56 protein-coding genes (1 of these 56 only partly in view) are annotated in these 57,671 nt (G+C 33.6%); 39 read left to right on the top strand and 17 right to left on the bottom strand.

The annotated features are described in order from the left end of the window. From EGI22_RS17460 to EGI22_RS17370, 19 genes are all read left to right on the top strand, one after another. On the top strand, window positions 1–183 hold the 3' portion of the coding sequence (locus EGI22_RS17460) for a hypothetical protein (protein WP_255069722.1). The gene continues 720 nt to the left of window position 1, outside the view; the window shows 183 of its 903 coding nt (coding positions 721–903); its start codon lies off the left edge, out of view; it ends in the stop codon at window positions 181–183. Between the two features lie 11 nt (window positions 184–194). Beyond that, the gene (locus EGI22_RS17455) at window positions 195–1,754 is read left to right on the top strand and encodes an OmpA family protein (RefSeq protein ID WP_255069721.1); all 1,560 of its coding nucleotides are present in this window, start codon (window positions 195–197) and stop codon (window positions 1,752–1,754) included. A 204-nt stretch (window positions 1,755–1,958) separates the two neighbouring features. Then, window positions 1,959–2,492: a DUF3575 domain-containing protein gene (locus tag EGI22_RS17450; RefSeq protein WP_255069720.1), complete on the top strand. Its 534-nt coding sequence runs from the start codon at window positions 1,959–1,961 to the stop codon at window positions 2,490–2,492. Between the two features lie 112 nt (window positions 2,493–2,604). Beyond that, window positions 2,605–5,616, top strand: a complete 3,012-nt coding sequence (locus tag EGI22_RS17445) for a histidine kinase (protein WP_255069719.1) — start codon at window positions 2,605–2,607, stop codon at window positions 5,614–5,616. Next, window positions 5,613–6,266, top strand: a complete 654-nt coding sequence (locus EGI22_RS17440; RefSeq protein WP_255069718.1) for a response regulator transcription factor — start codon at window positions 5,613–5,615, stop codon at window positions 6,264–6,266. Before EGI22_RS17445 ends, EGI22_RS17440 begins: the two co-directional genes overlap by 4 nt. 319 nt (window positions 6,267–6,585) lie before the next feature. Further along, the gene (locus tag EGI22_RS17435; RefSeq protein ID WP_255069717.1) at window positions 6,586–6,741 is read left to right on the top strand and encodes a hypothetical protein; all 156 of its coding nucleotides are present in this window, start codon (window positions 6,586–6,588) and stop codon (window positions 6,739–6,741) included. A 112-nt stretch (window positions 6,742–6,853) separates the two neighbouring features. Then, window positions 6,854–7,618, top strand: coding sequence for a prolipoprotein diacylglyceryl transferase (locus tag EGI22_RS17430; protein WP_255069716.1), 765 nt, complete (start codon window positions 6,854–6,856; stop codon window positions 7,616–7,618). Between the two features lie 4 nt (window positions 7,619–7,622). Beyond that, on the top strand, window positions 7,623–8,246 hold the full coding sequence (locus EGI22_RS17425) for a hypothetical protein (protein ID WP_255069715.1): 624 nt from the start codon (window positions 7,623–7,625) through the stop codon (window positions 8,244–8,246). Between the two features lie 278 nt (window positions 8,247–8,524). Further along, entirely contained in the window at window positions 8,525–8,854 is a 330-nt protein-coding gene (locus EGI22_RS17420) for a LytTR family DNA-binding domain-containing protein (RefSeq protein ID WP_255069714.1), read from the top strand. 44 nt (window positions 8,855–8,898) lie between these two features. After that, window positions 8,899–9,963, top strand: coding sequence for a hypothetical protein (locus EGI22_RS17415; protein WP_255069713.1), 1,065 nt, complete (start codon window positions 8,899–8,901; stop codon window positions 9,961–9,963). A gap of 62 nt (window positions 9,964–10,025) precedes the next feature. Next, window positions 10,026–11,333, top strand: a complete 1,308-nt coding sequence (locus EGI22_RS17410) for a hypothetical protein (protein WP_255069712.1) — start codon at window positions 10,026–10,028, stop codon at window positions 11,331–11,333. A gap of 180 nt (window positions 11,334–11,513) precedes the next feature. Next, window positions 11,514–14,756, top strand: a complete 3,243-nt coding sequence (locus tag EGI22_RS17405) for a CotH kinase family protein (RefSeq protein ID WP_255069711.1) — start codon at window positions 11,514–11,516, stop codon at window positions 14,754–14,756. Window positions 14,757–14,990: 234 nt separating this feature from the next. Further along, entirely contained in the window at window positions 14,991–15,416 is a 426-nt protein-coding gene (locus EGI22_RS17400; protein WP_255069710.1) for a hypothetical protein, read from the top strand. 139 nt (window positions 15,417–15,555) lie between these two features. Then, entirely contained in the window at window positions 15,556–16,005 is a 450-nt protein-coding gene (locus tag EGI22_RS17395; protein ID WP_255069708.1) for a hypothetical protein, read from the top strand. Window positions 16,006–16,230: 225 nt separating this feature from the next. After that, the gene (locus EGI22_RS17390; protein ID WP_255069707.1) at window positions 16,231–16,674 is read left to right on the top strand and encodes a hypothetical protein; all 444 of its coding nucleotides are present in this window, start codon (window positions 16,231–16,233) and stop codon (window positions 16,672–16,674) included. A 98-nt stretch (window positions 16,675–16,772) separates the two neighbouring features. Further along, complete coding sequence (locus tag EGI22_RS17385) at window positions 16,773–17,498, top strand: hypothetical protein (protein WP_255069706.1); 726 nt, start codon at window positions 16,773–16,775, stop codon at window positions 17,496–17,498. Next, window positions 17,443–17,865: a membrane protein insertion efficiency factor YidD gene (gene yidD, locus EGI22_RS17380; protein WP_255069705.1), complete on the top strand. Its 423-nt coding sequence runs from the start codon at window positions 17,443–17,445 to the stop codon at window positions 17,863–17,865. The genes EGI22_RS17385 and yidD overlap by 56 nt, the downstream gene beginning before the upstream one ends. 7 nt (window positions 17,866–17,872) lie before the next feature. Then, window positions 17,873–18,682 (top strand): hypothetical protein, encoded by an 810-nt coding sequence (locus tag EGI22_RS17375; RefSeq protein ID WP_255069704.1) that lies wholly within the window; start codon window positions 17,873–17,875, stop codon window positions 18,680–18,682. After that, entirely contained in the window at window positions 18,648–19,475 is an 828-nt protein-coding gene (locus EGI22_RS17370; RefSeq protein ID WP_255069703.1) for a hypothetical protein, read from the top strand. Before EGI22_RS17375 ends, EGI22_RS17370 begins: the two co-directional genes overlap by 35 nt. 149 nt (window positions 19,476–19,624) lie before the next feature. Here EGI22_RS17370 and EGI22_RS17365 read toward each other — a convergent pair whose 3' ends face one another. Then, complete coding sequence (locus tag EGI22_RS17365; RefSeq protein WP_255069702.1) at window positions 19,625–21,631, bottom strand: tetratricopeptide repeat protein; 2,007 nt, start codon at window positions 21,629–21,631, stop codon at window positions 19,625–19,627. Between the two features lie 154 nt (window positions 21,632–21,785). On the opposite strand from EGI22_RS17365, the gene EGI22_RS17360 reads away from it, so the two are divergent. The 6 genes from EGI22_RS17360 to EGI22_RS17335 all read left to right on the top strand — a co-directional run bounded on the left by EGI22_RS17360 (window position 21,786) and on the right by EGI22_RS17335 (window position 29,009). After that, the gene (locus EGI22_RS17360; protein WP_255069701.1) at window positions 21,786–23,489 is read left to right on the top strand and encodes a tetratricopeptide repeat protein; all 1,704 of its coding nucleotides are present in this window, start codon (window positions 21,786–21,788) and stop codon (window positions 23,487–23,489) included. 73 nt (window positions 23,490–23,562) lie between these two features. Beyond that, window positions 23,563–24,315 (top strand): DUF4292 domain-containing protein, encoded by a 753-nt coding sequence (locus tag EGI22_RS17355; RefSeq protein WP_255069700.1) that lies wholly within the window; start codon window positions 23,563–23,565, stop codon window positions 24,313–24,315. 15 nt (window positions 24,316–24,330) lie between these two features. Beyond that, window positions 24,331–25,626, top strand: coding sequence for a murein hydrolase activator EnvC (locus EGI22_RS17350; RefSeq protein WP_255069699.1), 1,296 nt, complete (start codon window positions 24,331–24,333; stop codon window positions 25,624–25,626). A gap of 7 nt (window positions 25,627–25,633) precedes the next feature. Then, window positions 25,634–26,449, top strand: coding sequence for a 3-methyl-2-oxobutanoate hydroxymethyltransferase (gene panB / locus EGI22_RS17345; protein ID WP_255069698.1), 816 nt, complete (start codon window positions 25,634–25,636; stop codon window positions 26,447–26,449). Further along, on the top strand, window positions 26,450–28,498 hold the full coding sequence (locus EGI22_RS17340; protein WP_255069697.1) for a ComEC/Rec2 family competence protein: 2,049 nt from the start codon (window positions 26,450–26,452) through the stop codon (window positions 28,496–28,498). Beyond that, window positions 28,482–29,009 (top strand): DUF2911 domain-containing protein, encoded by a 528-nt coding sequence (locus tag EGI22_RS17335; protein WP_255069696.1) that lies wholly within the window; start codon window positions 28,482–28,484, stop codon window positions 29,007–29,009. The genes EGI22_RS17340 and EGI22_RS17335 overlap by 17 nt, the downstream gene beginning before the upstream one ends. A 189-nt stretch (window positions 29,010–29,198) precedes the next feature. On the opposite strand, the gene EGI22_RS17330 is transcribed toward EGI22_RS17335, so the two are convergent. From EGI22_RS17330 to EGI22_RS17320, 3 genes are all read right to left on the bottom strand, one after another. Then, on the bottom strand, window positions 29,199–30,173 hold the full coding sequence (locus EGI22_RS17330; RefSeq protein ID WP_255069695.1) for a Gfo/Idh/MocA family protein: 975 nt from the start codon (window positions 30,171–30,173) through the stop codon (window positions 29,199–29,201). Between the two features lie 40 nt (window positions 30,174–30,213). Then, complete coding sequence (locus EGI22_RS17325) at window positions 30,214–32,100, bottom strand: T9SS type A sorting domain-containing protein (protein ID WP_255069694.1); 1,887 nt, start codon at window positions 32,098–32,100, stop codon at window positions 30,214–30,216. A 116-nt stretch (window positions 32,101–32,216) separates the two neighbouring features. Next, on the bottom strand, window positions 32,217–32,714 hold the full coding sequence (locus tag EGI22_RS17320; protein WP_255069693.1) for a hypothetical protein: 498 nt from the start codon (window positions 32,712–32,714) through the stop codon (window positions 32,217–32,219). Between the two features lie 183 nt (window positions 32,715–32,897). Here EGI22_RS17320 and EGI22_RS17315 point away from each other — a divergent pair, with 183 nt between their 5' ends. Beyond that, window positions 32,898–34,775 carry a DUF5640 domain-containing protein gene (locus EGI22_RS17315; RefSeq protein WP_255069692.1) on the top strand — a complete coding sequence of 626 codons (1,878 nt, stop codon included), beginning with the start codon at window positions 32,898–32,900 and terminating at the stop codon, window positions 34,773–34,775. A 301-nt stretch (window positions 34,776–35,076) separates the two neighbouring features. Here the strand turns inward: EGI22_RS17315 and EGI22_RS17310 are convergent, their stop codons facing one another. Further along, on the bottom strand, window positions 35,077–35,505 hold the full coding sequence (locus EGI22_RS17310; RefSeq protein WP_255069691.1) for a hypothetical protein: 429 nt from the start codon (window positions 35,503–35,505) through the stop codon (window positions 35,077–35,079). Between EGI22_RS17310 and EGI22_RS17305 the strand changes: the two genes are divergently transcribed. The 3 genes from EGI22_RS17305 (at window position 35,472) to EGI22_RS17295 (ending at window position 37,856) form a co-directional block, all read left to right on the top strand. After that, window positions 35,472–36,521, top strand: coding sequence for a hypothetical protein (locus EGI22_RS17305; protein ID WP_255069690.1), 1,050 nt, complete (start codon window positions 35,472–35,474; stop codon window positions 36,519–36,521). The genes EGI22_RS17310 and EGI22_RS17305 overlap by 34 nt on opposite strands. 80 nt (window positions 36,522–36,601) lie before the next feature. Next, window positions 36,602–36,835, top strand: a complete 234-nt coding sequence (locus EGI22_RS17300) for a hypothetical protein (protein ID WP_255069689.1) — start codon at window positions 36,602–36,604, stop codon at window positions 36,833–36,835. 112 nt (window positions 36,836–36,947) lie between these two features. Beyond that, window positions 36,948–37,856, top strand: coding sequence for a PQQ-like beta-propeller repeat protein (locus EGI22_RS17295; protein WP_255069688.1), 909 nt, complete (start codon window positions 36,948–36,950; stop codon window positions 37,854–37,856). A gap of 109 nt (window positions 37,857–37,965) precedes the next feature. On the opposite strand, the gene rpsG is transcribed toward EGI22_RS17295, so the two are convergent. Continuing rightward, window positions 37,966–38,433: a 30S ribosomal protein S7 gene (gene rpsG, locus EGI22_RS17290; protein ID WP_255069687.1), complete on the bottom strand. Its 468-nt coding sequence runs from the start codon at window positions 38,431–38,433 to the stop codon at window positions 37,966–37,968. A 112-nt stretch (window positions 38,434–38,545) separates the two neighbouring features. Beyond that, entirely contained in the window at window positions 38,546–38,956 is a 411-nt protein-coding gene (gene rpsL / locus EGI22_RS17285) for a 30S ribosomal protein S12 (RefSeq protein WP_255069686.1), read from the bottom strand. Window positions 38,957–39,312: 356 nt separating this feature from the next. Here rpsL and EGI22_RS17280 point away from each other — a divergent pair, with 356 nt between their 5' ends. Continuing rightward, window positions 39,313–39,645 carry a helix-turn-helix transcriptional regulator gene (locus EGI22_RS17280; RefSeq protein ID WP_255069685.1) on the top strand — a complete coding sequence of 111 codons (333 nt, stop codon included), beginning with the start codon at window positions 39,313–39,315 and terminating at the stop codon, window positions 39,643–39,645. Between the two features lie 62 nt (window positions 39,646–39,707). Continuing rightward, window positions 39,708–40,577 carry an arsenite methyltransferase gene (locus EGI22_RS17275; RefSeq protein ID WP_255069684.1) on the top strand — a complete coding sequence of 290 codons (870 nt, stop codon included), beginning with the start codon at window positions 39,708–39,710 and terminating at the stop codon, window positions 40,575–40,577. Between the two features lie 55 nt (window positions 40,578–40,632). Here the strand turns inward: EGI22_RS17275 and EGI22_RS17270 are convergent, their stop codons facing one another. Together EGI22_RS17270 and EGI22_RS17265 are read right to left on the bottom strand one after the other, a co-directional pair. Next, entirely contained in the window at window positions 40,633–42,048 is a 1,416-nt protein-coding gene (locus tag EGI22_RS17270) for a tetratricopeptide repeat protein (RefSeq protein WP_255069683.1), read from the bottom strand. 86 nt (window positions 42,049–42,134) lie between these two features. After that, complete coding sequence (locus tag EGI22_RS17265; RefSeq protein WP_255069682.1) at window positions 42,135–43,139, bottom strand: NAD-dependent epimerase/dehydratase family protein; 1,005 nt, start codon at window positions 43,137–43,139, stop codon at window positions 42,135–42,137. 99 nt (window positions 43,140–43,238) lie between these two features. Here EGI22_RS17265 and EGI22_RS17260 point away from each other — a divergent pair, with 99 nt between their 5' ends. The 5 genes from EGI22_RS17260 (at window position 43,239) to EGI22_RS17240 (ending at window position 47,099) form a co-directional block, all read left to right on the top strand. Then, window positions 43,239–43,706, top strand: coding sequence for a ribonuclease domain-containing protein (locus EGI22_RS17260; protein WP_255069681.1), 468 nt, complete (start codon window positions 43,239–43,241; stop codon window positions 43,704–43,706). Then, window positions 43,703–44,110 carry a barstar family protein gene (locus tag EGI22_RS17255; protein ID WP_255069680.1) on the top strand — a complete coding sequence of 136 codons (408 nt, stop codon included), beginning with the start codon at window positions 43,703–43,705 and terminating at the stop codon, window positions 44,108–44,110. Before EGI22_RS17260 ends, EGI22_RS17255 begins: the two co-directional genes overlap by 4 nt. Before the next feature lie 53 nt (window positions 44,111–44,163). Beyond that, entirely contained in the window at window positions 44,164–45,213 is a 1,050-nt protein-coding gene (locus EGI22_RS17250) for a ferredoxin--NADP reductase (protein WP_255069679.1), read from the top strand. 51 nt (window positions 45,214–45,264) lie between these two features. Continuing rightward, window positions 45,265–46,776 carry an arylsulfatase gene (locus tag EGI22_RS17245; protein WP_255069678.1) on the top strand — a complete coding sequence of 504 codons (1,512 nt, stop codon included), beginning with the start codon at window positions 45,265–45,267 and terminating at the stop codon, window positions 46,774–46,776. Window positions 46,777–46,913: 137 nt separating this feature from the next. Next, entirely contained in the window at window positions 46,914–47,099 is a 186-nt protein-coding gene (locus EGI22_RS17240) for a hypothetical protein (RefSeq protein ID WP_255069677.1), read from the top strand. A gap of 56 nt (window positions 47,100–47,155) precedes the next feature. Here the strand turns inward: EGI22_RS17240 and EGI22_RS17235 are convergent, their stop codons facing one another. Further along, window positions 47,156–48,382: a pitrilysin family protein gene (locus EGI22_RS17235; protein ID WP_255069676.1), complete on the bottom strand. Its 1,227-nt coding sequence runs from the start codon at window positions 48,380–48,382 to the stop codon at window positions 47,156–47,158. A gap of 118 nt (window positions 48,383–48,500) precedes the next feature. On the opposite strand from EGI22_RS17235, the gene EGI22_RS17230 reads away from it, so the two are divergent. Beyond that, window positions 48,501–49,331: an N-acetylglucosamine kinase gene (locus tag EGI22_RS17230; RefSeq protein ID WP_255069675.1), complete on the top strand. Its 831-nt coding sequence runs from the start codon at window positions 48,501–48,503 to the stop codon at window positions 49,329–49,331. On the opposite strand, the gene EGI22_RS17225 is transcribed toward EGI22_RS17230, so the two are convergent. Continuing rightward, the gene (locus EGI22_RS17225; protein WP_255069728.1) at window positions 49,322–49,972 is read right to left on the bottom strand and encodes a molybdopterin-dependent oxidoreductase; all 651 of its coding nucleotides are present in this window, start codon (window positions 49,970–49,972) and stop codon (window positions 49,322–49,324) included. The two genes, EGI22_RS17230 and EGI22_RS17225, sit on opposite strands and share 10 nt — an antisense overlap. A gap of 194 nt (window positions 49,973–50,166) precedes the next feature. Between EGI22_RS17225 and EGI22_RS17220 the strand changes: the two genes are divergently transcribed. Continuing rightward, entirely contained in the window at window positions 50,167–50,547 is a 381-nt protein-coding gene (locus tag EGI22_RS17220; RefSeq protein ID WP_255069673.1) for a DUF983 domain-containing protein, read from the top strand. A gap of 15 nt (window positions 50,548–50,562) precedes the next feature. Further along, window positions 50,563–50,865 carry a thioredoxin gene (trxA, locus tag EGI22_RS17215; RefSeq protein ID WP_255069671.1) on the top strand — a complete coding sequence of 101 codons (303 nt, stop codon included), beginning with the start codon at window positions 50,563–50,565 and terminating at the stop codon, window positions 50,863–50,865. A gap of 45 nt (window positions 50,866–50,910) precedes the next feature. On the opposite strand, the gene EGI22_RS17210 is transcribed toward trxA, so the two are convergent. The 6 genes from EGI22_RS17210 to EGI22_RS17185 form a co-directional block, all read right to left on the bottom strand. Next, window positions 50,911–54,111, bottom strand: coding sequence for an NPCBM/NEW2 domain-containing protein (locus EGI22_RS17210; RefSeq protein ID WP_255069670.1), 3,201 nt, complete (start codon window positions 54,109–54,111; stop codon window positions 50,911–50,913). A gap of 162 nt (window positions 54,112–54,273) precedes the next feature. Then, on the bottom strand, window positions 54,274–54,582 hold the full coding sequence (locus EGI22_RS17205; protein WP_255069669.1) for a hypothetical protein: 309 nt from the start codon (window positions 54,580–54,582) through the stop codon (window positions 54,274–54,276). Between the two features lie 262 nt (window positions 54,583–54,844). Continuing rightward, entirely contained in the window at window positions 54,845–55,243 is a 399-nt protein-coding gene (locus EGI22_RS17200) for a type II toxin-antitoxin system HigA family antitoxin (RefSeq protein WP_255069668.1), read from the bottom strand. Window positions 55,244–55,259: 16 nt separating this feature from the next. Further along, entirely contained in the window at window positions 55,260–55,535 is a 276-nt protein-coding gene (locus EGI22_RS17195) for a type II toxin-antitoxin system HigB family toxin (protein ID WP_255069727.1), read from the bottom strand. A 273-nt stretch (window positions 55,536–55,808) separates the two neighbouring features. Next, on the bottom strand, window positions 55,809–56,309 hold the full coding sequence (locus EGI22_RS17190; protein ID WP_255069667.1) for a DUF2165 family protein: 501 nt from the start codon (window positions 56,307–56,309) through the stop codon (window positions 55,809–55,811). Between the two features lie 410 nt (window positions 56,310–56,719). Beyond that, a complete protein-coding gene (locus EGI22_RS17185) occupies window positions 56,720–57,412 on the bottom strand; it encodes a hypothetical protein (RefSeq protein ID WP_255069666.1) in 693 nt (230 codons plus the stop codon). Window positions 57,413–57,671 lie beyond the last annotated feature (259 nt).

Here is a 57,671-nt window from a genome sequence, read left to right as displayed (position 1 = left end):
AAAAATGCCATGTACAACACATTTATATGGACAGTACAAACGCTTGATTATAAAGGCGAGCCTGTTAGTATTCAAGATCAAAACAGTCAAGGTAGAAGCGAGCCGAGAGTTTTTGGTATATGCCAAGACCAAGGAATGGATAAAACAAAATGTGGTGAAGGGTACAATTGGCAATTTAATTAATGAGAAAAACAATGAAAAAAATAATATCTCTTATAACATTTTTGCTGGTGTGTGTTTCTTCCATCGCACAGAAAGACTCATTAGTAAAGCCCCCAAGCATTGGCTTACATTTTTTCTATAATGATTTCCTAACACCCTATAATATTAAAACAAACAACTTAGGGTATGTTTTACAAAACAATCTTTGGAACAAACCTTTTAAAATGCAAGGTGGCTTTGGCATAGATTATACCCAAGGAATAAACAAAAAAATTGATTTGAATGGAAATCTAAATACAAGCTGGGTAGATTATCAATTACCTGGGAATGTACTATTTGGAAGTGATAATTTAATGTTGGATTTTAATGCGGGTGCCAATGTAAAATTGCTTTCAGACAAGCACATATTTGTACCTTATATAATTGCAAAAGCCGGTTTTTCTAAATACAAAACGCTCAAGGGTATCAATTTAATTCCAGGATTGGGTTTGCAAATCAATGCTTTTAAGGAAGCATTCATTAATACAACATTTGAATACAGAGCCCCATTAGGCACTAGCTTAAGCCCGCAATTGTATTACAGTATTGGTTTAAGCACTAGCATTTCGAGAAAAAAAACAGCGAAACCAGAAGTTCCGAAAACACCTGAACCAGCAAAAGTTAAAAAACCTGAAAAAGTGGCTGAGATAGTGAAGCCTATAATTAAAAATATAGCCGTAAGTTTAATAGATGAGGCCACTGGTCAACCATTAGAATATGCAGAGGTAAAATTGATAAGCACTTCAGGTGATATTTATACAGAAACTACCAATGAAGACGGAAAGGCTATTTTTAAAGATATACCGATTGGTGATTATGAAGTTTCGGGGAGATTAAATAAAATAGATGCCACAAAAGAAAATCTTACAAAAAATAGCTTTGCTAGTAAAGGAAATCAATTGGAAGTTAAGCTAAGTCACAACGATCCTCGATTTACGTTGGTAGGCGTTACGATAGACAAAAGCCTTAATAAACCTGTAGGAGGAACCGTAGTAACGGTTAGTAATGAAACTCAAAAAAGTGCTGAATTTGTAACTAGCAGAGGAAGTGATGGAGAATTTAGAGCTCAATTAGAATCAGGCAGTGATTTTTCGGTGGTTGGAAAAAAAGCAAGTTATATCTCAAACATTGAGCATCTCAGTACAAAAGGGCTTAATAGAAGTGCTACATTGTATGTAAAACTCCAATTAGGAATAGAAGAAGCTAAAGCTGGCAAAAGCATTGTGCTCAACAAGATATTCTTCGAAACTGGTAAGTCAAACCTCAACACTGCCACATCTGATGACCTTCAGAAACTTATCGTGTTTTTAAAAGATAACCCAGAAACCAAATTGGAGATTCAAGGTCATACCGACAATGTGGGTAGTCTTGCAACCAATCAAAAGCTCAGTCAAAACAGAGCAAGTAGTGTAGTAAACTATTTGGTTTCTTATGGAATTTCAAGAGCTAGATTAATTGCAGTAGGCTATGGGCCTGATCGACCAATAGCTTCAAATAGCACAACTGAAGGCAAAGCCCTAAACCGAAGGGTGGAAATGAAGGTGATAGAATAATCAATATATTCAACAAATTAAGCCCAGAAAAATTTTATTTCTGGGCTTTTTTTACAAAAAGACCGAACGCTTTTTTTCTCTTTATCACTACAATTAGGGATTTACACAATCACATTTCAGCAATAATTTTGAAAAGTATTAATACATATTTAAAAAAGAATTCAATTGCACAAATTTTAAAAAAACACTAAATCATTCAAAATTATGAAAACAATATTTTTAAGTATTCTAATTTGGGTATCGGCCTTTGCACAGGAAAAATCAGGCACACCTTTAGCCATTAAAACCAATTTGACTGAAATATTGGGAGGTGTACCATTAGGCATAGAAGTGGGAATAGGCAAAAAGAATAGCGTAGTAGCCGATTTCTTGTACACACCATTAACTGATTACAAAGACCAGTTTTTCCTTCGAGGAGGTATTCATCAGAAGGTCAACTTAGGTTATAGATTTTATTGGAATCAAAAAAAAGCTAAAAACTTTCAACCTTTGGAAGGTATTTATGTGCAACCCAATGCTCTGTTTATCAAAAATACAAAAACAAAAAACCAGGGCTTTTCTGGCGGTTTAAATCTCGGCTTTCAAATTAGAGCAAAAAAATCCTTTGTAGCTGATTTTGGCCTAGGTATCGGAATATTAAACGATGCTAAAGCAAAACTTGAACCGTTTAATCAAATTGACGACAATGTCACCACTAAATTACAATATAAACTAGGCCTTGGCTGGGTAATTTATTAAAAGAGAATATAGTAAGACGGTGGAATTACTTCTTGTAAATATCAATTCGAATTTTGTGTTTGAATATATTTTAGGCTAACTTGTTTCTAGATAAGAAGAAAGTAACCCTAATATGCCTAAAATTTTACTGTTTTGCTTGCTTGCATTTCAAGCCTTTGGGCAAGTTAAATTCCCGATAAATTTTAATGTAAGTACACTTAATGGAGACGACGGCCTGTCGCAAGTAAGCAATTACTTCAGATATGAAGACAGCCAAGGATTTATGTGGATCACCGCCAACGACGCCCTCAATAGATATGATGGCAGCTCAGTAAAAGTTTACAACCTCAACAAATACTTTGACAACTGCCCAAACCTCCAACAAGGTTACGGTTTTGCCGAAGACGCCGAGAGCAACTTATATATTGGTAGCGAAAGCGGCCTTTATATCTATAACAGAAATACCGATAAGTTTTCGCTCCAAAAAATTTTCACAAATTCAGTAGACGACATAGCTATGCCTTTTGCCTATGAAAACGGTAAAGTTTGGTGTTTTAATCGATTTTATGAAATTGCTACTTATGATGTAAAAACTAAGCAAATCAACCTTGTCACCAAGATAGATTTAGAAACTATCAACTCTGTTCATATCTATCAGCTTTCAAACAATGTATTTTACTATCGCTGGCCATTTATCGATGCTAAAAAAAATATTTGGATTATTGGAATGCACAAAGTAGCCAAATATGAAATTAGTACCAAAAGCATAAGCTACCCTATAAAAACACAAAATTCTAATATTCAAAATGAGTTTTTTTGCTCAAAACATGACTTAAAAAATGGCATTTTGATGATTGGCACTAATCATGGTCTTTTAGAATATGATACCCATACTAAAGAAACCAAGCCAATACTAAAACTTGGCAAAAAAACATTAGGCATTATAAATTCATTAGCCTTCAATAATAATCTAGTCGCTTTTAAAAGCAATGAAGAATTTGTTTTATTGGACAAAGAAACGCAAAATCACCAATGGATTTGGCAAAATAATATCGCAAAAACTAGAGCAATAATTTATTTTACCTTTGATAAAATTGGTAGGTTGTGGACCACAGATAACGGCTTAGAACAAAAAATCTTTAGTTTTAAAGGTAATCTTCTCAAAAAAGTCCCAGAAGAATTTAACCCTGGGATTAAATCAAACACAAATTCTGTAGGCTATATTGTCGAACTGCCATCGCATGAAATTATGATTCATGGCAACTGGATACTAAACAGAACAAACGGCAATGTAAAAAAGATTAATTTTTTAACTACCTATACCCGTGGTGTTACAGATTTTGAAAGAAATGGTTATTGGTTAATTAATTCCATAGATAAAAACAGGATTGTTTTTGTTGACAACAATCTAAAAATTCAAAATTATTTAAGTCAAACTGATATTGAAAAATTAAGCGAATTTCAGGATATAGCCGTATTAGAAAATGGTAAAATCTTGATAAGTTCTTCAAATGGTTTGTATTGGTTAGACCCGAAAACAAATTCCATCAAAACAGCCAACACTACACCTAATGCATTTAAAATCAATATAATAAATAAAACTACACTAATTGTAAGTTTTCTAAATCAAGATTTAATAGAATTTCAAAATGAGGGTGATAAGCTCATTGAAAAAAGACATATTATGAAGGGCATTCAATCATTTTATGTTCAATTTGATACCAAAAGAAAACGCTTTTGGATTGGTACAAACAAAGGAGTATTTCTCCTTGATGACCAATACAAAATCATAAAGCAATTCGATGCCAACAATGGCCTTTCCGGTACATATATTTATGGATTATTGCTTGATAACGATGGAAACGCATGGTGCAGCCACCAAAGAGGTTTGAGCAGCATAAACACCACTGATTTTTCGATTGTAAATTTTGATAAAAGTGATGGTATTCAAGACTGGGACTTCAACAATAGGGCATTCTTAAAAGGATCAGACGGCACCTTATATTTTGGAGGTGTAAACGGCCTAAATTATTTCAAGCCTCCCCTAAAACAATCAAAATTTTATAAATCTGAAGTTTATATTGACGAGATCTGGGTCAAAGAAAACCCCTACAAGCCCGAAATCAATGCTAATAAGGTGAACAACATCCTACTTCCCTTTCAGGAAAACAATATATCTTTTAAAGTTTTTGTAAAAGACTTAGAATATGGTAAAAGTCAAGAGATTATATACAGATTAATACAGAAACAGAATACTAAATGGAATATACTCCCACGAAATAGCAAACTGATTTTTAACAATTTAGCATCGGGAGACTATGTACTTGAGCTAGGAGTTTATGATAAATTCGAAAAAGAGAAAATAGCGAGCAAACGAATTTCGATTAATATCGCCACTCCTTTTTACAATCGCTTTCTTTTTTGGTTACTTATAGGTTTTTTCACTTCGGCTTTGGCTTTTTATCTTTACAACAGACAAAAAACGAGAAAACTTAATGCAATTTTTGAGCAAGAATTAGCTCTAGAAAAACAAAGAACAAAAATCACAGCTGACCTACATGATGATATTGGTTCATCACTGAGCAGTTTACAGGTTAATAGCCTCGTGGCTAGTCAGCTACTATCGAAAGACATAAAAAAAGCAAAAACTGTTTTAGAAAAAATCGAGAATCAATCAAAACAATTGGGCGAAACTTTGGGTGATCTTATTTGGAGTATGAAGCCAGGAAAAGAGGAAATTATTGATTTTGCGACTAAAATAAAAAACTTTGCCAACGACATCCTTGGATCCACTAACATCAATTATAAAATAAAAATAGACAAAAATATCAATCCTTATTTATTGGAAATTTATTTACGCAAGAATTTAATATTTATAGCCAAAGAAGCCATCAATAACGCAGCAAAATATAGCAATGCTTCAGAATTTACATTGATTAGTAATTATAGAAATGGAAACATATATCTGGAAATAAAAGACAACGGAAATGGCTTCGATATAAATAATATTTATGGAAATGGTATTAAAAACATGAAAATGAGGGTTGCCGAAATGAAAGGGACTTTAGAAATCATTTCAAGTGAAATGGAAGGCTGCCAAATTTTGGTTACTATTCCCGTGTCACTTGATTTAGGTACAAAATGATTTCAAAAAACGTATTAAATTGCAAGATGTTGATACGAATATTTATATACGACGATAGCCAAGACAGACGAGATAGTTTAAGGGCCTTGATACAGCTCAACGAAGAGTTTGTGTGTGTAGGCGAAGCCCCAAACTGTAAAAACACCATTTATGAGATGAAAACTACCTTGCCAGATGTAGTTTTGATGGACATTAATATGCCTGAAGTTGATGGGTTGGAGGGTCTCAAATTAATAAAGACAAATTTTCCGAAAATTAAGGTTTTGATGCAGACCGCATTTGACGACAACGAAAAAATTTTCACTTCTATAAAAAACGGTGCAAGTGGTTATATACTTAAAACTGACAGACCACTACACATTCTCCAAGCCATCATGGAAGTGTACGAAGGTGGAGCCATGATGAACCCCGGCATAGCCCAAAAAGTACTCGATTATTTCAAACCCAAACCTGTAAAATCTCCACTAAGCACCAAAGAGTTAGAAGTTTTAGAAATGTTGTCTGAAGGTCTAAGCTACAAAATGATAGCCGATAAACTCGGCGTCAGCTATAATACCATAAATACACACACCAAACGTATCTACGAAAAACTACATATATCAAGCTTAGGCGAGGCTATTTCTTTTTATTATAAGAATATTAAGGGGTAGGTTTATTTTATAATTCTTCTTTTATTAAACTCACTTGTACTTTGCTTTCTATTGTTCAAATTCCTGTCACTATATTTAGTGATTTTGGGCGTCTTTTTTACTTCATAATTTTGCACACCACTTATTAATATAAGAATTAAATGAAACCAATCAGAGCAATAATTATCAGTCTATTTCCTTTAATTATTTCTTCATGTCAGATAAGCAATTTTGCAAGTTTTCAACCCACTAATAAAGAAACATTTACAAAAGAAAACAAGCAAATATTTTCTAAAAAAAGTGAAGAAAAAAAGTGAAAAATTAATAATAGAAGAAAAAATTGAACTTATCATTTTTTTTCGGAATAGGTCCTCTATTAAAACTGCCAAAAGGCAAAAAGAAAATGGCGGCGATTGGTGTTTCGGCAAGTATGGTTTATTTAATTTTCCTTATTGGTATAACTTTAATTTTATTAGGAGCTAGTGTTGGAGATTAAACAGAACATAGTATTTATATCTAAAAAAATAAAACTCTTGAAACAGATATAATAGGTTTAAAACCCAACTTTTTTACATTTCTAAATAAAACAATCTCTAAATATTTGATTTATGTATCCTGTAATTTTTAATATTGATTTTTGGGGTCTTAATTTTCCAATTTATTCATATTCAATTTGCATAGTACTCGGAACCTTCCTAGCTGCTAAATATAGTAAATATTATGCTAAAAAAACATTAGATATAAATCTTGAAAATAACTTCTATTACTTGATTTTTCTTGGTGGATTTATTGGAGGAAAACTTTTATTTTGGCTCGAAAATCCAGGATTTTATATTCAAAACCCTAGAATGCTACTTGATATTTCAGAAGGTGGATTTGTATTTTACGGTTCCTTAATATTTGGCGTTTTAGTTGCTATTTACTATCTAAAGTTTTACCGACTTCCAATATACCAAGTTCTTGACATTATGGTGTTAGCAATACTTATTGCACATAGCTTTGGCAGATTGGGATGCTTTTTTGGTGGATGTTGTTACGGGATACACACTTCGAGCATATTTGGACTAGATTTTGAGGCATCAGGTATCCATAATGTTTTTCCAATTCAACTTTTCGAAGCTATTAGTCTAGGGATAATATTTATTTTTCTACACAATTATTCAAAAAAATATTCAGGCGAAAAAATCATAATTTATCTTTTGAGCTATGGAATTCTAAGATTTTCTCTAGAGTTTTTCAGAGCTGATGTTAGAGGTTTTATCATTCCAAATTATTTATCTCATGCACAGTTTATTTCATTAATATCTATAGTAGGAACATTCATTATATATCTAAAAATAAAAAACAAATCAATTTCTAAACATAATTCTTAAAAAAATGAAAAAAATATTTTCAAATTGGATTTTACCAGCCTTTTTGGGGCTTACAGCTGTACTAATAATTGGTTCTGCTTGCAATATGGGATTTGGGTCAATTAATACCCAAGCTGCAACTTGTGATGAAAACTTATCAGATTTAAAAAAAATAACTGAAACTATTATTTCAAAGAAACTGGGAAAAGATAGCAAAATGGATCTTTTGATACATGAATTTACTTTTACAGTGCCCTCTCCTAAAACCATCTGTAAGATAGGTTATCAAGGAAATGCGAATTTATTTGCAGCAAATCTGCCATATACTATCGAAATAGTGAAAGCCTCAAACAATAGTGTTATTTTCACAATAAATCAAGTTTTCAATGCAACTGAAATGCAATATATTCCTGCAAATGTGAGTCTTGATGCAAGTGAAAAGTACATTATTAGAAGAAAACTGCCTGCTGGCGGGTATTTGAATAAAATTGAAAATACAGAAGGAAGGGCAATTACAAATTTAAACCCTGGAGATTTCCCTTTTGAAACATCAAATTACAGTATTATTGGTGGCCAATTTTATGATACAACACCTGGTCCAGTAGCAAATATCTATTTCCCCTTTATAGATATAATTTTTGAGTCATAAGTGCTTAATTAAATTATTATCACTGCTTATTATAAATTTAAAACTTTTAAATATTAACCTCCAATAATTTCAAATTGGAGGTTTTTTTTATGAGAAATTCATAAAACTTAATTGTGATTGCAAAAATTACAAATTTCCAACTCACTATTATTAGCGATACCGCTGTATAATAATCTTCTCTTTCTTTGTCCTGTAAAAAAAAACAATTCGATGGTTACAAAAAATGGAACCATCAGGATATAAAAGAAAATATTTCCCAAAACAAAAAACATAAACACATGGAAAACTTAATACACATAGGAGGCCGTCAAAATGTAAACCCTTTTGAACTTATCACTTTAAAAGGAGACGTGAATTATACAACAGTACATTTTCAAAATGGTAAAAACAAAATCATTGTAGCCACCACTCTCAAAAAAATCCAAGCACAGCTAGAGCCTTTCCCAAACTTCTTTAGGGTTACTAAATCCACCATCATCAACACAGACTGTATCAAAAAAGTTAAAGACAATCAGATTTTCCTAAATAATGGAGAAAAAATAATTCCTTCTAGACGAAGAACCAAAAGCTTTTTGGGGCATTTGGAAGGGTTAAAGAAATTGGATTGATAGGTTTTCTTTTACAAAAGTTAAATATCTAATGACAAAAAAAAATGAAAAATCTAATTTCTAGCATTTCTCTATTCATTCTGATTTCAACCAATATCGCTTTTTCGCAAGTGAATTACGGAGGCCATACCCTTGCATTGGTAGGAACGGGTACATCAACTTCATTTGAAGACAATGGCTCAAATATTTTTTGGGTTGATACCTGGGCAGGACCAGGAGGTACCAAAACAATCTTTCGGAGAGACAATTATTGGTATATTGTTTACACAGGCTTAGGAATTACTTATTATGCAAATACTTACTACTTATATCGAACCGAAGTTGAACATCCAACAATAAATCCGCCAGCATGTGCACTATGGCAACAATATGTAGTTCCTTTTGGGCCCTATGGTTACCAATGGTATAGTTATCCAAGTTTGCCAATAGCTTCACCTAATGGGCCAATCGTATCACTTACACTAACAGGGCCATCTGCGAGTACGACCGCTTTAGGTTCTACAACAACTGTTATTAATCCCGATTATATTGATTTGGCAAATAAAAACTCAGTACAAATTGCAATTATTCCAAATTCAGCGGGAAGAATCCTATACAATACTTGTGAAGAAAGCATACAATTTAATAATGGTACAAACTGGAAATCTGTCTGGCCTAACTACTCAGACTATAATTTAAACCAAAACCAAGTTTTTAACTTTGGTGATGCTTCTACACAAATATTTGGAACAAATAATAATGGTGGTACTACGCATTTAGTGTTTAAAACTGATGGTGTAGAAAGATTAGTTTTAGGAAAAAACAATTCCCCTTATACTACAAACTTTACTGTTAAAACAGCAATAGCAACTCCAGTAACAAACACAACAGGTGATTATACCTTGGGAGAAGATAACCATATAGTAATTCATTCAGGAACGTCATCAAACACTTTTACACTTCCAAATCCAAATCCTTTAAATGGCCGTGAATACAAGATTGCCAATCCGAGTACCGGAACAGTAACTTTTTCTCCTTATTCCATTATAGGTCTTAGTGGAGGTATATTATCAGCAGGTCAAAACCTAACGATAGTTTCAGACGGATATAACTGGTATAAAATAAACTAAGAAAATAAGCAAATTTCCGAGGCGGCTTGAAGGCGGTAGGGTATAAAATTAATCTTTCAAATATGCAAAACATCTCAAATTTTAATCAAACTGCGTTTAATGATTTATTCAGCTCTAAGAATATTAAAAACTATAGTCTATCAAGAACTTGGTTAAAAATGAATATTCTAAAACCAACAAAAAGCCATAAAAAAGTTTTTATGTTTTTGATTTTATGTTTTGGCTTTGAGGCTTCTATTTTGGCACAATATAATAATTTTGATAATAACTATAATGGTTTAGAAATCTATATAAATCCTAATGTTCCGAGTGCTTTTAATTTCAATACAAATTTTAAGGATGCAGGTACTAATGTTTATAGCTCTTATTATTTTTATTCTTACTCTTCTTTTCGAGCTAATATCTTATTTAGAAAAGATGGGTATTGGTATTATATAGAAAACCTTTATGCGGGTTCTTACCTAGATACTTATAATTATGTAGGTTCCGCTAGGTTAATTGCCAGAACTGCTTTTCAGAATTATACTACAAATCTACCATGTAATGATTTTTGGTTTGTTAATAATGATACGCCCTTGACATGGAATCCAAATAGTAGTACAGCACCAAGCTTGAATAACAGCTATATACCTGGTTTCGTTAGTTTTGGAGGATCTGCACCCTGCTCTTCAAACGCTTATAACATCAGCGGATTAATTTCTAGTGCAACAGTAGCACCAAATTTTATACAATTGCCGCAATCTCTGAACGTTGAAACAAGCTCTGAAACACCTACTGCTGGAAAATTGACATATGATTATATCAGTAATGCTGCTTTAATTGGAAATGGAACATACTGGGAAAATATTTTTACAGAAACTAAAGACATTAACCTATCGGGTCCTAAAAAAATTACATTTAGAAACGATAGTACTCAAATTTATTCGCCCCACTATGACAAAATGGAAATAAAAGCTAACCATTTGTCAGTTAAAAGCAATTCGATTGATTTTGACGCCAAAACATTTGATTATAACTTTAACCACAAATTTATGAATTTACAACAAAATGGTATTACATTTTTCAAGTCCATTACAGTTCCTTTCAGAACTTTTACGGCCTCTACAACTGCTACAGGAAATGATAACGTCTTGATTTATACAGGCAATAACAGCTCACAAACCATTACTTTGCCTTCTTTTCAACCTATAAGTGGCCGATATTATATATTGGCAAATCAGGGCAATAATGTTTCTATTAACATTTCTCCGGCAATAAAAAATGGGTTTTCAACTACTATTTCTGTGCTTCAACCTGGAGAGAGTTTTCATATAGTATATGATGACAATATCAGCAAATGGCGATTAATTTCCAGATCCAACTTGTACTAATTACTAAAATTTGAATTTTTTTAAAAAACTCAAAACGAATGCATTTTGGCTGTTTTTTCCAAGAAAACAATATTAATAATGCTCCGAAATAATAAATTCCATCTCTAATTCTTTGCAAAAAAAGTGACTTTTAAAAGTCCTAAAAAATTAAAATAATACGTTCACTTTAAAGACAACTCGATGAAACACTTAACATTTTTATTACTTTTGATTCTACCCAAAATCGGGTTAAGCCAATTATTCATAAATGAGGTTATGGCATCAAACACCTCAACAATTACAGATAATGACGGTAATTATTCAGATTGGATAGAAATATACAACGCTGGAAACACGCCTGTTGACTTGGCTAATTATTACATCTCAGACTTAACTACAAATCTTACCAAATTTCAATTTACAGGAAATGTAAATCAAGTTGTGGTACCAGCAAATGGATATTTATTAATATGGGCGAGTGGCAACACCTCAGCGGGAAACATACATGCAAATTTCTCTCTTTCATCTACAAATGGAGAAGCGGTGTATTTAACCATGCCTGATGGAATCACTAATATTGATTCAATAATATTCCCACCACAAAGAGATGATGTATCTTATGGCAGATATTCAGATGGCTCCTCAGTAATTAAATATTTTTCTCCTAGCAGCCCTAACATATCTAACAACCCTACAAACGCCTACGACGGCTTCCTTGATCCACCCATATTTTCGAAACAAGGTGGCTTCTTTAATGCTAATTTTAGCTTATCTTTAACCCACTCTGATCCAGCTGTAAGTATTACTTATACAACAGATGGCTCATACCCGAACCCAACTAATACAACAGGCACAACATATCAATATAAAAATACATTTCCGAAAAACCCAGGAGATCCGTTTGGCAGTTTATTAACTAGAAATTATACATCTATACCTTACACAACTCCTATATTCGTACAAGATAAAACAAGCCAAGCCAATCAGATAAGTACGATTTCAAGTACATTTGACCAAACGCCTACTTACATTCCGAACTACCTTATAAAAAAAGGAACTGTAATAAGAGCAGTAGCTTCAAAAGTTGGTTATTTAACTTCTAATGTAGTTACCAATAGCTATTTTTACAGTACCACAGGTAACAACCCCTACAGTTTTCCAGTGGTTTCAATTGCCGCTCAAGAAAATCATCTTTTTGAATACAACCAAGGTATTTATACAGCAGGCGTGATATTTGATAATTTCAGAATTACTAATCCAACCGAACCCGCTGATATATGTACCATAGGGAACTATTCCATGAAAGGCTCAGTTTGGGAACGCCCAGCAAATTTCGAACTAATAGAGACTCAAAACAACATTATAAACCAGAACCTTTCTATTCGAATTCATGGTGGTTGTACAACGTCTTTCCCTTATAAGTCTTTGAGGCTTTATGGTGTAAATAAATTTGACAATAATCCAATATTTCCCCAAAGTCCTAACTTATTACAAGATCGAATTATTTTAAGAAACTCCGGAAACGATTATAACCAAACACTTTTTAAGGATGTGTTTGTTCAAAAATGGATGGAACATTTGAACTTTTCTAGCCAAAAAAGCCGTCAATCAATTTTGTTTTTAAATGGAGAATATTGGGGTATTCATAACATCAGAGACAGAATAGATAACTATTTCTTAAATGGAATTTATGGAGTTGATAAAGACAACCTTGACATGAGAAGTATATCCTGGAATGGCCCAGATGAAATAAACGAGGGTGACGAAATTCATTATGACAACATGTATTCATTTGTGACCTCAAATGACATGAGTGTTCCTGCAAATTATAATGCAGCAATTGAAATGTTGGATCCCGAAAATTTAATTGATTATCAAATAGCTGAAATTTTTATAGGAAATATTGACTGGCCACAAAACAATGTAAAACTTTGGAGAACTCGAAATACTTATAATCCAAATGCTTCTTATGGAAACGATGGAAGGTGGAGGTGGATTCTTTTTGATACAGATCGATCTTTGGGTGAAGTCGTGAATTATCAAAATGCTGATTTATTAAACCAAACAAACCACCCTGACAATATTATTTTTAAGAAATTATTAAACAATACAACCTTCAAAAATCTCTTCATCAATAGATATGCTGATTTATTAAATAGCTCTTTCAAATCTAGTTATTCTTTGCCTTTGTTTAATAATCTTAAAAATATTTACTCACCAGAAATTTTACAACATATTACCAGATGGAAAAATTTAAATAGCGTTGTAGATTGGAACAGTCAATGTGCTATTGTTTCAAACTATATAGTAGGTAGACCTTCTGAAATGTTTAACCAAATAAAAACTTATTTCAATTTGACAGGCGAATACAACCTAACAATAAACACACCTGACACGATAAAAGGCTTTATTAAAGTAAACATAATGGATATAAAAAGCTCTACCAAAGGCATGCCAATTAATGTTAACTCTTGGACAGGTGTATATTTTGATAATATTCCTCTAAAAATAACAGCAGTACCAAATCCAGGTTATAAATTTGCCTACTGGATATTAAATGGAATTCAATTATTTGATCAGACAATAACTATAAATACGTCTTCCGATAAAGTTTACACTGCATATTTCGAGTCTTCAATTTTATCAGAGAATCCAATACCTGAAATAGCAGCAAATATTGCAAATTGTGGATATAGTCTTAACGAATGGTCATCTACAAGTAGTGCGGGAAGTTCACCGTCAAATTCAAAATTCGTATATTTAGACCAACAGAATCCCACAATTAATGCTAATATAGAGGGATTTACTTCTGGTGCTTTTAATCTAACTTCACGTACTAGAATAAATGGACTTGGAAATAATGGCTTTAGTTTTATCAATACCGGAAATGGCAACGTAGGTTATCCTGAGAATAAATTAGGGGGATTTTTACTTGCTATAAATAGTGAAAACCTTGATACCGTAAAAATATCTTGGGTCGGTAGAACTATTACATCAAATCCAAGAAAGTTCAAAATTAGATTGTATTTCAGAGAAGGGGATATTCAGCCTTTTCAGGAATTCTTGCCAATTGTTGAATATTCTGGTAGTAATTTTAACAATGACTCTCTAATTTTTGAGAATATTATATTGCCAATTTCAATGATGAATAAGCCATATGTACAACTTTTTTGGAAATATTATTACACTGGAAATGACATATCTGGCCCAAGGGATGAACTAGCAATTGATAATATAAAAATAGAAGGTATTAAAGTTTATGAAAATCAATTAAATCAAACTTCAATTTTGAATGATAATGTAAACTATATTCATAACACCGGCAAAATTGAAGATGGCATCATAGTCTTTAATAAAACCAATAAAGGAATTTTTTTAAAACCCGGTTTTGAGGCTAAAACAGGCTCGGTCTTTAAAGCAGAAATCTCTGTCTGCCCAGAATAATCATTACAGCTTTATTAGTCTTTTCTAAATTACAATTTGGAAATTTAATAATTTATAATAAAAGCAAATTTCTTAGAATTTACCTTTAAATAAAAAACTCTGAAAAAAAACTGAGCTTTATTCTTTACTTTTTCATTTTTAAGATTCTTTTGTAAAAAAGTGTTCAAAGCCTTTGAAATTCAAATTTTAATTATCTATTATTGCGTAAACATTAAACATCTAAATTTTTTTATCATGAAAAAAATCCTTTCCCTAATCAGCATTCTAGCTCTTAGCTTTACTTTAGCTACTGCTGCAGAACCAATCAATTATGATGCACAAGATATCAACGCTGAGTTTGAGCAACTAAACAAAATTGAGAACTACGTTCAAAACAACGAAGGAACAACTTTGGAATCTTTACAATCTCAAAACTCAAATCTTTTGACTGACATCAATATCGAAGCTGACGCTGCAGCTTCAGTTGCTGCTTCTGACCTTCCAGCTGGTATCCCAGCATTCTGGTGGGGATGTGTGCTTACCATCTTGGGAGTAATTTTAGTTTATGTATTGACTGACAAAGACAATGCTCAAACGAAAAAAGCCCTTATGGGATGTATAGTTACTGGTGGAGTTTATATATTATATTATGTTTTCTGGGTAGCATTAACCATATTCTAATATATCTCAAAAATATATTGAAGAGGCTCAAGCAAACGCTTGGGCCTCTTTTTTTTGGCTCAAATATTTTATTAATAGATTTAAAAAATATGTATGTTTGCAAAAAAATCAATTTTCATAAAAAAAATATCACCAAAAGATGAAAAAAATCACCTTCCTAGTCCTATTAATTACTTGTTTTTATTCTAACGTTTTTGCAGGGGATCCATTTCAAAAATTTGATACAGATAAAGAGTTTGAAAAACTTAGTAAAGTTGAAAACTACGTCAATATAAACCAAGGTACTACTCTAGAAGATTTACAATTAGCAAATTCTTCCCTTTTAGAAAATATTGATATTTCTGCAAACATTGATTCAAGTATCTCTAATTCGGACTTACCCGGAAACATTCCTCCTTTTTGGTGGGGCTTCTGCCTTTCTGTGGCTGGTTTGTTGATTGTTTTGATTATGGCTGATGGAGATAAAGACTTAACTAAAAAAGCGGCCTTAGGTTGTATATTATCAGGGGTTGTAGGATGTGTTGCTTATGTAGGTATTTATGTTTACATATTTGGCAATGCATTTCTTTGGGCTAATTCAACTTATTAATTAATATTCCAATGGATTTTTAGCTATTTTGCTTTTCCACCTATTAATTATTTTTTTGTCAAAAAAAATAACCAAAAAACTGGCATTAAATTAGGAAGGTTTTAAAGTAGTCTAAAATTTTAATGTTTAGACTACTTTTTCTATAAAATTATCAATTGTAATTTTCTCGCATGAAATTTGCACTAGTAAAAGAAATATTTTTTTCCATTCATAATTAAAATCATAATGAAGAAACTCACAATTCTTTTTATTCTATCCTTTACTATTTTCTCTCAGATTCATGCAGAAGATGTTTTCACAAAACCAAACACAGATCAAGAATTTCATCAATTAAACAAAATTGAAGCTTTTGTAAACGCTAACGAAGGTAAAACCCTAGCAAACATCAAAACTGAAAACCCAGAATTAGTAGCTAATCTTAACATTTCTGATAATGTTAGTGCCTCTATTCTTGAAGGTGAACTTCCTGGTAACATTCCAGCATTTTGGTGGGGATTTTGCCTTGGTATTTTAGGAATCCTTTTATTGTATTTACTAACCGATGGCGATAAAGATGCGGTGAACAAAGCCGTAAAAGGTTGTGCCATTTCGATGGGAACTATTGCAGTAGTGTATTTGGGCTTAGTGATATTTGCACTAATTGCCGGATCAAGCACTTATTACTACTAAGATTCTGAAATAAACCAGTTTTTTTTCTTAATAAATCGTTAAAAATAGTCTAAACTTTAATAGCTTAGACTATTTTTGTATATCCTAAAAAATATTGAATGAAGCGACTGGTTTTCTTATTTTTAATTACTTTTTCTTTTATTTCTAAATCTGAAGCACAGCAATTTTATAGATTCAAAGCTGATGTTTCTATAAAAGATAAACTTTCGAATGGCACTTATAGATTGACCATGGGGAAAGTTTATTACGACAAAATCTACAAAAAGATAGTCTATAAACTTATTTTCCCTAAAAATGAAACTATGGTCGTTCAGGATACTACTATGTACACACTGAACGATAAAAACATAATTACCTCAGCTTCCCGAACATTCCTAATTCCTGAGTTTACTGCCTTTCACTTGGCTCTTTCAGGTCAGTTGTTTGACTACGGCCTTAAACCTAAAAACAACGAAAAATCACTTTTCAAAATCGGAAAAATAGAGAAAACATCCACAGGTGTATTGACCACTTGGATACCTTCTGAAGATCAGTACAAAAAAGTATTCGGAAATATCCAGATGCAAACTGTAAACAAACGCCTTGATGCCATGATTTTCTACAACACCAAGGGTGCGGTGGTCAGTCAACAGTTTTTTAAAAAATATGTAAACGTAAAAGGAGTTGAATTTCCGACAGAGGTAACAATGATAAGTATCTCAGAAAAAGGAGAGAAAAACATACAGTTAACTACCTACAAAAACGTTGTAATAGACCAAACAAATGAAGATGAAATATATCGCTACAAGTTGCCTATTACTAGGTCTGCTGCTATCAAAAAATGATACTTCAGCTCAGGTAGGCCTTTATAGAAATGTCCTTCCTGATGGTAACATAAAAAAAGAATACACGGAAGCAAAAAACAACCAAAACGAAGTTCAAGTATTATTTTCGGGCTTGTTTTTGTTTTACAAAACATTTTTCTCTTCCCAAGACCTCACGGTTTGCACCTTTTCTCCTTCTTGCTCTGAATACGGTATTTTGGCAGTTAAAAAATTCGGAATGATAAAAGGTGGGGTTATGACCATGGACAGACTTACACGCTGCAATGGACTCACACCTCAAAACTACGAAATAGACAAAAAAACAATGCTTCTAAAAGACGAACCGGGTGCTGACAATGCTGTTCCGGTTGTTTCTACTATAAAATAATGCCTAAATGAGAATACTTTTTCTTTTACTTATTAGTTTTTCTACAATAGCTCAGGATCTATACAATTTTGAAAACTCCAAAAAATACGGAGATTATCTATTAAAATCCGGTCAATATGAATTAGCTGGAAAAGAGTTTGAACGTTTAGTTTACTTTACACCTGAAAGCGACACTTTAAAAACACAATTGTTGAAATCATACAGACTTTCAAACCAAACTAATATTGGGATTTTCAGAACAAAACAGCTTTATCCTGATGCCCAAACTATTCCTTTCGCTCCAGCTTTGGAATACGCCAAACTTTTGATGCAAAACAAAGATTGGGAAAATGCAAGAACGTTTTGGACTAATAACCAAAATTTCAAACCAGATGATAAAACTATTTTCAATACCACTTCAGAGATATTTAACAATGATTTTAAAGCTGCCAGAAATAGTTTAGAAAATATTCAGAACAAGGAATTTTATGTCGCTGAGGGTTATAAAACCATTTTAGAAAAAGAAACACATAAGAAAAGCCCTGCTCTGGCTGGTATCATGTCGGCAGTAGTACCCGGTACTGGAAAAGCTTATTCTAACAACTGGAAGGATGGACTAGTTTCCTTGTTTTTTACGGCGGGTATGGCGTTTCAATCTTACAGAAACTTCAACAAACATGGCGTAAATAATTACAGAGGATGGTTGTATGGCGGAATTGGCTTTGGTTTTTACCTTGGCAATATTTATGGTTCCGTAAAATCTACCAAAGACTTTAACAAAAAGAAAATCAACAAATTACAGCATGAAGCTAGCGACATTTTTAATTCTTATTATTAATGTTTGGGTAGCTAATGCCCAAGACTTAAACCAGACCGTGGCGTTTGCCAATAAACTCTATGAGGAGAAATCTTATCAAAATGCCATGGAAGCTTACAAGAGGGCTTTGTATTTTGATGCAGAAAGTAATTTTGCAACCCAAATCTACCCAAAAGTAGCAGATTGTCTCTACAATATTCAAGACTACAGACAGGCGACAGAATATTACGAATTAGCCTACTTTTCGACCGAAGATCAAGCTCTGAAAAACCAATATTTGCTAAAAAAAATATCTTGTTTCTTAATAATTCAAGATTATGACTATGCTGAAATTGAAATGCTAAATCTACCCGAGGTACTTACTGACGAAGAATCAAAAGAAAAGATTTTCTATGAAGCAATGTTAAGGTTTGCTAAAGGAGAATTTCCCGAATCAAAATCAGCATTTAGTCAAATAATAGAAGACTCAACAATAGTGAATGAACTCTTTAAGAAAAATGACAAAATAAGCAAAATAAGCCCTAGAAAGGCAAAAATATTGAGTATTATTATGCCTGGCTTGGGTCAACTTTACGTAGGAGATGTTAAAAACGGCTTAAACTCATTTGTACTAACTACAGGTCTGATAGCTCTTGGTCTACGTTCAGCTATTTTGGTTAGCCCACTTGATGCAGGCATTTCGATTTTACCTTGGTTTCAACGCTATTACCAAGGCGGATACAAAAAAGCAGAAATAATAGCAGTGGCAAAAATTCAAGAAAAAAGGTACAAAGTCTTTAACAAATTGCTAGATGAGGTAGAAAAAAAACAATAGTGATTTAAATTATTTTTTACATAACTACCTAACCAACAACCTCCTGATAGCAATCGGGATACCAAAAATAAATTGACAAATAACTAATTATCCAATAACAAATTAAGCAATAACTATTTTACCAAAAACCAATTAATTAATCCCAAACCTCAAAAAGCTATTCCATTATTTTTCAAAATTTGTATTGCCTCAGGTTTTCCTTTTTTAGCAGCTTTTATATACCAATCCTTAGCTACCTCTATTTTGCCCCTATTAGCATAATTTATTCCAATATTATAGTCATAATCACCAGTGGTGTCATAAACTGTAGCTCTCTGCCAATATTCTACAGCTTTTTCATTTTGGTTTAAATCACTAAATGTTACACCAATATTTTTATATGCAGGCAGATAGCTTGGAGATTTATTAATCAATTCTTCCAAAAGCTTGATTTCAGTTTGAAAATCACCTCTTAGTCTGTGCATATAAGCAATATTCAAATAAACATCCCAATTTTCAGGATCTAGTTTTATCACTTCTTCAAACACCTTATTTGACTCATCAAACCGCTTTAAGTTCATTAGCGTCTGAGCATAAGAATTCATGTATTCTTTATTTTCAGGGGCATCTTTTACAGCTTTTTCTGCATAAGGAAGTGCTTCCTGATATTTTTCAGTTTTTAACAATGCCAAAGCTGTCAACCAATCGGTCCGAGGAGATTTAGGCAAATAAGTTTGGGCTCTTTCTAAATATGTCAAAGCACTGCTATAATCACCTTCGTCAATGAACATTGACCCAATAGTACGACAGACATCGGCATTTTTGAAGCCGTTATTATCAGCCCTCACCAAATATTGCTTCGCCATCGGGAATTCTTTTTCCCCTAAATAATACCACCCTATGTTGCTTAACACCATAGCGTCTTCTGGATAAAATTTTTCTGCTGGTTTGAAAAGCGTGAAGCCATTTTTCCAATGTCCAGTTTGGAAAAAAGTCATACCAGACCAAACGATAACAAGTCCATATGATAATATCTTACTTATTTCATTTTTGATATTCCCTAAAACCCATGCCAATAAAAACAATGGTCCAACAGAAGACAAGTAATAATACCTATCTGCCACTATTGCACTACCTACTGGTAATATTTGAATTACTGTTGAAATAGCAATAGTAAAAAATGCTGCTGCCCACCAAATTTGCTTATTTTTTCTACCTAACCAATATACCAAAACGCCAAAAATTATCATTCCAAAAACTGCCAAATTATATACACTTGGAAGGCTACCTCCCGGCTTACCTGGATAAGGATAAAATGGCAAAAGGTTGATTGGTAGAATTGTTTTTACCCAATAAAAAAGATAAGAATAACATACAATTCTGAACCGCTCAGAAGCCGTATAGGCAGCCTTTATAACTGAGGTAGCATCTGCACCAGCATCTTTTTGAGCTGTAGTAGCAATGTATGCGAAAAATAAAGTTATTGCGAAATAAGGTATTTTATCGAATAGAACTTTCATAGAAAATTTCTTATCCAACATCCACCAATCCGTCACAATCAATATAGCCGGTAGAACTACCGCCATACCTTTTGACAAACAACTTGCAATAAATAATACCAATGAAATTACATAGAACTTTTTAGAACGAGTTTCGGCATATTTCAAATAAAAATGAAAAGATAAAAATAGAAATAATGTATAAAGTACGTCTTTACGCTCAGCCGCCCAAGCCACTGACTCTACATGTAAAGGATGCACTGCAAAGAAAAATGCCAACAAAACCGCTACAGTATTTTTTAGATTTAGCTGCTTTGAGATTTTAAAAAGCATAAAACTATTAATTCCATGAAGCAGTAAATTGTCAAAATGATATAACCATGGTTTCTCCCCTACTATCAGATACTCTAGAGCCAATGACAACATAGTAATTGGATGATAGTTACCCACATGAAACCCTGTTAGCAAAGTCTTAATATCAAATGCTTTAACGGCTTCATTCAGTCTAATATACGGATCGTCATCCCAAACTAAATTATTGTCCCAAACCTTGAAATAGATTAAGAATATCAAAGTCATTAATCCTCCAAATACCATCCATTTGTTCAATTCTTGCTCTAAAACAGGGGTTTCTAATTCTAATTTCTTACCTTTCTGATTGGGAACTTGCTTGGCCATATATAGTTTTAAATATTATAAAGGGTTCATTAATTGATTTTTTGTAACAAAATACTGAAATTTACGTTTTCTTGAAGTTTTAAAAAATCAAACAAAAATAATTTAAAATTCTTAATTAAAAATACTGGTTTTTATTCAAACTAACATATATCCAATGCGAATACTCATTTTTATACTTTTTATTTCTTTTACCGCTTTCTCTCAGGCTGCTGTTGATGAGCCACAAGACCAGAAAATTCAGGCAAAAGAATTAAAAGCTGAGCAATCGTTTTCAGATGGCATGAAGTATTTTTTGATTGAAGATTTCAAAAAAGCGGAAGAAATTTTCAAAAACAACCTTATTGCTTTTGGGGAATCAGCCACCAATAGCTTCATGTTATCTAAAACTGAACTCGCATTAGACAAACTGGAATTAGCCCTAAATTCAGCAAAAAAAGCTGTAGATGAAGAAAAAGACAATTTCTTTTTTATTCAACATCTAGCTAATTTACAATTTAAAACCAATCAATATAAAGAAGCAGAAAGCTCTCTTAAAAAAGCGATAAAACTTAATCCAAACTATGTTGAGGGTTATCTCCTTTTAGTGGACACCTATTTGATTTTAGGAAAAGAATCCGATGCGATTAAAACATTGGATGAAATGGAAAAAAATATGGGGCCTTCAGAGAAAATAACTGAAGCAAAACAAGCCATATTTCTTAAGCAAAACAAAGTAGATGCCGCCCTCAAAGTAGGTAAAAAAATGGTAAAAGAAGACCCTGAGTATGTTTTGCAACAAGCCAAAATAATGATCAGCAATAATAGGTTTTCTGAGGCTACGCAATTACTCAAAAACGCTATAGACGAAAACGAAAATTTTGTGGATGCTTATGGAATACTAGCGGAATCTTATGCCAAACAAAATGATAAACAAGGCACTAGTGATGTATTAAAAGCCGTATTGGCACAGTCATCATTACCTTTTGCCCTGAAAGCCAATGTGTTAGGGGCGTATTTTTCTACAATAAAAAACTATGGAGAGGAAGACCTTAAAAATGCATTGGATTTTTGCAATCAACTAAGTGCTCAACACCCAAAAGAAGCCCGAACTTATGTCTACAAAGGGGACGTATTAATAAAAAGTAATCAAATACAAGCGGGTAGAGATGCCTATCTTCAAGCTGTTAAATACGACAGTGGAATATTTGAGGCTTGGCTGGCTATAATTGAGTTAGATGTAAAACTTTCACTATATAGCGATTTGGTAAAACATGCAGAAAAAGCACTTGAATATTATCCTAATCAAGCGTATTTCTGGTACCATTTAGGATTTGGACAAATGCAAACCAAAGTTTACGATGATGCCATGATATCTTTTGAAGAAGCACAAGCTATCAATGCTAATAACAAAGAGCTAGCTCAACACATAAAAGCCAACATAGCCGAAATATATGGTTTACAAGGAAAAGACCAAAAAGCGACTTTAATCTTTGAGGAAGTTTTAAATGAAAATCCAAAAAATGAACAAGCACTTAATAATTATAGCCTGCTTTTAGCGAATACCAAAAAAGACATTTCTAAAGCACTCGAATTAGCAGAAAACCTTACCAAACTTTATCCTTCAAATCCAGCCAATTATGACACCAAAGCTTGGGTATTCTTCAAAAATGACGATTATAAAAAAGCCAATGAAACTATAGATATAGCCCTATCAAAAACAGATAAACCAAGTGAGTTAATCCTAGAGCACAAGGGCGACATTTTATTTAAACTTGGGCAAACTGAAAACGCTGTAAACTATTGGCAGAAAGCATATAATATTACAAAATCCAACAAAAAACTTGAAAACAAAATAGGACAAAAAACCATTATTGAATAAAATGAACATTAACCTTAAATTATTAATTTTAGGTATCCCTTTGCTATTTTTAGCTTCTTGTAGAAGCCATAAAATGAAAAAAAACACAGTAATATTGGGCTCCACTGTAAGCGATTCCGTTGTAGTTAAAATAGACACAGTCGCTATAACCGAGCCCCTAAAGACAGAAAAAGTGTATTTTGAAACTGAGGATGTTGATTTTGAAAAACTAAAAATAAAATCAAAAATAACGCTCAAAACAGAAAAAATAAACCAAACCATACCTGCCACAATCCATGTAAAAAAAGACAGTGTAATTTGGATATCAATAGCCATGGGATTGGAAGCGGCCCGTGTTAGTATTAACCCAGACACATTGTTTTTATTAGACAGACTAAACAGGAATTATTACAAAGTGAGTTTTGTCGAACTTAGCAAACAGTTTGATTTTGAAATAGATTTTAAAATGATACAATCCCTTTTGGTAGGCAATTTACCTGTAGCTTTAGATACCAATGATGTATATTTCAAAAAAAATGAGTTCAATTCTATAATTCAAAGTAGAAATGATGTATCCATTGAAAATCGATTCGATTTAAATAAAAATAAGCTCTATTATATAGAAGCCGAAGATAAAAAAACTGAAACAAAGCTAAATATTGATTACAAAAGTTTTATAATAGAAGATAATAAACTTGTGCCAACTATCATTTCTTTATTAATTTTAGGTAAAAACGAGGCTAAAATCGAATTTGAACATACAAAATTCGATTTTTTAGACAGAAATATTCGTTTTCCTTTTAATATCCCTAAAGGATATAAACTTGAAAAAATCCCTAATTTCTAAAAATTAGGTCTAATTATGAGAAAAATAATCCTAATAGTTTTCACATTCTTTATAGCTTTTTCTGCTTTGGCACAAAGTCAAAAAAGTAGAACGAAATTAGAATATGAAAAAAAACAAAACCTTAAAAAAATAGCTCAAGTAAAAAAAATATTGAGTCAAACCCTTAAGGAAAAACAAAGTTCGATAGGAGAAATAAAAGCCATAAATAAGCAAATAGAAAACCAACAAAAAAAAATAGAGCTTGCTAAGGAAGATATTGAGCTTATAAAATTAGAAATGGTAGAAATAGAAAAGGCACAAAATGACCTTTTCAAGCAACTTAAAGCTCTCCAAACCGAATATTCTGAAACTATTTATAGAGAATCAAAAAATAGTAGTAAACTCACCAAAATGGGTTTCCTGTTTTCTGCTACGTCATTTTCTGATTTATTTATGAGGTATAAATATTTAGAACAATATACTGAAAGCCGAAAAACGCAATTACTTCAAATCAAGAAAATTGGCGAAATGCTAAAAGAACGCCAAAGAAAGCTGTTAGACAAAAAAATGACGCAGCAAAATCTCATAAATGTTGTCAAAATAGAAAACAAAAGCTTAGAAGCCCTTAAAGAAAAGCAAACACTAATAGTTGGAAATCTTAGTGAAAAAGAAGGCGAGTTAAAAAGTGAATTAGAAAAATCCAGAGCAGCATTATCTAGCCTAAACTCAGTGATTGCCAATGCAATAGCCAAAGAAAAAAGTGCTAGAAAAGTGCCCGCCTCCAGAACTGAAAGACAAAAAGAAATAGCGGAAAGAGAGAAGAAAATGTTGGCTGATAGAAAAGCTGCCAACAAAAAAAATAGAACAGAAAAGGCCGTAGATTCTGAAAAAGATATTTTACCTGAAAAAGTTGAAATAATTGCTAATTCAAATTTTGGAAAACAAAAATCTAGACTCCCGTGGCCTGTAAATGGTTTTGTTTCAGATAAGTTTGGCGTAAAAAATCATCCTGTACTTAAAAACTTAAAAATAGATAACAACGGCATTGATATACAATCGGAGGCAAATGCACCGGTTTCTGCGGTATATGAGGGTATTGTTCTAGATATCTCAGAAATTCCTGGGCTTAATAATGTAGTAGCTATCCAACATGGGGATTACTATACAGTCTACGCTAACCTCGAACAGGTAAACGTCAGCATAAACCAAAAAGTAGATATAAGGCAGCAGATAGGCACTGTGGCCTATAAAGACGGAAGTCCAGAGATAAATTTTCAGATTTGGCACAATTTTGACAAACTAAACCCTGAGCCTTGGCTCGGCTCTAAATAATAATACTATGTCGATACATTCAGAAATAAAAAGGGTAACAACAAACACCCTGAAAGATTTAAAAACCAAAAATGAGAAAATTGTTTGCTTAACGGCCTATGATTTTTCTATGGCAACACTTGTGGATGCAGCTGGAATTGAGGTTATATTAGTAGGCGACTCAGCATCTAACGTAATGGCTGGCCATCAAACGACACTCCCTATTACGCTCGACCAAATGATATACCACGCCCAGGGAGTAATCAGAGCCGTAAAAAGAGCTTTGGTAGTTGTTGATTTACCTTTTGGAAGCTACCAAGGTAACTCTGAAGAAGCCCTTAGATCAGCCATCAAAATCATGAAAGAATCTGGTGCACATGCTGTAAAAATGGAAGGAGGAAAAGAAATCGAAGAATCTATAGCCAGAGTATTGAGTGCAGGTATACCCGTAATGGGCCATTTAGGTCTAACGCCGCAATCTATTTACAAATTCGGCACATATACAGTAAGAGCCAAAGAAACAGAAGAGGCTCAACAATTGAGAGACAACACCAAACTCCTTCAAGAATTGGGTTGTTTTGCGGTAGTTTTAGAAAAAATTCCTGCGAAATTAGCAACTGAAGTAAGCCAATCGCTAGAAATCCCAACCATTGGAATAGGAGCTGGAAATGGCTGCGATGGCCAAATATTAGTTATACATGACATGTTGGGAATAAACAAAGACTTTTCACCGAGGTTTTTAAGACGCTACGCCGACTTGGCAACAATTATGGACACTGCATTTACCAATTATATCACGGACGTAAAATCGGGCGACTTCCCGAGCAAACAAGAATCATATTAATTGTTCCCACTTAAATCCATACCGACCCTGCGATATTTTGTCCTGCTGGTTTTAGGCATATATCTTTCAGAAAGGTTTCACCCGAGCCTTTTAGAGATTTGTGTTTTTTTAGGTACAATATCATTTCTTGGAGGAATCTCTTTTCTATCAAAAAAACTAAGATTTTTTCGTCATTCTGTTCCTTTTTTATTTTTAGGCTTGGGTTTTTTAAGTTATTATTTTTATAACCAAAAAAACAATCCTGACCATATTACAAAAATGGATGGTTTTGAGAATTATATGGCAGTGATTGATTCTTACACAGAGACCAAACCCAAAACCTATAAAGTAACCGCAGAAATATTTGCTGTAAAAAAAGACAGCTTATGGAAAAAAGCTAGTGGAAAAACCATGCTCTATTTCAATAAGGAAGCTGGTACAATGCCAAAATTCGGTGAAGTTTTTATAATTAAAAATAGTTTTAGAGAAATTGAGCCTCCTAAAAACCCTTTAGAGTTTGATTATAAAACCTACCAAGCCCGCAGAAATATTTACACGCACCATTTCTTACGAGATGGCGATTTTGTAAACGCAGGCGTATCACCCCACAAAGGTATTTTGTACTATGGCAATAAACTAAATGTTTACACACATACTGTTTTCAAACAAATATTAGATAACCCAAAACAAATGGGTGTGGCCGAAGCGATGATTGGCGGTATGAAAGCAGAGTTAGATTTTGAGACAAAACAATGGTATTCTGCAACTGGTGCAATTCATGTTTTGGCAGTCTCTGGTATGCATGTGGCAATTCTATTCTTTGTCATAAATGCTTTCTTTGGACTTTTTGTAAACAAAGACAAACCGCTCTTTTTGTTTTTGATATTAGTTTCTCTTTGGTCTTACGCTGTATTTACAGGTTTGAGTGCAAGTGTATGCAGATCTACATTGATGTTCTCGATGATTCAAATCGGCGTTTTCATAAAACGAGACAATAATCCCGTAAATACTTTATTGCTTTCAGCCATTATTTTGCTTTTAATTGTTCCCAATTGGATATATGAAGTTGGCTTCCAACTATCTTATTTAGCTGTTTTAGGCATTTTAATTATTTATCCAAAATTCCGAAATCTATTCGAAATCAAGTGGAAGCCATTGCGTTGGATTTGGGAAATTTCTGCTGTTTCTATTTCGGCACAAATCCTTACAGTTCCACTTTCTATTTACTATTTCCATCAATTCCCCAATTACTTTCTACTTTCTAACCCCGTAGTTTCCATAGTTTCCTCCATATTAATTCCTTTAGGATTATTAAGTATAATTCTATTCAAAATTCCTCTTTTAGGAAGTTTCTTGGGTTTATTACTAAAATGGCTAATAAATGCACTCAATGCCTGCATTTTCTTCATTGCAGAATTGCCAAATGCTCTAACTAAAGGCTTCTCGATTTCTGTTTTGACAGTGATTTTACTTTATATTGTGATAAGTGCAATATTACTATTTTTCAAAAAAAGAGAAGTCTTGTATCTAAAAATTGCATCTACCCTAATAGCTATTTTGGCTATAAAAGGCTCTTATTCACTATTTCAGCAGAGTAAACAAAAAGAAATAACTTTTCATTTTATTCCGAACGGTTCTGGTATTTCTATAATTGAAGGACGTTCAGCTACATTTATAGCATCGGATTCTCTTTGCCACGAACCTTTGATTTATCAATTTCATTTAAAAAACTATTATGACGCCAAAGGCATAAATCAATTTAAAACAAAAAGTTTAAGTGATGATCAAAACGCCCTAATTCAAAACAATCTAGAGCATTTTGAAGTGCTAAGAATTGAAAATAGTGAACCTTCAAAAGAAAACTTCAATTATTTGGTTTCGTCCGAAAATTCCTTGAAAAACTTGAAAGGATTAGAAAATTTTGATGGGACAATAATCATTGACGGCTCTAACAAAAAATGGGTGGTTGACAAATTAAAAGAAGAAGCTTCCACTAAAGCAAAAAAAATGATAGTTTTGTACGATACAGGCTCAAAAACCATAAATTTTAATCATGAAGAAAGCAATTAACATTATTTTTATAGTTATAGGCGTTTTAGTTTTGGCACTTTATGGCATCAGAACCTATACCAAAAGTCATAGTCCTTATGAAAAACTTGAAGCCAAAGGGAGCAAAGACCTAAAAGTAAATGTCGGTTATTGCAGGCCACTCATGAAAGATCGGAAAGTTTTTGGCGAATTGGTGCCTTACGAAACCGTTTGGCGAACTGGTGCCAATGAGTCCACAACCATAAGTTTCTCACGACTTTGTAGCTTTGGCAAAAAGAAAGTTAAAGCTGGAAAATATAGCCTTTGGACTATCCCTGGAGAAAAATACTGGACCATAATCCTCAATAATGAAACAGGACAATGGGGAACCAATTACGACGAAACCAAAGATTACTTGAGGTTTAAAGTAGAAGCTGGTAAAACAATACAAGCTACCGAACAACTCACTATAAAATTAATAGAAAAGGAGAATGATTTAATTGAATTTACCCTAAACTGGGAAAATACCGAATTGATTATTCCTATTCATTAAAATACATTAATAGCGTCAGACTATTTTAAAAGTTACGTTTTATTAATTAGTTAATAATCAGAAACCTCGAAGGGTGAAATTATTATAATAAAAATAAAACCCTGCAATACAAAAACCCTATAAGGGCTTAATTTTAAGCTCGTTATGATATTGACTATCTATTTCCTGTTGCCCATCATTAAAATTAAATCAATAAACGATAGTAGCAGCTTCACGCGTTTTATCCAAAAGATGAATAAGCTTTAAACTCAAAGAAAGTGGCATCAATTCGCTTTCTGTTTGTTTGTTTGCAATGCATTTATTTACTTCTTCAATTTCATAATTGTAGCCAAAAGTGTCTCTAGGATAGTCGAAAGTCTCAACCTCATTTCCATCAACGTCCATTAAAGTTAAACTTGTGGCCATATGAAACTTACGATTAAGTTTTATAGAACCCATATCGCCATATATTCTGGCTTCACAGTCTGTATTTGACTTTACAGTACAATTCAAAACCGCCGTGGATTCGTTGTCGTATCTGTAAACAAACGAAGTAGTTTCGTCTGTATTTGTCGGAGCAAAAATACTCGCCGCCAATATTTTAGAAGGGTAATCCAAAAATAACAATGACAAAAAAGCTGGATAAATACCAATATCCAAAAATGCTCCGCCACCTAATTTAGGATCAAAAAGTCTGGATTTAGGATCAAATTCTGCTTTAAAACCAAAATCCGCTGCAATAGTTTTAATATTCCCGATTTTCCCTTCAGCTATAAGCGACTGAGCTTTCAATGTAGTTGGCAAAAACCTCGTCCACATGGCTTCCATCAAAAACAAACCTTTCTCTTTGGCCAATTGAATCATTTCATCAACTTCGCCTTGGTTCATCGCAAAAGGTTTTTCACACAACACACCAACATTATTATTCAAGCAAAGCAAAGTGTGTTCTTTATGAGAAGTATGCGGCGTAGCAACATACACCACGTCAATTTCTGTAGAAAATAGTTCTTGATAAGACCCAAACGCATGTTTTCCATTATATTCCAAAGCAAATTCTTGGGCTCTTTCTAAAGAAGTACTGGCGACTGCCAGCAATTCACAACCTGGGGTTTTATTTAAATCTGCAGCAAACTTGGCCGCAATTCTACCTGCTCCTAATATTCCCCACTTAATGGTTTCTTTCATTTATAGAATTTTAATAAAGGTACAATTTAAGGCAAAACCACTACTTAATCACAATTTTTTTGGACTGTTTTGCAATTTCGTTTCTAAGACTTAAAACATAAATACCCGGAGGAATTAAACTATTGATTTCAATTTGATATTTAGAATTCTCTAAACGTTTGATTACCAATGGCATTTTATTGCCTTTAATGTCAAATAGTTGAATTTGAGGAGATTCTAATATAGTTTCTACAAATACAACGTCAGTTGTTGGGTTGGGATATATTTTTATTTGGTCTATTGGAGCCTCTAAAGACAATGGTGAAAATTTGAAACTAACGACAGGGCCATTATATTTTTTACCATCATTGTCTGTATAAGTAAGCCTATAGTAGTTTTGTCCATAACTTGGATTTTTATCAATAAATCTATAGGAAACTATGCCTTCAGAAAAACCTACAGCAAACTGCTCATCTTTTTGAAAAAAAGCTTTATTATCATCACTTTTTTCCACATAAATATATTGGGAGTTTTTCTCAAATGTAGTCGTCCAAATTAGCTCAATTTCTTCATCTGGATTTAAAAATGCCTGGAATTTGCCGAAAATAATCGGCGGCGGTAAACTCAAATTTAAAGCCCAAAAATCACTTTGACCTCTATTTGAGTTCAAATCTCCATCGGCAGATCTGCTCGAAGATGCTAAAAATATCCCTTTTGTAGAAGTATATATTGCCTGACGAGCCAAATCAATATCAGCACCGCCCAAAAGCTTGTGATAGTTTGGCGTAAAAGTATTTTCATTCAACGCCATAAGCCATGCATCTGTCAATGTCCCTTTGGGTTTTACAGTTCCAATAGTCGACTGACTCGTGCCTGCCAAATACAATACATTATCTCCGCCTCTTATTATATTATAAAATCCGTCATTGTCAGAACCACCAAAATGAAATCTATCTGTTAAAATCCCACTACTGTTTATTTTAATTACAACTCCATCCTTTTCTCCCAAAGAACTACCAAGGTTTCCCCCATTCGAACTTGACTCACCTACAATATAAAACCCATTTTTTGTATTATTTTCTAAAACAGAAAACGCAACATCATAACTTGATCCGCCATAACCTCTCTCCCACTGTTGCCTGCCAGTTCCATCTATTTTTATGGCTAAAAAATCTAAAAAACCTTGCCCCGCTCCTGTTATGTCTCGTTCTAGCGAAAGCGTACCTCCAACCATTACAAAGCCACCATCAGAGGTTTCTATGATGTCGTTCATGTAATCTTCTAATCCACCGCCAAATGTTTTTTCCCAAAGGGTATCTCCAAAAGCCGATAACTTGGCCACATAAAAATCAAAACCCGAAAACGGGGAAACGCCGATGGAGCGAGTTGCACCTACAACCAGCTGACCATTGGAGAGTAATTTCAGGGTAGGTTTGCTAAAACTATTGACTTGTTGGAAGGTCGTGCCCGTATTGCCATTTCCTCCTGCAAACAAACGTTTAGAAACAAAATCGCCATTTTCTTTAAGCCTGATAAGCATCAAGCCACCATTGGTGCCGTTATACAAAGCATCTCCATCAGTCGATTGGATTGAGCCCAATATCAAATATTCATTATTAGAAGTTCTTACTACCGAAGTAGCCACATCGTCTTTACTACCTCCAAATGTTTTTGTCCAAGCTAGAGCACCGTCTTTATTTATTTTTGCAATCCAAAAATCATTACCTCCAGTTCCATCAAATCCTTTAGAATCTTTTACATCAAAAGAGTTTTTGCTATTTGTAGAGCCAACCAAAATAAATCCACCGTCTGAAGTTTCTACTCCGCCGTATGCCAGTTCATTCCTTTCCCCTCCCGCCGTTTTTTGCCAATTGACAACAAACTCCTGCGAAAGTGAGGTTAAAGAATAGGCCAGTAAAAGGAAAACATAAAAATAATTCTTGAACATCTTTCTAATATTGAATTGTGTATTTCTTCAAATAAAGCTAAAAGATAAAATACAATTCAAATTTCATGCCTAGAAGGGCAATTTTATTCAAAAAACATTATTAAATGGCATAAAAATCAATGAATGTGTACGGTTTCATGAATCGTTTCCTCGAAAAAATGATGCAATTGGAAAGTTTGCTCTACCCCCATTTTTTGTCCCGTCTGGGCAATAAAGTACAAAATCACAACACCACCCAAAATAAAAGGTAAAGTCCAAAGTAGTTGGGTTTCGATATGCAAAGACAATTTAACCAAACCAATAATAGATATAAAAAAGGCCGCAATGCCTAAAAGTGCGTATCCAAAAAGAAAAACTGCCCAGACCGTAGGATGAGGGCCATACATACCCCGAATTACCGTTCCGGAATCTGTCTCTTCAAAGGAAACGCTGAGCTGAGGAGACCAAAAGTGCTGATGTTCAGGCATAATCCTGAACAAGCCGTGTGTAAGAAACACCTTGCCTTCGATCAAATCGTGTTTTGTTTCCAGATTAGCATTTATTCTGTCAACAATTTCTTTAGGCTTACAGGTGCATTCGTGCCTAAACTTGGGTCTTACTCTAAAACTCGTCATGATTATTTTTAAGGTTGAAACCGAAAATTAGATTTCCTTTTAAAGAATAAAAATGACTTTGGGCAGATTTTAATAGAAAGTGGGTTTATACATGATATAAATCATCTTTTGCACAATGACTCACTCATTGGATTACAGACATGATAATACTACCTTGATAACAATCAACAAAATCTCATTGTCATGAAAAAAATAGCTTGGTTACAACTCATTTCATTTACTTTAATATTGGCCTCTTGCTCACTATTTGGTGATATTATTAATCCCGAAAAGTCAGTTGCCACAGCTGATATTGATCAAAAAGGAGGCTCAATCGAAGCCACAGATATTTTAGTAAGAATTCCCGCCACGGCATTTGATAGCCAAAACAGCTTGGAGATCAGTGAAGTTAAGAATGCCCCAACCGAACTAGTTTCCGTAAATTCCAAATTATTTGTTCTAGAAGGTCTTCCACTCAATGTTAACAAAGGCATAAAAATCAAAATCAAAAAAAACACTAACCAGCCCTCACAAATTCCGCTTTTGGCAGTGGGAGAGGAAATTTTCATAAAAAGCCTTAATAAAACCGCTATCCACTATCAATATCTTCCTGCCGTAGATTCTTCAGGCTACACATTAGCTACGCTCCCTGCAACCGACCAAAAAATAAGCGAGACTGATGCTAGCGGCCGAGTGGCTGAGACAAAAGTAAAAATGTACCTGATTTCATTTGATGGTAATTTCTCCATTGATACTCCTGAGGGGCATTTCAAAATGTATTTCCCATATTTGTCAATGAAGGATAACGTAGTAAAGTTAGGAAGTAACCTAGAAGGGGCATATTCCAAATTCAAGAACTTAGGATTCTCCTATTCAAGTAGATCTAGCTGGCCAATGAATGTTACCATAAAAAAATTAGATGCGGGAGTATATGGCTACGCTTCCAATTCGGTGTTGGGATATAATTATGGCTGTATGGAATTCAACTCAGATAATTTGAAAGATGACGATGAATTAAAACTTACTGCTGGGCACGAATTTTTCCACCTAGTACAATCGTTTTACGACCCAAGGAATCGCTTTAGCAGAGCCAAATCGGGCAACTACACACATTTCTGGCTAGATGAGGCCACCGCAGTATGGATTGAAAAAATGTTTTCCACTCAGACCAACTATGTTTCGAATATAAGAAACAGCCATCAAATGGCTCCTTTTAGCGGTTTTCAGAAAGGAGCTGAAGAAAATGCAGGTGAACACGGTTACGGTATGTCTGCCGTGGTAAAATATCTGACTGTTAAAAACGGTGATGCACTAGTAAGAACCGCATATCAATCTATAAAAGCCAATAAGCATCCTGTGGAGGCCATTAGTCCAACTACACCATTTATCTGGTGGGATTCATTTTTCAGAGACTATCTTGAAGGAAAAGTATACGACGACGTAAACACTGGTTTTTGGCTTGCTTCAAACCATGGTTTGTTTGACATTAAAGCAGAAAAAGATACGGTAAAGGAATTTAAGAAAACTTATGCAGACTACTCGGCGGCAATTTTCAGAGTAAGCCTCAACTATGACAAATTTACTGATGGTGCCAATATCGTTTTTACATTACCAACTGACGCAGACAGTCGAGTTACCATTTATAAGACTGTAGGAACCAAAATGCAATTGGTAGCATCAGCTATTGATAAAGTCACACTTAAGGACATATTGAAACTCAAAACCGACAAAAGTGTCCTTTTTGCACTTGTGACCAATACAGCATCTAAGGCGGGATATTTGGGAAGCCGAGACTTAACACTTAAAATCAAAGTCAATAATCTGGAACTTGATGAAAACCTTTTTGGCAAATGGACTACCAGCGATGGAGATTATTCATATACTTTTAAATCTGACGGCACTGCAATTCAGCGTGTCAATGGCATAGACTACAACTGGAACTGGGTAATTGAAAATAAACAAATTAAAATGTTTATACCCAATGGAAAACCAGCTTATATGACATATAAAATAGAGAATAACAAGTTGTATTTCTGGGGAGAATCTCTAGGCATTTGGTCGGCACCGCTATATAAGAGTTAAAAACATAATACAATTTTCAACCTGATATTTTTGAGTATTCATTTAATAAACTATTAGTGTTTCTTTCACAAAATCAATTAATGATTTTCCCCTAGAATTCTTGTAAAGGAACTGCTACCAAAATATTTCAGCGACAAAAAACCATAAAAAAAACCTCTCTATGCTGTGCGAAAGACATTTCCATCGTATGTATGAAATGCGGTTATTAGCCGCAGAAAATAGGAGTTGATATTTAAAAAATGAAAAAAGGCGGATATCAATTAAAGGATCACAAAACAAGTAATTAATTTTACGAAAAAGTTTAATTGAAATAAATAAATGGTAAATTGAACCATTTGTTACGGCGGTCAAAGACCGAAATACGCACATACGAAGGCAGAAGCCTTAGCATAGCTGGAATACTTTTATAAAGATTCTCAAAACTAGAATCTGGCAAAGTCACCGAAGCAACTTTTGTTTCCCAATTCATAGAACGAGATTTGTTTTCTACATCGTCTCTTAATAAATTGCAGTGGAGAATTAAGGGGAATAAACTGACTAAAGAAACGGCGAAAGCATATTTGGAATCTGTATCTGGAAGGGCGGCTCTTTTACCTTTACTCCAGAATGGGAAATTACAAAGTTTCTTCCCAAGTCCAATCGTGATTAGTACGGTTGACGATTTTATAAATGAAATTACCAAAGTAAATGTATACAATGCGATTTTTAAATAAATTAAATAATGTTTCATCTATAGTGGTATTAGGTCAAGATTTATACGCTTTTGATAATAACTCTAACCTGATGAAATATGAGGACTTTATTTTAAAATGGGAGGTTCCCATTAATACTCAACACTTTATTTTAAAATTTAACTCCAAAGTGATTTTGTCTTATTGGCAATTTCAAAGAATAGTATTCTTTGACTCTGAAAGCGGTAAAACCTTAAATGAATTCAATATACCTTTTAAGCCTTTAAAAGTCGTAGATTCAAAAATTTACGGCGTTTGTACTAGAGTAAATGATTTAGGGGAAAGACATTTTAATATTAGTACTTTATCAGAGTTTGGTGAACTCCAAACACAATTCGAAACCCTAGACTTTTGTGTCATTAAAGTATTGCATGGCATATTTTTGTTGCAAAAAGGCTGGGGTGAATTTTCTGTTTTTTCAGAAAAAGAAAATAAACAAATTTGGTATATAAATCTTAATCAACTGTTCGAAACTGAAAATGTCAGATATTATGGAGATATTATAGAATATCAAGATAAACTATTCTTTTCTCTTTACGATGATTCTAAATCAGGCATTTACGCCGTAGATGCCAATACAGGTAAAATGGTAAATTATACCAACGAGATTGGAGGTTCTATGAAACTCGAGAATGAGTTGATATATATATTGAACGACAATGAAATCACGATACTAGACCCCAATACATTTGAGATAAAAAAGATTGACTACTCAGGTATTTTACAAGCTGAAAATTTGGAAATAGGAGGTGGCTTGCCTAATTATCAAGGACTAGAAATAAAAAACAACCTACTATATTTTACAAGCCTTAATAATAGCGAGAAGGATAATTCAAGAGAAGTGGCGGTAGGAATCATTGACATGAAGCAACATAAACTCTTAGAGGTAATAAGGTTTCCGAGCAAACTTAGAAGTTATAATATCAATGAGATAAAAGTTCATGAGAATCAACTTTTTGTTCTTACAAATGATAATAATTTACACATTTTTGAAGATTTAAATATTGATCAATAATCTGAAAATTTAAATATTCAAAGATTAAAAAAAGCGGTATTGACTAACTCGACTTTATTTCTCAATTCATCCAACGGGATTTGTTTTCTGTTACATCTCTTGATAAATTGCAGTGGAGAATTAAGGGGAACAAACTGAGTAAGGCTACTGCAAAAACTTATATGGAATCTGTGGCAGGAAGAGCGGCATTGATTAATTTAGGATTTAATAAAGCTAAACAATTATTTCCAGATGATCTGCTCATGACTGAGCAAAACTTTGTGGACAGATTAATTTCAAATTTAAATTCTTCTTTCGATGGAATTTTCAAATAAAAAGATAAGACCGTGTCAAAAAATTAATCAGGTTCAGGAATTCGTAGTTGTAGGAAACTATTTAATAATAAGGGATTCTGGGTTAATTAAAATATTTCGAGACTTTACCATTGTGAAAGAATTATCAATCACTGTGAACTATTTATTCGAATGGAACAATTATATTCATATAGGTGAATATAGGTTTTTCAATTATTTAGATCTTAAGGAATATCGAATTAAAAATATCGAAAATATTTCTAACCTTGCTCCAACGTTTATTTTAAAAAACAAAAATTCTACATTATTTAAGGTTGTTGATCTTGATATAGAAAAAGTAATATTCTTCTTTTTAGATGATAAATTTAACTTAAATGTTTTGGATCATAGATTAATAAACCCAAGATTTCTAAATGATAAATTTTTAGTTTCATTATTCCGATTGAATTTTTCAACTTTCGATGTAAACACAAATTCGCTTACGTTCCAAATAAGCCTCTTAGAGTTGTTAGATAGGGATTCAATTAAACATTATGGAGAAATCATAGAATATCAAGATAAACTATTCTTTTCTCTTTACGATGATTCTAAATCAGGCATTTACGCCATAGATGCCTATACTGGTAAACTGGTAAATCATACAAACGAGATTGGAGGTTCTATGAAACTTGCGAACGGGCTATTGTATATAAATAATGATTATACCATTACTACACTTAATCCTGATACTTTTGAAATTACTATAAATAATTACCAAGAAGTTCTAAAACCATTTGATTTAAATATTGGAATTTTGAGAGGGATTCTTGATAATGTAATTGTTGATAATTATTTCTACTTTGTCAGTTATGCAGGTGAAACAGGAATAGCTTCTGTAGGGATTTTAGATCTAGTGAAAAAAGACCTAGTTTGGCATTCTGAAATATCCATTGAAGAAGGTTCTTATTGGATTAAAGAAATTCAAGTCCATGATAATAAGCTCTTTGTTTTAACCCAAGGTGGTACTTTACATATTTTTGAAGACCTCCTAATCATTCAATAGATTATAAGGAAGAAATACAACGTTCTAGTGGTGACTTTACTACAATAAAATTACCCATAAAAAAAACCTCTCAAGTTGAGAGGTTTCTTTAAGATCTTGGTTTGAAAGATTACATTCTGAAGTGCGAGAATGCTTTGTTTGCATCTGCCATTCTGTGTGTATCGTCTTTCTTTTTAACCGAAGCACCTTCACCTTTAGATGCAGCGATGATCTCGCCAGCTAAACGCTCAGTGATGGTTTTCTCACCACGCTTACGAGCGTAGTTGATCATCCATTTCATTCCTAATGATTGCTTACGGTCAGCTCTTACTTCAGTAGGCACTTGGAAAGTAGCACCACCCACTCTACGGCTTTTAACCTCTACAGCTGGCATAACGTTGTTCAACGCTTTTTTCCAAATCTCTAATCCGTTTTCACTAGTACGTTTTTCAACAATCTCTAATGCACCGTAAAAAATACCATAAGCAAGGGATTTTTTACCATCGTACATCATGTTGTTCACAAACTTTGTTACAGATACATCCCTAAACTTTGGATCAGGAAGTACGTAACGTTTTTTTGGTTTTGATTTTCTCATTTCTTAAATTTTTAAGAAGGTTTCGTCTAATGATTTAAACTAATTCACATTCGGTAATACCAAACATTACTTCCCCTATATGTGCCTAAAAGGCCCTATAAAGACTTTCTTGTTATTTTTTCTTACCTTTTACTGGAGCTGCAACCTGACCTGGCTTAGGACGTTTTGCACCATACTTAGAGCGACTTTGCTTACGGTTGTTTACGCCGGCTGTATCCAATGCCCCACGAACGATGTGATAACGAACACCTGGTAAGTCTTTCACACGACCACCTCTTATCAATACGATAGAGTGCTCTTGCAAATTGTGACCTTCACCCGGAATGTAGGCGTTCACCTCTTTCTGGTTTGTAAGACGTACACGAGCTACTTTACGAAGAGCCGAGTTAGGCTTCTTTGGTGTAGTAGTATAAACTCTTGTGCACACCCCACGACGCTGAGGGCAAGAATCCAATGCCGGAGATTTCGACTTGTACATTAATGTCTCTCTTCCTTTTCTTACTAACTGCTGTATAGTAGGCATTGTAAACTGTTAAAAATTAATAAAATAAATACTATCTTCCGAAAATTCGGACTGCAAAGGTAAGATTATATTTTGTAAAATAAAAAATTTGAGAGAAAGTTTTAAGCATTTATTAATCATAGACCGCTTCTTTTTAGGTATTTAATAGATGCTCATAGTCAAACTAACAATACTTTTTAAAAAATCTTCAATTTATTTTCCTAAAATACCTACAAAAAACATACAAATCGATTGCTATTTTCTTACCTAAAAATCAATTTATGAATTTGGATTTCATTTGAAATTCAAAATAAATCTTTAAATCTTTGATAATTGAAATATTAATCGTAATTTTACGATAGAATTAAAATTTCGATATGGGAATTACAAAAAATGAAGAGTTTACTATCAAAGACAATAAGCTAGCAAAATATGCAAAAGCATTGTCTCACCCTGCCAGAGTGGCTATTTTGAGATTATTAATCAAAAGACAAGCTTGTGTCTGTGGTGATATTGTTGAAGAACTTCCCTTGTCGCAAAGCACTGTATCCCAGCACTTAAAAGAACTCAAAGAGGCCGGCTTAATAAAAGGCGACATAGAAGGAGCGAAAGTATGCTATTGCATTAATCCAGAAGAACTTACAAATGCAAAAGACTATATAGAAGAGCTTTTTACGAGCTTTTATAGTAGTCAATCTAAATGTTGTTGATTAGCAAAATAAATAATACATCGCATTTTAACGATTAAAAAACATAAACTAAATATACAAAAATGAAAACAGAAGAGGAATTAAAAGAGATAGTAAAACAAAAATACAGCGAAATAGCCCTTCAAGACAAAGAAACCAATATGTCGTCGTGCTGTGGAGCTGGTGGATGTTCTACTGAGGTTTACAATATTATGAGCGATGATTACACGCAACTAGATGGCTATAATCCAGACGCTGACTTGGGTTTAGGATGTGGTTTACCTACGCAGTTTGCTAAAATCAAGGAAGGCGATACCGTGATAGACCTAGGAAGTGGTGCTGGAAACGATTGTTTTGTGGCTAGAGCTGAAACGGGAGCTACTGGAAAAGTAATCGGCATAGATTTCACTCCTGCAATGTTGGACAAAGCAAGAATAAACGCCGAAATCAGAGGATTTAACAATGTAGAGTTTAGACAAGGAGACATTGAAAACATGCCTGTTTCAGATAATGTGGCAGATGTAGTGGTGAGCAATTGTGTTTTGAATTTGGTTCCAAACAAAAACGCAGTCTTGAAAGATATCAAAAGAGTTTTAAAACCAGGTGGTCATTTCAGCATTTCGGATGTGGTTTTGATTGGTGATTTACCTGCAGAATTACAACATGATGCAGAAATGTATGCTGGATGTGTTTCTGGTGCGATTCAGAAAGATGAATACCTAGGTTTGATAGAAGCAAATGGTTTCGAAAATATTACATTACAAAAAGAAAAAGTAATCGTAATACCTGATGACATTTTGAATAAATATCTTTCAGAGGAACAATTGAATGATTTTAAAGCTTCAAAAATGGGAATATTTAGTGTGACAGTTTTTGCATCAAAACCAACAGGAGAAGTTGCGGAGAAAAAAGCCGAAGAAAAACAAGAATGTGGCCCGAATTGTTGCTGCTAAATTAAAAAGAGGCATTTGGAACAATCCAAATGCCTCTTTTTTTATGTTTTAAAACCTATTTCCTAAACTGATCCACAATCCTTTGCAATGCTTTCAGCGTATCAAGATTACTGAAATAATCGTACAATTGCACATGCTTATCATAATCTAAGATTAAGGCTTCCTGCAGATATTTATAGGCTTCGTTGAAACTGCTATCGTACAGCAAATAAATACAAGCTCTATAATACAAATCGGCATCATCTGGAATTTCCTCAATTCCTTCATTCACTACTTCGTAAGCTTTTTGGTAGTTTTCTTGCTCAAAATACAAAAGAGACCAATTCAACCAAATATCAGTGTTAATAGGATCCAAATCAGCCGAACGATTATAAGATTCATCTGCGGAGATTGCATTTCCTAGTTTCGACTCATTATCTGCCAATAATAGCCAAAAATCACTATTTATGTCATTTAGCTTTATAGCTTTTTTTACAAAATGTATCGACTCCAAATACTTTTCTTGTTCGTAAAGCACCGAGGCCATACCAAACCAAGCATCGTCCCAAAACTCATCTAATTCAGATGCTTTTTTGTAATTTTTATAAGCTTCACCATATTCTTCGAGCTTCTCATGGGCAGCAGCAAAGTGCGTTAAAACTTCTGCCGAAGGCTCTTCAAATCTTAAAGTATTGGCGAATGCATCTTTTGCTTCTAGAAAATTTTCAAGATTCATGTGACTAAGCCCCAAATTGTACCATCCTGATGCAAAATCACCTTCTATAGCTACCGCAAACTCAAAAGCATCACGGGCTTTATCGTAAAGATTCAGAATATTATAGCATTGTCCCAAAGCAAACCAACTCAGTTGATTGTATGGGTCGGTGTCAATAAGTTTATTGAAAAAATCAATTCCTTCCTGCAAAATCGACTGTACATCATAACAATACACAAGCTCATTATAAACCAATTCGTTTTTAGAATTGCATTCTATAGCAGCATGAAACGATTCAATAGCTTGGTCTACCTGACCAACGCTGATCTGAGCCATGCCCATTTGAAAGTACACATTTTCTTTTTCCTGAGCTAATGGCAATATGTTTCTAAAAACTTCAAGTGCTTCCTCATTTTCGCCGGAACACATAAAAATCACACCTCTGAAATATTCAATTTCGGTATCTGATGGGTGAAAAATACTCGCTTGATCCAACAATTCGGTAGCTTCCTCTAACTCAAATTTATTAATTAGAATCTGGGTTTTATTTAGAATCAAATCCAAAGAGTGCGGATAATGTTTCAAGCCGTAGTTACAGACTTTCATACCAAGGTCAAACTTGCCTTTGAGCATATAATACTCGGCCAATGACTCAAAAATCTCCTCGCTAAAATAGGGCGTTTCCCTCTTTATTAGCATATTTTCAAACCTTTTCGCTGCGTCGGCTATGGTAGCCTCATTAAACTCATCAAAGTGCTCGCTGTAGTCTTGATTCATGCGAAATAAGGTTAATATGGTTAAATCTTCATTTAAAGATAATACATTTGGTATTAAATCCAAATTGAAGATGAATTATAAAATTTTTAGGGCTTTTGGGTACTCGCCATATAAGCACAAACTCTGTCTAAAGTTTGGTCTAAACTCCTAAATTCGAAATTGATTTTCTTGCGAATTCTATCACTATTATAAAAAATCCTAAGCTGTGACGTTTTGGCTGTCTCTTTCGAAATCAAGGGTGCTTTTTTTGTAAACCAAGACTTTACAGCCTCTATTCTCCAAATAATTCCCATCAACCAAGGCTTAACTTCAATTTTAGGCTCCGAAACTTTAAATCTCTCGGCTATAGCAGCAAAGAAGTCTTTATAGGAAACCAAACCCGCTGAAAGACAAAAACGTTCGTTTTCGATGTCCGATTTGATTAAAGTCACTATACAATTTGCCACATCTTTTACATCTACATAATTAAGATAACCTGGAGTAAAAAAAGGTTTTTTATCAAAAACATATTTAAAAAGCTGAGAACTGCTTTTGTGCCAATCACTCTCACCCAATATTATGGAAGGATTAACTATAACGGTGGATAAACCTTCCGCTTGGCCACGCCAAACTTCACATTCTGACTGATACTTGGTAACAGCATAGGTAGAGTTTGTCTCCGAATCTTCCCATTTTTGGTTTTCATCTATCTCTATTTCGCCCATTTTTTCGATTACGGCGTGCCCAGGTCGGCCAAATGCGGCAATAGAACTCACAAAACACAATTTCTTAATATTTTCTACCAAACAGGCATTGACAACGTTGGCCGTTCCCTCGATGTTAATTTTCTGCATTTCGACCCTGTCCTTCGGAGCAAATGAGACCATGGCGGCAGCATGCACCACATAATCGACACCTTTCATGGCTTCTTCCAAAGAAAAAACATCTAATACGTCACCTTCCACACATTCGATTTTCTCTGAAATAGCTTTAACAAAAGGAACAGAAGCCAAAGATCTCACCAGAGCTTTTACTTGGAAACCTCCTAAAAGAAATTCTTTGGCTACAGCTGAACCCACCAAACCAGTAATGCCGGTAATCAATACTACCATATGCGTTTTTTTTTACAAAAGTAAAGCAAATTGTTTTTCTTTTGAGCCATAAATAGAATTTCTGCCTTTATTTTGCATATTCAAATCAAAAATTCAAGAATGAACAATAGACTTGTTTATCTTCTTATTCTCTTAGTAGGCATCGGTATTGGATATATTTGGGGAAATAATTCCTCCCATATAAATGAAAATATCAATGAAAGTTCTTCCTCTGAAATACTAAAAAATACTAAAAACACAGAAAAAGAGGAGCTCAAAATCAAAGATTCAAAATATGAATCGGATTATAAATCAGGTAATATTCCTTCAAAAGTATTTGAGGTTTTAGATTATGTAAAAAAGAATAAACAAGCCCCTGACGGATACGAAGGAGGGCGAAAATTCAAAAATTTAGAGAAACTTTTACCAAAACAGACAGAAAGTGGCAAAAGGATAAACTACCAAGAATGGGATGTAAATCCGCATAAAGAAGGTAAAAATCGCGGAACTGAACGTTTAGTTACGGGCGATAATGAAGCAGCATATTATACAAATGACCACTACCAATCTTTTCAAAAAATTAAATGAATAATCTATCTATTTGTACAATTAAAGAATTTCCCGAGGATTTCGGCATTTTAGAAATTGACGCTAAAAGAGTTTCAACTTTGAGAGAATTCTATGAAGTTTTAGCCGAAACCATGGACTTTCCAGACTATTTTGGCTTTAATCTAGATTCTCTTGACGAACTTCTCAATGATTTGTCATGGATAGAAGATGAGAAAATTGGAATTTATTTTTCGAACTCAGAAAGCTTTTTACAAAAAGAAAGAAACGAAACTAAAATCCTTACCTTACTAGATTTATTGGACGCCACTTGCGAAGACTGGAAATGGATAGACAACGAAAATTCTGAAAACGAAAAAAAATCTTTACTATTTGGTTTTGACAAAAGCGAGAGGATTGAAAATCTATTGAACAAACTTCTCTAAAAATCGGTTAAATAAAAATGTAGATTTATCTATATTTCAAAAAATAAAAATAAATGAAATCATTCTTTTTGCAGGTAAAAGAGGTAATAAAAGAAACTTCGGATACAGTTAGCCTTTCGTTTTGGCACCCAATAAACGAACAAATAAAATACAAAGCTGGACAATTTATAACCATATCCGTTCCTACCCAAGACGGCAAAAAAGTCAAAAGAAGCTATTCAATGTCAAGCTCTCCTGCTTCAGACACTGCTGTAATAGTCACCGTGAAAAGAGTAGCAAATGGCATAGTTTCCAACTATCTAAATGACCATGTAAACGCTGGTGATTTTTTAGAAATAATAGAACCAATGGGTACTTTTCATTTTGAAACAGAAGAGAATCCAAATCGAAATATCATACTCATAGGAGCTGGCAGCGGCATTACGCCATTAATTTCAATAGCAAAAACTGCATTAAAAACTGAAGCTGACACACAAGTAAAACTCATTTACGGCAACAGAAATGAGGAATCTATAATATTCAAAAAAGCCATAGAAGAACTTGAAGGGCAATATGCTGGGAGGTTTATTGTTCAACACATTTTAAGCCAACCTTCAAGTACGTGGGTAGGCGAAAAAGGCAGAATAAATCAAGCAAATACCACGCTTTGGTTCAAAGAAGTAGGAGTAGATTTCAAAAAAGACCATTTTTATATGTGTGGTCCTGAAGAAATGATGGATCAGGTAAAATTGATTTTTGACCTGTATGATGTGCCGAAAGACCATGTTAATTACGAAAGATTCAACGCACCGATGATAGATGAACCAACTGAGGCTGGCGAAGAACTTAAAAAACAAACTATCACCGTAAAATACGACGGAGAAACTCACACTTTTGATGTTTTACCACATCAAACAGTACTGGAAGCTGCTTTAGAACTCGATATTGACTTGCCATATTCTTGCCAAGCAGGCATGTGTACAGCTTGTTTGGGAAAATGTGTTGAGGGCAAAATAAGGATGGACGAGGAAGAAGGATTAACCGACAAGGAAATAGCTCAAGGCTATGTTCTTACCTGCGTTTCACATCCCATGACCGAGGGCGTGGTAATAGAAATCGACTAAGATTTTGGAGAATTAGTGCTTTTGCCTTAATTTGTTTTAAAAAACAACAAAATGAGGTTAATTGCTGCTATTCTTCTTACCCTATCTATTTTTTCTTTTCAGAAAAACAAGAAACCTAATATTGTTTACATCCTAGCTGACGACCTTGGCTACGGTGAACTTGGTGTGTATGGTCAAAAAATCATTGAAACACCCAATATAGACGCTTTAGCAAGAGGAGGCAAGAAGTTTACGCAACACTATGCAGGTGCTCCCGTTTGTGCCCCGTCTCGATGTGTTTTGCTGACAGGCAAACATTTGGGGCATGCCTACATAAGAGGAAACGACGAATGGGCAGAACGCGGAGAGGTTTGGAAACTAAAAGCCATGGAAGAAAACCCAAAACTTGAAGGACAAAGACCACTACCAGATAGCATTGTAACATTAGCAGAAATTCTAAAAAACAATGGCTACACAACAGCTCTAGTGGGAAAATGGGGCCTTGGTGCTCCTGAAACTGAAAGCACACCTAACAAACAAGGATTCGATTATTTTTTTGGTTATAATTGCCAACGACAAGCACATACTTTGTACCCAACGCATCTTTGGGAAAATGAAGAAAAATACAAGCTGAACAATAAATTCATTGATATTCATCAAAATCTAGCGGCAGATTTAGACCCCTACAAACCGGAAAGTTATGCAGATTATAACCTAAACGACTATGCCCCAGAAGTGATGCATCAAAAGGCCATGGATTTTCTATCAAATACCAAAGGACAGCCATTTTTATTGTATTATGCTTCTCCCCTTCCCCATGTGCCACTTCAGGCACCACAGAAATGGGTGAAATATTATCAAAACAAACTCGGCAAAGAGGAACCCTATACCAAAGGTGGATATTACCCAAACATATCACCCAAAGCAACTTATGCTGCCATGATATCTTATCTAGACGAACAAGTGGGCGAATTGGTAAAAAAACTTAAAGAAACAGGCGAATATGATAATACTTTGATAATTTTCACAAGCGACAACGGCCCATCCTATGCTGGTGGCGTACAACCTGAATATTTTAAGTCTGGTGGACCTTTTCAGGAACAATATGGTAGAGGAAAAGGATTTGTTTATGAAGGAGGGATAAGAGTACCCATGATAGCTACCTGGCCCGATAATATCAAAAAAGGGACCGAAAGCGACCATATAAGTTCGTTTTATGATGTTATGGCAACTGTTGGAGATATTTTAAAAATAAAAATACCTGCAAATGATGGCATAAGTTTTTTACCTACACTATTAGACAAAAAACAAAAACAGCACGAATACCTCTATTGGGAGTTTCCTGAAACTGGTGGACAACAAGCCATTAGAATGGGAAAATGGAAAGCCGTTAGAACAGATTTGAAAAAAGGAATTGTAAAAACACAACTTTATGATCTATCTGTGGATATAACTGAACAAAATGACATTTCGGAGAAAAACCCTGAAATAATAAAAAAAGTGGAGCAAATATTTAAGCAAAATCACACACAATCACAATTGTTAAAATTCAGAATGGAAAGTTTGGGGGATAAATTAGAGTAAAAAATTAAGGTAAATAATGAAATTCAAAAACCATAACCAATTCGTTTACAAGACCTTAAAATACTATTATCTTATTTTTAAAAAAATGATGTGACTTCAATTGTTTTGGATAGTCTTAAATTTAACTTTCCAAAACTATGAAATTTAAACTAATTGTTTTTGCATTAATTTTTGCCTTTCCATTTGCCTCCTTTTCCAAACAGCCTAAACACAAAAAGAAAAAATCAGCCAAAGTAGTTAAAGCTACCAAAACTGATGATGACTTTGGGACATTCAAATACGAAAGTCCAATACTTTTTAAAAAGAGCGTTTTTTTAGGTTAAAAAGATATTTTAGAACCCCGAAGTAAAAAACCGTTGGCGACCTTTGGTCGCCTTTTTTATTTATATATTAAAGTAGATAAATGATTTGCGTCAAACATCTCATTGGCTAAATCAGAAAGTTTAGCATTTGTGATATTGTCTATATCACTAAATATTTTACTTAAAGGCTCCACTTTATCTAAATCCAAAAGACTTTTGGCCATCATCAACATAAAACCTTGTTTGCTTTCTTCCGACATAGCCAGTTGACCTTTTAATTGCTCTTTCAATGTTTTTAGCTGAATAAAACCCAAGGACTTATTTTTAAGATTTAACAATTCTTTGTCGACTAATTTTAGCGTTTTGTTCAAATTCTGAGGATCAGTCCCAAAAAATACAGCGAACATTCCCGAATCATAATAAGAAGTAAAACCAGCCTCTATTTGATAAACCAATCCATATTTTTCTCTAAGGCTCAGATTAAATCTGCTGTTCATTCCAGGTCCGCCCAAAAGATTTACTAAAGCAAAGAAAGGCAATCTGTTTGGATGATTCAATGCAAAAGAAGGTCTGCCTATGGCTACATGAGCTTGGTTATTGTTCTTTTCAAGGATTTGCTTTGTAGCAGTATATTCTATTGGCGAAGTCCTAATTCTTGAGGTTCTTTTCAAAGGAATATCTCTCAAAAACTTTTCTACTACTCTTACCACCTTCTTAAAATCAAGATTTCCAACTATCGAAACTATGATTTTTTCTGTATCTAAATTTTCATCAATAAACTTCTGAAAATCTTCTCTTTTAAAACCTTTGACACTTTCGGTGGTACCTAAAATATTAACTCCCAAAGAATGATTTGGAAAAACCACTGTGTCAAACTCGTCTTGGATTGCGTCTTCAGGAGAGTCTAAATACATCGACATTTCTTCTAAAATTACCCCTCGTTCTACTTCTAACTGTTTTTCAGGAAAAACACTGTTAAAGGTAATATCTGTTAGTAGATCTACAGCTTTTTCAAAATAACTATCCAAAACCGAAGCATAAAAACATATTTTCTCTTTTGTAGTGTAGGCATTTAACTCTCCTCCTACTGCCTCCAAACTATTGATAATATGATAAGCTTTTCTTTTTTGCGTGCCTTTAAACGCCATGTGTTCCCAAAAATGTGCTAAGCCAGCCTGGTCAGGCCTTTCGTCGCGACTGCCTATGTCAAGCATAATGCCGCAATGGACAATTTTGGTGTTGGGAACATTTTTATGTGCGATGCGTATGCCATTGGGCAATGTATATAACTGATACTCAGACATTCTTTATTATTTTTCCGAAAACAATTTACAAAGGTACGGTGGTTTTTATTATTAAATCAAAATAATCAAAAAACAGTTTCCGCTTTTATTAATATCTTTGAAATTAGAAAAATAGAAAATGATATTAATTGCTGAAAGTGGCTCGACAAAAACAGACTGGAGACTGCTGGACCAAGACCAAACTTGTTACACTTCAATAGGTTTAAATCCATATTTTGTAGATGCTGAAAGAATTTCAGCTGAAATAAGTCCTTGGATATCGAAAATCGAGAATCTTAAAGAAGTCCATTTTTATGGAACTGGCGTAACTGACCAAGAAAAATCAGAAATAATCAAAAAAGGAATATTAAATGCACTAGGTTATAAAGTTGACATTTATACCTATTCTGATGTAATAGCTGCGGCAAAATCAATTTTTGGAATCGATGAAGGAATTGCATGCATTTTAGGAACAGGCTCAAATTCTTGTTTTTGGAATGGTTCGGAAATCAGCTTCCAAATCCCGCCATTAGGTTTTTGGCTAGGAGACGAAGGAAGTGGCGGACATTTAGGAAAAAGCCTAATATTAGATTATTTACATAATGAAATGCCTTTAGATATCAGAACTTTATTCGAAGAAAAATACGGCAAAATTGAAAGAGTAACTATAATGACAAAGTCTTATAAAGAAGCTCTACCCAATAAATATTTTGCTAATTACACTTATTTTATTTTCGAAAACCTCCAATTTGAATATTGTAAAAGTTTAGTCAAAAAATCTTTCGAAGCTTTTTTTCAAAAATATTTATTGAAATACCCTAACTTAAAAGACGAGAAAATAGGCTTTGTAGGTTCTATCGCATTCTATTTCCAGGATATTTTAAAAGAAATTTGCCAAAATCATGAAATAAATATTTACAAAATCATAGAAAAACCAATTGATGGTCTTGTAAACTTTCATCAAGAATAACGGTCATTTCGCCAAGGATATGCTGTATTGGAGTATCCTCTTTCTTCCCAGAAACCTCTCTTGTTTTTATCTAAAAATTCAATTCTTTTTATCCATTTTGAGCCTTTCCAGGCATATAGTTGTGGAGTGATCATACGTACCGGGCCACCATGCTCAAGTGCTAAAGGCTCATCATAAACTGTGTGAGCAAGCAAAACATCTGGCTTTAAGGCTTCTTCTATAGACACATTGGTGGTGTAAGTATCATATCCATAGCACATTATATGCGTAGCGGAGTCTTTTGGTTGTACCAATGCTGCCAAATCCATCAAACTTACGCCTTTCCAAGGCATATTGAGCTTTGACCAAGTGGTAACACAATGGAAATCACTGGTATCTTCGGTTTGGGGTAAATTCATAAAATCTTCCCATGTCAATAATACAGGATTTTCCACTTCACCATCGATTTTCAATCTCCAATTTTTGAGTTCAATTTTTGGATGATAACCTAAATCTAAAACCGGCCATTTTTCAGTTAAAGTTTGCCCAACAGGAATAATTGGCATTCCGTGTCTATTTAGATCTCCTTGACCCATTGGCTTTTCGTCGGCAATAGATGGAGAATTTTTGATTTTTTCTTCAAACCTCGCCTTAAGCCTCATTCTAGAAGCGACAATTTTTTCTAATTTATCTTCCACGTTCTGTATTTTTCTTAAATATATTGTATTTATCAAACACAAAAAAACAATTAATAGGTTTTAAGGAATTATTTTATATGAATATATGTTCATTTATTGATAAAGAAAACAAGGTTTATTCGGAAGAAAAGCCTAATTTTGCTCCAAAAAAGTGTTATATGGGTAAAGTAATATCAGCAGTAAAAATGAAATGCCCTCGATGTGGGGAAGGCGAACTATACGACAGAAGCAATTTGTTTTCTTTCAAAGGTTTTTTTAAGATGAAAGAGCATTGCTCTAATTGTGGCATGAAGTACGAAAAAGAGGTAGGATTCTTTTATGGAGCCATGTATATTTCTTATATGCTTAACATTGCCCTTTTTGTAACTGCAACAGTCGGGTATTACTTGTTTTTTGAAGAAAAATACGATTGGAGATATTATATAATGGTGTATTTGCTGATTACTTTTATGTTAGTAAGATGGATTTACAGAATGTCAAGGTCGATTTGGTTAATGATAATGGTGGCTTACGAGCCAGAAAAAAGAGATATAATATAATAAAATACAAATAAGATGACTGGAAGTTTTGATGAATTAATAAAATCAGAAAAACCTGTATTGATAGATTTTTCTGCAGAATGGTGTGGACCTTGCAAAGCATTGGCTCCTATCTTAAAACAATTGGCTGGTGATATGGGAGATAAGCTTCGTATCATTAAAATAGATATTGACAAAAACCCTGCATTGCAGCGTAAATACAATATTTCTGGCGTACCGACAATGATGATTTTCAAAGACGGACAACAAAAATGGCGTCAGTCAGGAGTACTGCAACTATCTCAATTGAAGCAAGTTGTCAATGGATTTTTAAATTAAAAGCAAACTTTTGGCTAGTTTTTATAATTAGCCAAAAGCCTTTTTTCAATTACAACCACTAATTTGGGCTTTAAAAATAGAGCCATTTTCTACATAAAACCCAGGCAAAAACTCTAAATAATTGGCCGCCTGATACTGCACTTTAGATTGATTTGTAATAGAATTAAAACCAATTAAATATCCGCTAGATTGCTTTATTAGGTCTATTTGGTTTGAAATATTATTAGCAGCCGATAGAATTAAAGCAGCCGGACATGTATTTAAAACCATTGTTTGACAAACTGATTTGTTTCCAATGTCGTCTACTGCTTGAATTGTTAAAGTCTTACCTTCATTTGCAATTGGAATGTATATAACAGTACTATTGATAGTTTGAAACAAGACTCCATTTAAATATATTTCGTAAGCTACTGAATTATCAATATTATCAGAGGAGGCATTCCAAGATATTTGAAAATCAGTATTATTGTTCGTTTTAGAGAGCGACAAAAGAGTACTGGGTGCTAGAATATCTGTAAAAGTACAATTGGACAAAAATTTTGCATCAGCCCAATCGCCATGATCGCCACATAAGCCATTTCCGGCTCCGTCAACTACAAGTTTTAATATATTGGTGTTTTTTATTGGAATATCAATCTGAACCGTAGGAGTTGAATCATAAAAAGTCGGACTTTGATAAGCTAAAACATTGTCTTTATAAACCGAAAAAGTTACACTTCCGCAGCCTATGCCATTCACTTCATCATCTAAACCTATACTTGCATGAAAGGTTTCCCAAGTAGTCCCACTTAGATTATATTGAATTTCAGCATTAGCATGAACACCGATACCCTTTGGATATACAACGCCATTCAGGGTTATTGGATGCCCATCATTTGCATATCCTTCCCCATTGCTTTTATCTAATTCTAACGGCCCATAACCATTAGACGATGACAGTGGAACTATATTAGAAATATATTCTTGTCCGATAGATCCTTGGCAAACTGGCACCTGGAAGATTAATTCAGAACTAGGTGTAGCATTTCCTGCATTGTCTCTAGGTATAACTTGGGCAACGAACGTTTTACCTGTTAATATTTGATCGGAGGAATAGGTAAATTCCGTAGAATTACCTGCAATAAATTTATTCGAAATTCCATTTATTCTAATTTCGATCTTTTTCACTTGATCGTTATCTGTTAAAGAATTCCATTTCAATTTAAAGGAATTTTGCGAAAAATTTTCAACTTTTAAGTTAGCAAAACTTGGCGGGGAAAAGTCAGTAGTGGCACAATTTGGGAAAATATTTTTCACCATTCTTGTCGTAAGTCCATAAGAATCAGTAACTGTAAAAATCAGCTCATAAAAATAAAAATCATGTTCACAATCAACTCCAGAAAGCGAATAATTGTGACTCGTACCACTTTGCGAAAAATATGGATGCTCATGATCATTATGATGTAAGTAAACTTCCCAAAGCGTGGAGAGTTGATTATTTGGCTGCTGAGCATCAGATACTTGTGCTGTCAAATTTAGGTTTTGACTCGTTAAATTTTGAAAAACAGCAAAATTATCTACGCTAGTTGAGTGTATAATGGGTGGGGTATTATTAGTAGAAATTTTCAATGAAAACGTTGATACTCCGCCTTGACCATCCAAAACAGTTAGAACCACCTCAAATACTTGTGGTGCAGCACCCACGGTACTATAAAAAGTATGACTTGGACTAACTCCAGTCGCCGAAGCACCATCACCAAAACTCCAATTATAAGTTAAAATATCCCCATCTGGGTCCATCGTAGAGGATGCATCAAATTGAACTAACAAAGGCGAGGCTCCAAATTTTTTAGAAACCTCAAAATTTGCTATTGGGTTTTGATTTCCATTGGGTTCATACTTTAAGCGAACCACTTTATTTGTAACTGTAGCATAATATAAAAATTCATCGTGGGGATTATAAGAAAAGTGAATTAAGCCAACGACAGAATTCCCAAAATTAGATTTACTGATTGGGTTATTGTTGTTATCAAATTTTAAAGTCCTAACCCATTGATCATTAAAATCAGCAAAAAAATAGGCATCATGGAATTCCTCAGGGTACTTTGTACCTTCATAAAAAACCCCTCCTATAGCACAACTACCAGTAAAATTTGTATAAGGAAAATCCACCGAACCGAAATTTTTCACCACATTGTTTACTAACACTCTTGCTGTGGAACCAGTTCTGCCCCATTCCAATGCCGGCTTTTGAAAACTGGTAGGTTCATACGTAGCATTAGAAATATTTACATGATCCATACCTTCAAATTTAGGCCAACCAAAATTCTGTCCACCCGTAGTTATCACATCAATTTCTTCTTTGGTCTCTTGGCCAACATCCCCAATATAAATAGCTCCAGGATTTCCTTCACTTATTAGATGTGCTCCAGTTCCCGGTTTCATGGTAATTCTGAATGGATTACGAAATCCTCTTGCAAATATTTTAGATCTTTTAGAGGAAGGATTACTTGGTTCAAAATAAGGATTTGAAGGATACCCTTCTCCATTTGAAGGATTAATTCTCAACACTTTACCATTCAATGAATTCAAAATCTGGCATCTCCACAATCTTCTAGCGTCATATTCTTCTTGGGATAATATTTGGTCTGCATAAGCTTGGTCTTCATAATCATCATTTATTGCACCATCTCCACATGTTACGATTAACGAACCATCCGAGCCAAATTTCAAATCTCCTTCACAATGTCCTGTACCAGTATGTGGAAATCCATTACTTTTCGTAGTTCCCACTAATATAACTTTGGAATTTGGAACAACCGAATTAAAGCCATTTGAGGCGTTTAAAGTAAACCTCGACACTCTTGCTATGGTCGCCCCAACTTCCGAAGTGGTAGCTGAATAGCTTGGCGTTCCATAGTTTAATAAATAATGCCTATCGACAATATAAAACAAATAAATGTAACCATTGCTCGAGAAATTTGGATCTAGAACCATGCTAATCAAGCCAAGAGAAGGGTGCGAATTGGTTTCTTCTGAAATATCAAGTAATTGCGTTTTAATGTTGTTATGAAATACAAAGACTTTGCCCCCACGTTCCCAAACATACATTCTATTATTTCCATCGAAAACGGTCCCCATTGGGGCATCCCATGTAGATATTTCTTCTGCTATAAAACCAGCAGGTAATTGTGGAGGCGATTGTGAGAAACATTTAAAAGTAAAAATTAAAAAAATAGCTAAAAAATAGCCAATCTTCTGAAGCATAACGTTGTGATATTAAATTACTTAATGGTTTCAAACCAAAAATAATTTAAAAAAGGAGAGTTACCAACTAATTTTATTTTATGGTAAGCAAATTTTTAGTGAGAATAAAAAAAATGAACGTGTAATAATATTTACACGTCCATTGCTTAATCTAAAGTTAACTTAATGCCTTGCGTGACCTTTCGACCTTGCACCGTGATGATTTTTTGAATAATTATTTCTATTTGAATGACTATAACGATTACTACGGCTATTATAATTTCTATTGTTATTGTAATTCCTGTGGTTATTGTAATTTCTCGAGTAGTATTCTCTTTGAGGTGCATAGTAAGGTCTTGCATGTGAATACCTTGGACCATAACCGTATCTATAATAATGTCCCCCTCCGTAAAAACAGCTGCTCAAACTGACAGAAAACAACAAAGTGATAATCACCACTTTGGTTAATGCAAATATTTTTTTGTTTTTCATCTTGATAAGTTTTTTTTCAAAGATGTTAGTAAGACGGTATAAGTTGCATAAAATTATAACCAAAGCCGTACATTAACATTTTGTTTAGAAATCGGGGGATGGTAGCAACTCTTATTTAGATTTAAAACCAAAACAAAAACGATCTAAGACTAAAACATTTGTTGGTCATTTATTTAAAACTGGTGATTCAGCAATTAAAACTTGAAGACAACATAGCAATTTTGGTAGAACCATCAATGAACGGAACAACAATTATTACTGTCTAAGCAAGTAATACTTCAGCAGAAATACCTAAGTTTTTATGTAGCTCCTTAATCATTTTAAGACTTAGGCTTCTTTTCCTATTTAAAACCTCTGAAACCCGATTTTCTCCACCAAAATACTTAGCTACCTCTTTTTGTGAAAGATTCAGCATTTTCATTTGTTCTTTGATTGCCTCTATTGGATCTGGTGCTGGAATTGGATAATGTTTCTTCTCATATTCTACCGCCAATATTGTGATAGCGTTTAATATCTCAAGAGCTTTTTGTCTTACTTCAAGATCCTCCACCTTATCTGCATCAATCAGTGCATTGATAATGTCGTTTGCGTCTTCAAAATCCTGCTCGTTTGTAATTGGTTTGATTTTGATAGTATCTAAGTCAATGTCAAGCGTTTTCATAATTTTTTATTAAATGTTATGTATGTCTATCATACTCTTTATGAGTTCCTATAAACCTGATATAAGCAGACTGAAATTGGTATTCAAATTTGACTACTAACCTATACTTAGTATGGCAAATATCGAATATCATACGGTTGTTTTTAAGACTATCTGCATCTTTGAAAAAACACGTTATTTCTCCTGGAGTTTTGAAGGTCAACTTCTCAATTATTGCATACCATGTTTCTAAAGAAGGCTTAGAATCAGGATATTGTTCCCAAAATTTCCTAAGTGTTCCTTTACTATATATCTTCGTACAGTAAATTTAAAGCAAAAGTTCCACTTTTCGGGAAGTGTAGAAAAAAGAATTATTTGGAATAGAATTTTAGATGTAAGGCAAAAGTTGAAATAGCAAGTAAACCTTGCCTGACACTACAACGATGGTAGAACCATCTTAGAGCGGTTTAGATCTGAAATAAACACCGATGTACGCTGTGCCTTTGTGTAGCCTTTATTCAAAACTAATGATATAGCAAATAAAACTTGCCTGGCACCAAAACGATGGTAGAGCGGTTGTTCTATTCTAATCTTTTTGGCAAATAAAAATAAGACTGAGTGTAATAAAAGTTACGATGCGATCTGCAGAACCTAAACCGTTCCATTGAGTGCTTTGCCACATGGCAAACCACTCGCCACCTATTACTTCGAAGCCAATAAACCATATGACGATACCTATTCCAAGGCCATAAATGCCAAATACCTTGCTATTTTGAAATTCTTCTTTTGATTTCTTTAAGTTAGAAATCATTTTACTTACGCCTATAAAACAAAAAATGGCCATAATACCTTCAAGCAGAATAAGAAGAATATAGGCAGAATGATAGACAGTTGCTGATTGAATCGAACGGTATTTCAATTCATTCTGAGGAAAAGTAGTATCCATCTTTAATACATGTTCTACAAAATAAAAATTCGAGTAATAATCAGTAATGTTACCCATTGTTACCAATAAGGCCAAAATTGAAATGCCTGCAAGCATCATAATTTTGACCAATCGGACAGCAAAAATAGAATCTTTTTTCATCTTAAATATTTTAGAAAAATGGAAATATGGCTTATATATATTAAATAAAAAACATTCTGGAATTTCCAATAACATCAAATTCTCCCTCTGCAGGATTTACTTCATTAGTACGAGCGAATGACGTGCCGATAGCTACCGAGATTAGCTCTAGAAAATGAAATTGAATTTTAAAAATAAACTAAAAACAGTATAATTGAAATAAATGAATGGGAAAAAGCACAAGTTTGAAAAGTTTTGTGACGATTATTTTGGAAAAAGAGTTGGCCATAAACTATAGAGAAGATTAATAAGTTTTATTCGGATTGGAAATCCTCATTATCTAGCTTCGATATGTCCTTTAGAACATGTCGAAGAGCGGAAAGTTTCAGAAAGTGGCAAATATATTTGAATAGAAATATTGATTACAAATTCTATTTAGTAAATCTTAGCAAAGCTAATTTTTTATTAGAATCCCATTCATGTAAAATTTCTAATCTAGTTATTATATCAGCAAATTCTCTTTTCCCCTTAGGATAAATAACAACTCTTGCAAATATCTGCAAATGTCCTTCAACGCTTTGCGGAAAAGATTTGTTTGTTTTTGTAATTAAAAAATCAAGCCCCTTTTCAGTTACTATTGGATTATTTTTTGTAGCATCATAGTCATTTGAGTACCACCAGAATGAGCTTTTTGAGTTAAATAAATTTTCAAGTGGTGTAGCAATATTATCTTGACGAAAGTAATCTTTAATTGTAAACTTAGAATCGGAAGGCAAATGGGTATAAATTGAAAATTGAACTAAAAACAACCTAGCTTCATATTTGGTGGTATCAAGTTTTCTGATTCCAATTTTACCTAAAATGTGTGTGGAGTCAGGTCTTATTACACCTGGTATTTGACTGAAAAAAAGTTCAACATTGCCAATTCCCAAAGAAACAGGAACAGTAACAAAAGTACTTAAACTATCTAATGGTGGTAATACAACAACATGAGTGGAATCTTTAGGGACTATTACTTTAGGTGGCTCGTTCAAATCGGATGGTAATTTTCCTTTTTCACAAGAAACCAAAGCTAAAAAAGGAAAAAATAGGAGTATGTAAATTAAGTTGTTGTTGTTTTTCATTTCTGAAAGTGTTTAATTCAAGGTCACTTATATTAATTATATTTCATCCAAATTGAGTTACTATTTCCAATTTAAATATACTATATATATTAAAATTTTATATTTATTCCGAAAAAATATATTTTAATACTTTTTCTGAGCGTTGGAAAATCCTCATTATCTAGCTTCGACACGTCTTATGGAACAAGTCGACGAGCGGTAAAAAAAATATAAACTTAAACTAAATACTTTTTCATAACTCGGAGGCCAAAAAAAAATC

This window comes from Lacihabitans sp. LS3-19 (genome assembly GCF_024343575.1).
GTDB lineage: Bacteria > Bacteroidota > Bacteroidia > Cytophagales > Spirosomataceae > Leadbetterella.
The sequence above is the reverse complement of the archived record's forward strand: the minus strand, read 5'-3'. Positions and strand labels throughout refer to the sequence as shown.

What these genes read in the sequence shown, in the direction of transcription:
- EGI22_RS17455 (WP_255069721.1), top strand. Translation starts at nt 195, where the DNA reads ATGAAAAAAATAATATCTCTTATAACATTTTTGCTGGTGTGTGTTTCT.
- EGI22_RS17450 (WP_255069720.1), top strand. Translation starts at nt 1,959, where the DNA reads ATGAAAACAATATTTTTAAGTATTCTAATTTGGGTATCGGCCTTTGCA.
- EGI22_RS17445 (WP_255069719.1), top strand. Translation starts at nt 2,605, where the DNA reads ATGCCTAAAATTTTACTGTTTTGCTTGCTTGCATTTCAAGCCTTTGGG.
- EGI22_RS17440 (WP_255069718.1), top strand. Translation starts at nt 5,613, where the DNA reads ATGATTTCAAAAAACGTATTAAATTGCAAGATGTTGATACGAATATTT.
- EGI22_RS17430 (WP_255069716.1), top strand. Translation starts at nt 6,854, where the DNA reads ATGTATCCTGTAATTTTTAATATTGATTTTTGGGGTCTTAATTTTCCA.
- EGI22_RS17425 (WP_255069715.1), top strand. Translation starts at nt 7,623, where the DNA reads ATGAAAAAAATATTTTCAAATTGGATTTTACCAGCCTTTTTGGGGCTT.
- EGI22_RS17420 (WP_255069714.1), top strand. Translation starts at nt 8,525, where the DNA reads ATGGAAAACTTAATACACATAGGAGGCCGTCAAAATGTAAACCCTTTT.
- EGI22_RS17415 (WP_255069713.1), top strand. Translation starts at nt 8,899, where the DNA reads ATGAAAAATCTAATTTCTAGCATTTCTCTATTCATTCTGATTTCAACC.
- EGI22_RS17410 (WP_255069712.1), top strand. Translation starts at nt 10,026, where the DNA reads ATGCAAAACATCTCAAATTTTAATCAAACTGCGTTTAATGATTTATTC.
- EGI22_RS17405 (WP_255069711.1), top strand. Translation starts at nt 11,514, where the DNA reads ATGAAACACTTAACATTTTTATTACTTTTGATTCTACCCAAAATCGGG.
- EGI22_RS17400 (WP_255069710.1), top strand. Translation starts at nt 14,991, where the DNA reads ATGAAAAAAATCCTTTCCCTAATCAGCATTCTAGCTCTTAGCTTTACT.
- EGI22_RS17395 (WP_255069708.1), top strand. Translation starts at nt 15,556, where the DNA reads ATGAAAAAAATCACCTTCCTAGTCCTATTAATTACTTGTTTTTATTCT.
- EGI22_RS17390 (WP_255069707.1), top strand. Translation starts at nt 16,231, where the DNA reads ATGAAGAAACTCACAATTCTTTTTATTCTATCCTTTACTATTTTCTCT.
- EGI22_RS17385 (WP_255069706.1), top strand. Translation starts at nt 16,773, where the DNA reads ATGAAGCGACTGGTTTTCTTATTTTTAATTACTTTTTCTTTTATTTCT.
- yidD (WP_255069705.1), top strand. Translation starts at nt 17,443, where the DNA reads ATGAAATATATCGCTACAAGTTGCCTATTACTAGGTCTGCTGCTATCA.
- EGI22_RS17375 (WP_255069704.1), top strand. Translation starts at nt 17,873, where the DNA reads ATGAGAATACTTTTTCTTTTACTTATTAGTTTTTCTACAATAGCTCAG.
- EGI22_RS17370 (WP_255069703.1), top strand. Translation starts at nt 18,648, where the DNA reads ATGAAGCTAGCGACATTTTTAATTCTTATTATTAATGTTTGGGTAGCT.
- EGI22_RS17365 (WP_255069702.1), bottom strand. Translation starts at nt 21,631, where the DNA reads ATGGCCAAGCAAGTTCCCAATCAGAAAGGTAAGAAATTAGAATTAGAA.
- EGI22_RS17360 (WP_255069701.1), top strand. Translation starts at nt 21,786, where the DNA reads ATGCGAATACTCATTTTTATACTTTTTATTTCTTTTACCGCTTTCTCT.
- EGI22_RS17355 (WP_255069700.1), top strand. Translation starts at nt 23,563, where the DNA reads ATGAAAAAAAACACAGTAATATTGGGCTCCACTGTAAGCGATTCCGTT.
- EGI22_RS17350 (WP_255069699.1), top strand. Translation starts at nt 24,331, where the DNA reads ATGAGAAAAATAATCCTAATAGTTTTCACATTCTTTATAGCTTTTTCT.
- panB (WP_255069698.1), top strand. Translation starts at nt 25,634, where the DNA reads ATGTCGATACATTCAGAAATAAAAAGGGTAACAACAAACACCCTGAAA.
- EGI22_RS17335 (WP_255069696.1), top strand. Translation starts at nt 28,482, where the DNA reads ATGAAGAAAGCAATTAACATTATTTTTATAGTTATAGGCGTTTTAGTT.
- EGI22_RS17330 (WP_255069695.1), bottom strand. Translation starts at nt 30,173, where the DNA reads ATGAAAGAAACCATTAAGTGGGGAATATTAGGAGCAGGTAGAATTGCG.
- EGI22_RS17325 (WP_255069694.1), bottom strand. Translation starts at nt 32,100, where the DNA reads ATGTTCAAGAATTATTTTTATGTTTTCCTTTTACTGGCCTATTCTTTA.
- EGI22_RS17320 (WP_255069693.1), bottom strand. Translation starts at nt 32,714, where the DNA reads ATGACGAGTTTTAGAGTAAGACCCAAGTTTAGGCACGAATGCACCTGT.
- EGI22_RS17315 (WP_255069692.1), top strand. Translation starts at nt 32,898, where the DNA reads ATGAAAAAAATAGCTTGGTTACAACTCATTTCATTTACTTTAATATTG.
- EGI22_RS17305 (WP_255069690.1), top strand. Translation starts at nt 35,472, where the DNA reads ATGCGATTTTTAAATAAATTAAATAATGTTTCATCTATAGTGGTATTA.
- EGI22_RS17310 (WP_255069691.1), bottom strand. Translation starts at nt 35,505, where the DNA reads ATGAAACATTATTTAATTTATTTAAAAATCGCATTGTATACATTTACT.
- rpsG (WP_255069687.1), bottom strand. Translation starts at nt 38,433, where the DNA reads ATGAGAAAATCAAAACCAAAAAAACGTTACGTACTTCCTGATCCAAAG.
- rpsL (WP_255069686.1), bottom strand. Translation starts at nt 38,956, where the DNA reads ATGCCTACTATACAGCAGTTAGTAAGAAAAGGAAGAGAGACATTAATG.
- EGI22_RS17280 (WP_255069685.1), top strand. Translation starts at nt 39,313, where the DNA reads ATGGGAATTACAAAAAATGAAGAGTTTACTATCAAAGACAATAAGCTA.
- EGI22_RS17275 (WP_255069684.1), top strand. Translation starts at nt 39,708, where the DNA reads ATGAAAACAGAAGAGGAATTAAAAGAGATAGTAAAACAAAAATACAGC.
- EGI22_RS17270 (WP_255069683.1), bottom strand. Translation starts at nt 42,048, where the DNA reads ATGAATCAAGACTACAGCGAGCACTTTGATGAGTTTAATGAGGCTACC.
- EGI22_RS17265 (WP_255069682.1), bottom strand. Translation starts at nt 43,139, where the DNA reads ATGGTAGTATTGATTACCGGCATTACTGGTTTGGTGGGTTCAGCTGTA.
- EGI22_RS17260 (WP_255069681.1), top strand. Translation starts at nt 43,239, where the DNA reads ATGAACAATAGACTTGTTTATCTTCTTATTCTCTTAGTAGGCATCGGT.
- EGI22_RS17255 (WP_255069680.1), top strand. Translation starts at nt 43,703, where the DNA reads ATGAATAATCTATCTATTTGTACAATTAAAGAATTTCCCGAGGATTTC.
- EGI22_RS17250 (WP_255069679.1), top strand. Translation starts at nt 44,164, where the DNA reads ATGAAATCATTCTTTTTGCAGGTAAAAGAGGTAATAAAAGAAACTTCG.
- EGI22_RS17245 (WP_255069678.1), top strand. Translation starts at nt 45,265, where the DNA reads ATGAGGTTAATTGCTGCTATTCTTCTTACCCTATCTATTTTTTCTTTT.
- EGI22_RS17240 (WP_255069677.1), top strand. Translation starts at nt 46,914, where the DNA reads ATGAAATTTAAACTAATTGTTTTTGCATTAATTTTTGCCTTTCCATTT.
- EGI22_RS17235 (WP_255069676.1), bottom strand. Translation starts at nt 48,382, where the DNA reads ATGTCTGAGTATCAGTTATATACATTGCCCAATGGCATACGCATCGCA.
- EGI22_RS17230 (WP_255069675.1), top strand. Translation starts at nt 48,501, where the DNA reads ATGATATTAATTGCTGAAAGTGGCTCGACAAAAACAGACTGGAGACTG.
- EGI22_RS17225 (WP_255069728.1), bottom strand. Translation starts at nt 49,972, where the DNA reads ATGAGGCTTAAGGCGAGGTTTGAAGAAAAAATCAAAAATTCTCCATCT.
- EGI22_RS17220 (WP_255069673.1), top strand. Translation starts at nt 50,167, where the DNA reads ATGGGTAAAGTAATATCAGCAGTAAAAATGAAATGCCCTCGATGTGGG.
- trxA (WP_255069671.1), top strand. Translation starts at nt 50,563, where the DNA reads ATGACTGGAAGTTTTGATGAATTAATAAAATCAGAAAAACCTGTATTG.
- EGI22_RS17210 (WP_255069670.1), bottom strand. Translation starts at nt 54,111, where the DNA reads ATGCTTCAGAAGATTGGCTATTTTTTAGCTATTTTTTTAATTTTTACT.
- EGI22_RS17205 (WP_255069669.1), bottom strand. Translation starts at nt 54,582, where the DNA reads ATGAAAAACAAAAAAATATTTGCATTAACCAAAGTGGTGATTATCACT.
- EGI22_RS17200 (WP_255069668.1), bottom strand. Translation starts at nt 55,243, where the DNA reads ATGAAAACGCTTGACATTGACTTAGATACTATCAAAATCAAACCAATT.
- EGI22_RS17190 (WP_255069667.1), bottom strand. Translation starts at nt 56,309, where the DNA reads ATGAAAAAAGATTCTATTTTTGCTGTCCGATTGGTCAAAATTATGATG.
- EGI22_RS17185 (WP_255069666.1), bottom strand. Translation starts at nt 57,412, where the DNA reads ATGAAAAACAACAACAACTTAATTTACATACTCCTATTTTTTCCTTTT.